We start from the raw sequence: 51,945 nt of genomic DNA, 5'->3' as shown, positions 1-51,945 counted from the left end.
CGCCCGGTCACATTCCGAACCCGGAAGCTAAGACTCTCAGCGCCGATGGTACTGCAAGGGGGACCTTGTGGGAGAGTAGGACACCGCCGGACTCCTTTTGAGAAACACCAGAAAGGCCCCTTCTTCGGAAGGGGCCTTTCTGCGTTTAACGCTGATCACGGGGCCGGCCGCCGGTAAGATCGTCTTCGATGTCTGCTCCCTTCTCGACCGCCACCGGCACCGATGTGCGCGTGCGGTTCTGCCCCTCGCCCACCGGTACGCCGCACGTCGGCCTCATCCGAACCGCCCTCTTCAACTGGGCCTACGCCCGGCACACGGGCGGCAAGCTCGTCTTCCGCATCGAAGACACCGATGCGGCTCGTGACAGCGAAGAGAGCTACGAGCAGATCCTGGACGGGCTGCGGTGGCTCCGCATCGACTGGGACGAGGGCGTCGACGCCGGTGGGCCTCACGGACCGTACCGCCAGTCGCAGCGCCACGACATCTACCGGGGCGTCATCGACCAGTTGCTCGAGCGGGGGCTGCTGTACGAGAGCTTCGCCACGGGGGAAGAGATCGAGGCGCGCAACATCGCCAAGGGTCGCGACCCGAAACAGGGTTACGACAACTTCGAGCGTGACCTGAGCGACGAACAGCGCGCCGCGTTCCGTGCCGAGGGCCGCCAGCCGGCTCTTCGCCTGCGGGTTCCCGACCGCGACCTCAGCTTCGACGACCTCGTGCGTGGTGAGATCACCTTCCCCGCCGGCTCGTTCAGCGACTTCGTGGTCGTGCGCCCGAACGGCGTCCCGCTGTACACGTTCGTCAACCCGCTCGACGACGCCCTGATGGGCATCACGCACGTGCTGCGTGGTGAAGACCTCCTGTCGTCGACGCCTCGCCAGATCGCCCTCTACGAGGCGCTGGTCGAGCTCGGTGTCACGAGCTTCGTCCCGCGCTTCGGGCACCTTCCGTACGTCATGGGCGACGGCAACAAGAAGCTCTCCAAGCGCGACCCCGAATCGAACCTCTTCCACCACCGTGATCGTGGCTTCGTCCCCGAGGGGCTCGTCAACTACCTGGCCTTGTTGGGCTGGTCGCTGACCCACGATCGCGACGTGTTCTCCATCGACGAGATGGTGGCCGCCTTCGACGTGGTGGACGTCAACCCCAACCCCGCTCGCTTCGACGTCAAGAAGGCCGAGTCGATCAACGGTGACCACATCCGCCTGCTCGAGGTCGACGACTTCACCGAGCGCCTCCTGCCGTACCTCGACGGCATCGTCAGCACGCCTCCCACCGCGGCCGAACGGTCCGTGTTGGCTCTGGCGGCGCCCCTCGTCCAGGAGCGCATGACGCTGCTCTCCGAGGCTCGCGGCATGCTCGGGTTCCTCTTCGTGGGCGACGACGAGCTGATGTACGACGACGACGCGCTGGGCTCGTTGGGTGAGCGGTCCGGCGAGGTGCTGCGCGCCTCCTCTGCTGCGCTCGAGGGCGTGACCGACTGGACGCACGAGCCCATCCAGGCCGCCCTCAAGGCGGCGCTCGTCGACGAGCTGGGGCTCAAGCCCCGGGTCGCGTACGGGCCGCTGCGCGTCGCCCTGTCGGGGCGACGGGTCAGCCCGCCGCTGTTCGAGTCGATGGAGATCCTCGGCCGCGAGTCGACGCTTCGCCGCCTGACGGCCCTCGCCGAGCGACCATGACCGAGCGCTACGACGTCGCCGTCATCGGGGGAGGGCCTGCGGGGCTGAGCGCGGCGCTCAACCTCGTCCGTGCCCGACGCCGCGTGCTGCTGGTCGACAGCAACCGGCCGCGCAACTCGGCCACGCTGCTGTCGCACGGCTACCTCACCCGCGACGGGATCTCGCCCCTCGAGCTGCGCAAGCTCGGGCGTGACGAGTTCTTGGGCTACGAGGGCGCCGAGCACCGGCAGACGCTCGCGACCGACGTGCGACCCGTCGACGGTGGGTTCGAGGTGTCGTGCGAGTTCCGCGGGCAGCAGTCGTCCGCGGTGGCCGGCGTCGTCCTCGTGACCACCGGTCTCAGCGAGACGCTGCCCGACGTCGGCCAGCTGCGCGCCTTCTACGGCACGTACGTCCACAGCTGCATCGAGTGCGACGGGTACGACAAACGCGACCAGCCCCTCGCCCTGATCGGTGAGCACCCCGACCTGACCGAGCGGGCCCTGCTGCTGTCGCAGTGGACCGACGACCTGATCGTCTTCACCCATGGGTCCGACGTCGTCGGCGCGGACGACGAACGGCTCCTGGCCGCCCGCGGCATCCGGGTCGAGCGGCGACGGGTCACGAGCATCGACGGCGACCGCGACGGCATGCGCGGCGTCGTGCTCGAGGACGGGACGACCGTGCCCCGCGCCGGTGGTTTCGTGCGGCCCGAATGGTCGGCGGCGCTCGACTACGTCGCCGCGACCGGGGCCGATCTCGACGACGACGGCCTGCTCGTCGTCGACGGACACGGCCGCACGTCCGTGCGCGGGCTCTACGCCGCGGGCGAGAGCACCGCCCCCGGCCCACAGCAACTGATCGTGGCCGCCGGTGACGGGGCACGCGTGGCCGCGGTGATCAACCGCGACCTCATCGGTGGCCTCGAGCACCTGGCGGATGCTGTACAGTAGACGTCGGTCCAGGTGATGGGCCGAGCAGTGACGAAGACCTGACGGTCGTTGTCATTGGGGTATGGTGTAATTGGCAACACGACTGATTCTGGTTCAGTTATTCTTGGTTCGAGTCCAGGTACCCCAGCAATGCATGCCCCCTGACCTTTGGTCCGGGGCATTGCTGTTCGTGCTGGTTTGGCCGCCTCCGGCGGCGTGTTCGGCTTCGCCGAACGGGGGGCCGAGATGCGCCGGCCGGAAGGGCGCTGAGACGGAGACGGGCGAGTCCGTGGACGTCGGTCGTCTGCTGACGACCGGTTCCGACGGACTCGCCCGGATCGGGGAGGAACGGGGGCCTACTCGCCGATCGTGGCTCCGAAACGGGCCGGCAGGGTGCCGCGGTGCGTGCTCCGCAACTCGTCGATCGACACCGTGAAGACGTCCTGCACCTCGAGGGTGCCCGACTCGGCGTCGGTCACTCCGATGCGCGCCACGGGGTAGCCACGTCCCTCGCACAGACCGCGGAAGCGCACGTCGTCCTCACGGGGGACCGAGACGATGACGCGGCCCGTCGACTCGCTGAACAGGGCCGTGGCGACGTCGATGCCGTCGCGCTCGAGCACCTCGCCGAGCCAGACGCGCGCACCGACGCCGAAACGGAGGACCGCCTCGGCCAGGGCCTGCGCCAGCCCGCCGTCGCTCAGGTCGTGCGCGGCCGCGATGAGCGACTGGTCGCCCCCGGCGTGCAGCAGCTGCGCGAGCCGGGCCTCGGCCGCGAGGTCGACCGCCGGCGGACGGCCGCCGAGGTGGTCGTGCACGACACCGGCCCAAGCCGAGCCGTCGAGCTCGAGCGCGGTCGTGCCGAGCAGGTAGATGTTGTCGCCCTCGTCCTGCCAACCCGACGGGATGCGCTTCGCGACGTCGTCGATCACGCCGAGCACGCCGACCACGGGCGTCGGGTGGATCGGGCTCGTGCCGGTCTGGTTGTAGAACGAGACGTTGCCGCCGGTCACCGGGATCTCGAGCTCGAGGCAGCCGTCGGCGAGACCCTCGACGGCCTGCGAGAACTGCCACATGACCTCGGGGTCCTCCGGGCTGCCGAAGTTCAGGCAGTCGGTGACCGCGGCCGGCACGGCACCGGTCACGGCGACGTTGCGGTACGCCTCGGCCAGGGCCAGGCGCGCGCCCTGCTTGGGGTCGAGCTGGCAGTAGCGACCGTTCGCGTCGGTCGCGATCGCGAAGCCGAGCCCGGTCTCTTCGTCGACGCGGATCATGCCGCCGTCATCGGGGAAGCTGAGCGCCGTGTTGCCGAGCACGTAGGTGTCGTACTGGTTCGTGACCCAGCTCTTGTCGGCCAGGTTCGGCGAGCCGAGCAGCTCGAGGAACTGCTCGCGCAGCACGGCGTTGCCGGTGGGGCGGGGCAGCGACGACGCACCGTCGGCCTGCAGGGCGTCGATCCAGCTCGGGTAGGCGACGGGACGCTCGTAGACGGGGCCGTCGACGGCGACCGTGCGAGGCTCGACGTTGACGATCTCCTCGCCGTGCCAGTTGATGACCAGTCGGCCGGTGTCGGTGACCTCACCGAGCACGCTCGTCTCGACGTCCCATTTCGCCACGACGGCGAGGAACGCGTCGAGCTTCTCGGGACGCACGACGGCCATCATGCGCTCCTGGCTCTCGCTCATCAGGATCTCTTCGGCCGTCAGCGACGGGTCACGCAGCAGGACGTTGTCGAGCTCGATGAACATGCCGCCGTCGCCGTTCGAGGCGAGCTCGGAGGTGGCGCAGCTGATGCCGGCCGCCCCGAGGTCTTGGATGCCCTCGACGAGCTCGTCACGGAACAGCTCGAGGCAGCACTCGATGAGCACCTTCTCGGCGAACGGGTCGCCGACCTGGACGGCCGGGCGCTTGGTGGGCCCACCGGACGAGAACGTGTCGGAGGCGAGGATCGACGCACCGCCGATGCCGTCGCCGCCCGTGCGGGCACCGAACAGGACGACCTTGTTGCCCACGCCTCGGGCGTTCGCCAGGTGCAGGTCTTCGTGCCGCAGCACGCCGACGGCCAACGCGTTGACCAGGGGATTGCCCTGGTACACGGCGTCGAAGTAGGTCTCGCCACCGATGTTGGGCAGGCCGAGGCAGTTGGCGTAGAAGCTGATGCCGCCGACGACGCCGTCGACCACGCGAGCGGTGTCGGCCGCGTCGATGTCGCCGAAGCGCAGCTGGTCCATGACCGCCACGGGACGCGCACCCATCGAGATGATGTCGCGGACGATGCCGCCGACGCCGGTGGCGGCGCCCTGGAACGGCTCGATGTAGCTGGGGTGGTTGTGCGACTCGACCTTGAAGGTGACCGCCCACCCGCCGCCGACGTCGACGACGCCCGCGTTCTCGCCCATGCCGACCATCAGGTTCTTCTTCATGGCGGGCGAGACCTTCTGGCCGAACTGGCGCAGGTAGATCTTGCTCGACTTGTACGAGCAGTGCTCGCTCCACATCACCGAGTACATGGCGAGCTCGCCGCTCGTGGGGCGGCGGCCGAGGATCTCGCGGATCTTCTCGTACTCGTCGGACTTCAGGCCCAGGGCGCCGTAGGGCTGCTCGCGGTCGGGCGTCGCCGCGGCGTTCGCCACGGTGTCGGGCACGTGGCCCTCGGGGCGGACGTCGATCATCTCGGCGTCGTGCGGGGCGCGGTCGGTCTGGTCGGTCACTTGGCGAGGGCCCTCTCGAGAACGGACGTGAAGAAGGTCAGGCCGTCGACGCCGCTCGACATCGCGGCGGGGGTGTCGGGACCGAAGCCCTCTTCGACGGCGTGCTCGGGGTGCGGCATGAGGCCGACGACGTTGCCGCGGGCGTTGGTCACGCCGGCGATGTCGTCCATCGAACCGTTCGGGTTGACGCCGACGTAACGGAAGGCGACCTGGCCCTCGCCCTCGATCCGCTTGACGGTCTCGGCGTCGGCGATGAAACGGCCGTCGGCGTTCTTGAGGGGGATCGTGATCTCTTGACCCTCGGTGAAGCCGTTCGTCCAGTCGGTGCGGGCGTTCTCGACGACGAGGCGCTGGTCGCGGCGGATGAACTGCTGGTGAGCGTTGCGGGTGTGCGCGCCCGGGACGAGGCGGGCCTCGGCGAGCATCTGGAACCCGTTGCAGATGCCCAGCACGGGCATGCCCGCGTTCGCGGCGTCGACGACGTCGGCCATGATGGGCGAGAACGAGGCGATGGCGCCGGCGCGCAGATAATCGCCGTAGCTGAAGCCGCCGGGCAGGATGATCGCCTCGACGCCCTTCAGGTCGTGGTCGCCGTGCCAGAGGGCGACGGGCTCGCCGCCCGCGAGTCGGACCGCGCGCTGCGCGTCACGGTCGTCGAGGGAGCCGGGGAAGGTGACGACGCCGACGCGCATCAGCGGGTCGTGGTGGCGTCGTCGGCCACGGTGATCGAGACGACGTCCTCGATGACCGAGTTCGAGAACATGTCGTCGGCGAGCTCGCGGACGTCGGCCAGGACGGCCTCGGTCACCTCGCCCTCGACCGTGACCTCGAAGCGCTTGCCGATGCGGACGTCCGTGAACGCCCCCTTGCCGAGACGGGAGAGGGCGCCGGCGACGGCCTTGCCCTGGGGGTCGAGCAGTTCAGCCTTGGGCATGACCTCGACGACGATTGTGGGCACTGGTTTACTCCTGCAGAGGCGTCAACGGGTGGACGCGACGAGTCTACGGCAGCCGCGCGCGCCTCCCGGTGGTGGTGACGGAGGTGCCCGAGGGGCGCTTCCGGCGATCGTCAGCAGAATGCGAGGGTCTTGTCAGCCGGATCATCGGATCGAGCCGCACAGTGGTGTCAGCGGACGGAGTTCGGGCCTCGTGATCGGGTCTTCCGTCCCGCTTCCGGTCGACGGGTTCCTGATCCGCCCCGAGACCGCCGGACGCCCGGCCGATCCCCCCGTCGGTCGGGCGTCTACCCCGCCGTGGCACCGCCCCTCTGCGAGACGGCCCGAGGCGATGCGGAGGACGCAAGCGGCAGCTCGCCGACGGGGCGCGACCGGCCGAGGAGCCAGATGGCCAGGGGCAGGCAGACGGCCCCGGCGACGGCGTTGCGCAGGTCGAGCCCCTGTTGCATGACGTCGAACGGCGGGCCGATGACGAGGACGGCCGCCACCCCGATCGACCACCAGGAGGCGCGGCGCCTGCCCTCGGGGAGCGCTCGCGGGGGCAGCTCGAACCGTGCCGTCGCCACCGACACCAGGCAGGCGAGCCCGATGACGAGGGCCCAGACCGGGATGCGGGTCCACCACCAGGTGGCCGTCGCGGGCTGCGGGAGCGGGCCGCCCAGGGCCAGCAGCACCCCGAGCAGGGCGACGAGCAGGGGGAGGTGCCAGAGGTAGATCGTCATGCCGCGGCTGCCGAGCGCGAAGACGACGGTGCGGGCCGGGGCGGTCGACATCAGGCGCGACAGGACGGGATGCACCAGGGAGAGCACGCAGATCTGCGCCACCCCGAGCACCATCAGCGGCACGGTCGGCGGGTTGAGGTTGCGCAGCATGTCGTCGGACCAGGGGCCCGCCGTCGTCAGGGGCACGAGCGACGCGTAGCCCAGGGCGGCGACGGCCACCAGCACGAGCCGCGGGGTCCGGCCGAAGAGCCCGTCGGCGTACGCGAAGCCGAGTTGCTGGACGAACAGCCAGACGAACGCGAGGTTGAGCAGGCCCACCTCGGTCACGCCGGTGCCGTACCGGACCGCGTCGACCACGACGGCGGCCACGGCGAGGGCTGACAGGGTCGCCCAGGGACGGGACGCGTGCAACCGCGCCATCACGGGCACGAACAGCTGGGTGATGCCGTAGGCGGCGAGGAACCAGAAGGGCGTGCCGACGCCGGTGGCCGCGACGTCGATCAACGCGGGGTCGACGCCGACGGCGGTCGCGACGGCGAGGGCGAGGGCGAGCACGACGAACACGGCGGCTGCCGGCCGGGCGAGCCGCAGCAGTCGACCGCGGACGAAGTCGCCCGCGTCCGCCCCGCGTCGTCGCGCCCCCGCCCACGCCGTCGCGCTGGCGAAACCACCCACGACGAAGAAGAGCGGCATGATCTGCCCGGCCCAGGTCGAGAGCGGGAACCACGACTGCTCTTGCAGCGGCTGGTTCGCGACGACGGCCCCCGAGTCGTCGACGGCGACGCCGACCATCATCACGTGGATCGCCACGACCAGGAGGACGCAGAAGACGCGGGCGAGGTCGACGACGAGGTCGCGCCCCGGGGGGACGGCGGGGGCGGCTGACGACGGCGTCGTGGGGGTGGTGCTCATGTCGACGACGCTAGCGATCCGAGGGCACCGGGGAGCGGTTGTCCACAGGTCGGGCGCCCCGAAGCCCGGGAAGAGCCTCCGAGGACGACTCATTTGTTTTGATCTGCTCAAGAAAGTGGTTGACTGGGCGCATGACCGATCCGACCGTCGACCCCCGCGAGGCGCTGCGCTCCGCCGGGCTGCGCGTGACCGAGCCCCGGCTCGCCGTGTTGCGCGCCCTCGAGCCCGCGCCGCACGCGGCCGCCGAGCAGGTCTTCGCCCGGGTCGCCCTCGACCTGCCCGGCACGTCGGTGCAGGCGGTGTACGGCGTGCTCAACGCCCTGACCGGCGCGGGGCTGGTCCGCCGCATCGAGCCGGCGGGCTCGGCGGCGCTCTACGAACTGCGCACCGGCGACAACCACCACCACGTGGTCTGCGGGGTGTGCGGGTCGGTCGCCGACGTGGACTGCGTCGTCGGCCACGCGCCGTGCCTGACCCCGTCGCACGACTCCGGGTACCTCGTGCAGACCGCCGAGGTGACCTTCTGGGGGTTGTGCCCGGCCTGTCGGGCGGCCGAGGCCGACGGGGCGGAGGGCGACGAGCCGACCCGCGCCTCCTCGTCCCCCGTCGCAGCGGCGACGCCGGTCGCGACCGGTCCGACGGCCTGACCCGCCCCCCTCACTTCCCACGACGACGAACCACGAACGAAAGAGGACACATGACCGACGCGAAGAAGATCACCACCACCGACAACGGCGCCCCCGCCGCCAGCGACGAGCACTCGCAGTCGGTCGGCGCCGACGGCCCCATCGTGCTGCACGACCACAAGCTGGTCGAGAAGCTCGCGAACTTCAACCGTGAGAAGGTGCCGGAGCGCATCGTCCACGCCAAGGGCGGCGGGGCCTTCGGCTCGTTCGTCACGACCGGCGACGTCTCGCGCTACACGCGTGCCGCGCTCTTCCAGCCCGGCGTCGAGACCGAGATGCTCGCGCGCTTCTCGACCGTCGCCGGCGAGCAGGGCAGCCCCGACACCTGGCGCGACCCCCGCGGTTTCTCGCTGAAGTTCTACACGACCGAGGGCAACTACGACCTCGTCGGCAACAACACGCCCGTCTTCTTCATCCGCGACGGCATCAAGTTCCCCGACTTCATCCACTCGCAGAAGCGCCTCCCCGGGTCGCACCTGCGCGACCACGACATGCAGTGGGACTTCTGGACCCTGTCGCCCGAGTCGGCCCACCAGGTCACCTGGCTGATGGGCGACCGCGGCCTGCCCGCCTCGTGGCGCACCATGGACGGCTTCGGCTCGCACACCTACCAGTGGATCAACGCCGAGGGCCAGCGCTCGTGGGTCAAGTACCACTTCAAGAGCGACCAGGGCAACGAGATCCTCACGCAGGACGACGCCGACCGCATCGCCGGTGAGGACGCCGACTTCCACATCCGCGACCTCTCCGAGGCGATCGAGCGCGGCGACTTCCCGACTTGGACGCTGTCGGTGCAGGTCATGCCGTACGAGGACGCCGCCGGCTACCGCTTCAACCCGTTCGACCTGACCAAGGTGTGGCCGCACGGCGACTACCCGCTGATCGAGGTCGGCAAGATGACGCTGAACCGCAACCCCGAGAACTACTTCGCGCAGATCGAGCAGGCCGCCTTCGCGCCGTCGAACTTCGTGCCCGGCATCGCGGCCAGCCCCGACAAGATGCTGCTCGCCCGCATCTTCAGCTACGCCGACGCCCACCGCTACCGCGTGGGCGTCAACCACCAGCAGCTGCCGGTCAACATGCCCAAGACCGAGGTGCACTCGTACTCGAAGGACGGCGCCGCGCGCTACCACTTCAGCGAGGCCACCGCACCGGTCTACGCACCCAACTCGGTGGGCGGCCCCGCGGCCGACCCGCAGGCCGCGGGTGACACCGGCGGCTGGGAGGCCGACGGCGAGCTCGTCCGTTCGGCGGCGACCCTGCACCCCGAGGACGACGACTTCGGCCAGGCCGGCACGCTCGTCCGCGAGGTCATGGACGACGCCCAGCGCGACCGCCTCGTGCAGAACATCGTCGGCCACGTCTCGAAGGTGACCCAGTCCGCTCTGCGCGAGCGCGTCTACCAGTACTGGACGAACGTCGACGCGACGCTCGGCCAGCGGGTCCGGGCGGGCGTCGAGCCCGAGGCGCCCGGTTCGAACGAGGACCCGATCGAGGTCGGCGTCCCGGCGTAGTCCGCCACCGCGTCAGACCCGAGGAGGCGCGGTTCCCGTTCGACGGGAGCCGCGCCTCCTCGGCGTCCCGGCTCGTCGCCCGGACGTGCGCGGGCCTGGCGGACCGACCGGGCTCGGGCGTGCCGTGGCGGCGTGGCGCCGTGGCGGCGTCAGACCATCTGGCCGTTCCAGTGCAGCTCGCCGGCGGGCCAGTCGGCGAGGGCGCGCGTGCCCTCGCGGAGCAGCCAGCCGTGGTCCTGGGTGACGAGGACGCCGGCTCCGTCGGCGCTGAACGCCGTGTAGTGCGCCGTGAGCCCGTCGAGTGGCAACCAGCCGCCGCGTCGGTAGAACCCCTGGACGTCGTCGCCGGTCTCGAGCAGGCCGACCGCGCTGTCGAGCGAGGTCAACGCCGCGTCGACCCGTCGCAGCAGTTCGCCGCCGACGCCCGTGCCCTGCAGCGTCGGCGAGACGGCGACCATGCCGACCGCCGTGACCAGCAGGTCGGTGTCGCCGACGGTGACGAACTGACGCCGGAGTCCGGCGTGCGCGACGACCACGTCGCCCCTGCGGGCCACGACGCGCAGCTCGGGTTGCATGCCGGCCCAGCTGCGGGCTCCGGCGTACCAGTGGTCGTAGCTCGGGAACGCCCGGGCGAGCATCGCGGCGACCGCCTCGTGGTCGTCGAGGGTCAGGTCGCCCTCGCGGACGGTCGAGAAGACGGGAGGCGCGGCATCGGAGTCGGACATGGACCCACCGTAGCGACGGGGGCCCCGCCGGCGACCGAGGGTCGACTCGACTGCGGTCGGACCGTCACCTCGAGCTGGTTCGCCCGGCGCGCTGGAGCTCAGGAAGACGCGCCAGCGGCTTCGCGACGCCAGCGCCGAGGGAGCCTGCGACCGAGGGTCAACTCGACTGTGGTCGGACCGTCACCTCGAGCTGGTTGTTCCAGGGATCGTCGAACCCGAGCACGCGCCCGTCGTCGCGGGTGGCGACGCCGTGGTGGCCGAGGCGCTCGCCGAGGGCGCCCAGGTCGTCGGCGGTGGGCACCTCGATGCGCACGAGGCCGAGCCCCAGGGCGAGCTGGCGGCGTCCGGCGCCGGCGCTGGTCCAGGTGTTCATCGCCATGTGGTGGTGGTAGCCGCCCGCGCTGACGAACAGCGCCTGCGGGCCGAAGCGCGTGGTCGTCTCGAAGCCCAGCTGCTCGACGTAGAACCGGTGGGCCGTCTCGACGTCGCCCACGCTCAGGTGCACGTGGCCGACCGTGGCGGGACGTGATGCGGAGCCGGCCAGCGCCTCCTCGGTGACGTTCTGCTGCACGAAGGCGTTGGGGTCGAGGGCGAGCGTCGCCATGTCGACCTGACCGTGGGTCCACGACCACTCGCTGCGCAGGCGGTCCCAGTAGAGCTCGATGCCGTTGCCCTCGGGGTCGGTGAAGTAGAAGGCCTTGCTGACGAGGTGGTCGGCGCTGCCCGTGAACGTGCCCGGGTGGCGGGTCGCGACGCTGTAGACGGCGGCGGCCAGGTCGGCCTCGGTCTCGAACAGGATCGCCGTGTGGAAGAGCCCGGCCTCGCGTGGCCCGGCGTGCTTGAGCTCGGGCGCGTGCTCGAGGATGACGATCGGGGTCGCGCCGCGTCCGAGGACGACGCGACCCGCCGCCTGGTCGGCGACCAGCACGGTGAGGGTGACCGCGTCGCGGTAGTAGGCGGTCATCGCGTCGAGGTCGGCGACGCGGAGGGTGACGGCTCCCATGCCGGTGTCGGCGGCGAGCAGGTCGGCGGCGCGGGCACCCGACGCCCGCGGTCGCGTCGCCGACGCGTCGGCTGCGGAGGACGAGGAGGCGCGGGTCGCGTCGGTCGCGGAGGTGTCGGTCATGGGGCCCTCGGTCTGCTCGGGTCGGATGGTCACCCGGTCGGTGACGTGTCATCGAACGGAACCGGCTGGCGGCGTCGTGCATTCCCGACCGAGAGCGCACCGCGTTCCGTGCAGCGCACCGGGTCTAGACACGGTGCGCTGCACGAAACGCGGTGTGGAGGCGAGGCGAGGCGGTGCGGGGCGGGGCCGCCGAGGCCGGGGGCCGGGTCAGCTGCCGGTCAGGCGCTCGATCAGTTCGCGGTACCGGGCGGCCGTGCGGGCGACGACGTCGTCGGGCAGGGCGGGGGGCTCGCCGGTGCCGTCCCAGTCGGCCGACAGCCAGTCGCGGACGATCTGCTTGTCGAAGCTCTGGGTGCGGTCGCCCGCGGAGTCGACCCGGGCGTCCCAGTAGCGGCTGCTGTCGCTCGTGAGCACCTCGTCGCCCAGCGTGATCTCGCCCGTGGTGCGGTCCGCGCCGAACTCGAACTTCGTGTCGGCGAGGATCACCCCGCGGGCCTCGGCCACGGCGGACGCCAGCCGGTAGATCTCGAGCGAGCGGTCGCGCAGCGCCGCCGCCGTCTCGGCCCCGACCAGCTCGACGGTGCGCTCGAACGAGACGTTCTCGTCGTGCTCGCCGAGGGGTGCCTTGTAGGCCGGGGTGTAGATCGGCTCGGGCAGGCGGTCGCCGTCGTGCAGGCCGGTCGGCAACGGGATGCCGCAGACCGTGCCGTGCTGCTCGTACTCTTTCCAGCCGCTGCCGACGAGGTACCCGCGCACCACGCACTCGACGGGGAACATGTCGAGCGGCTTCACGAGCATCGCCCGGTCGCGGACCTGCGCCGGCAGCGCCACGGAGGCGGTGGTCGGGTCGACGAGGTGGTTCGGCACGGTCGTCAGCTGGGCGAACCACCAGAGGCTGAGCTGCGTGAGCAGGGCACCCTTGCCGGGGATGCCGGGCTCGAGCACCTGGTCGAACGCGCTGACCCGGTCGCTCGCGACGACGAGCACGTGCTCGGTGTCGTCGAGGGTCGCGGCGTCGCCGACCGAGCCGGCCACGGGCGCGGGGACGTAGAGGTCGCGCACCTTGCCCGAGTAGACGGGCGTCCAGCCGTCGAGGGGGAGGGGGGTGCCGGGGGTGACGGGCGGGGCCTGGTGACCCGCGCCTCCTGCGGGGGCGTCGTCGGGAGGAGTGACGGCGGCCGCGGGCGTCTGCCCGTCGGCGCCGCTCATCGGGCGACCCGCTCGGCGATGTCGTGACGGTACTGGCCGCCCTCGAGCTCGATGCGGTGCAGGGCGTCGTAGACGCGTCCGCGCGCCTCGGAGAAGTCGGAACCCTGCGCCACGACGCTGAGCACCCGCCCGCCCGTGGCGATCAGACGGTCGTCGAGGCGGGCGGTCGCGGCGTGGGCGAGGTGGACGCCGGCGACGGCCGTCGCGTCGTCGAGCCCGTGCAGGGTGCGACCGCTGACCGCGCCCTCGGGGTAGCCCTCGCTCGCGAGGACCACCGTGACCGCCACGTCGGACGAGAACCGGGGCGACTCGTGGTTGCCGAGCGACCCGGTCGAGGCGGCGAGCAGCAGGCCGCTGAGCGGCGTGAGCAGCCGGGGCAGCACCACCTGCGTCTCGGGGTCGCCGAAGCGCGCGTTGAACTCGATGACGCGCACGCCCCGCTCGGTGAGGATGAGGCCGGCGTAGAGCAGGCCGATGAACGGCGTGCCCTCGGACTCGAGCCGGCGCACGGTCGGGGTGGCGATGGTGTCGAGCACCTCGTCGACGAAGTCCTTCTCGCTGCCGAACCGGTCGGCCAGCCAGGGCAACGGCGAGTACGCGCCCATGCCGCCGGTGTTCGGGCCCGCGTCGCCGTCGAGCAGGCGCTTGTAGTCCTGCGCGGGGCTGAGGGGCACCACGGTGTGGCCGTCGCTGACGAAGAAGAGCGAGACCTCGGGGCCCTCGAGGAACTCCTCGACCAGGACGGGCCCGTGCTGCAGCCAGTACGTGCTGTGCTCGATCGCCGCGTCGCGGTCGTCGGTGACCAGCACGCCCTTGCCGGCGGCGAGCCCGTCGGCCTTGACGACGTAGGGCGAGCCGAGGTCGTCGAGCACGGCGACGGCCTCGTCGAGGGTGCCGACGCGCGTGGCGCGGCCGGTCGGCACGCCGGCCTCGTCCATGATCCGTTTCGCGAAGGTCTTGCTGCCCTCGAGCGCCGCGGCCTTCTTGCCCGGCCCGAACACCGGGATGCCCCGGGTGCGGAGCGCGTCGGCGACACCGGCGACGAGCGGCGCCTCGGGGCCGACGACGACCAGCTCGACGTCGTTCTCGAGGGCGTACTCGGTGACCACGGCGCCGTTCGACGGGTCGAGGTGCACGATGCCGACCTGGTCGGCGATGCCCGCGTTGCCGGGAGCCGCGACGATCTCGTGACCGGCGTCTTCGCGCAGCAGGGCGGTGATGATGGCGTGCTCGCGAGCACCGGAACCGAGGACGAGGATTCGCACGGGCCACAGCCTACCGAGCGTCCGCCGCGGAGCCGAGCCCGGACGGCGGAGGCGCGGTGCCGTGCGGGGAGGCGCGGCGCGGGGCGGTGCGGGAGGCGCGGCGCGGTGCGGGGCGGTGCGGGAGGCGCGGCATGGTGCGGGGAGGCGCGGGTAGCGTGGGCGCATGGCCAGGGCACGGATCGACGACGCGGCGGGATCGGCCGCCGTGGCCGAGGTGCGGGCGGTGCTCGCCGAGGGCGGGGTGGCGCCCCGGTCCGTGACCGCGACGGCCGTCCGCTGGTTGCTCCAGGTGCTCGCCGACGGTGAGCCCGGGGCCACAGTGGAGGTGCGGGTGCCGCCGTTCGGCGCCGTCCAGTTCCGTGAGGGGCTCAGCCACACCCGCGGCACGCCGCCCAACGTGGTCGAGACCGACGCCGCGACCTTCGTCCGACTCGCGACCGGCGACCTCAGCTGGCAGGAGGCGCGGGCCGGGGCACTCGTGTCGGCTTCCGGCAGCAGGGCGGACCTGACCGGCTACGTGCCGATCGCCTGGCAGCGGGGCTGACCCGCGCCTCCCTGGCTCCGAGCCGAGCCGCGTGCCGCCGCCCCTGGCGCCGAGCGGGCAGGAGATGCGCTCCGTCAGGGCCTGGGGAGCATGTCCTGCCCACTCGGTCGGCGGGGCGGGGATCGGACGGGGCGGCGGCCCTGCTCGACGTCGAGACGGGCGGCGGCGGCCGTCGGCCGCCTCTGGGATGATGGGCGGGTGACCAACGCACCCGACGACCAGCAGCGACCCGTGCCCGGCGTCGAGCCCGACGAGCCCGTGTCCGAGCCCCGCGGGCCCGTGGTCGAGTCGGTCGTCGAACGCGACGAGGTCACCGTCCGCCGCGCACCGAAGGTGCCCGTCTTCTTGATCATGGGCGCTGCCCTCGGGGTCGTCGTGTCGCTGGTCGTCACCTCGCTCTTCCCGTTCGACTCGGGCGAGGGCGTCGCCCAGACCTACGGGTACATCTCGCTCTGGGGCCTCACGATCGGCGGCACGGTCGGCTGCCTCGTGGCCATCGTCGCCGAACGCGTCACGAGTCGCGGGGCGAAGCGCGTCCAGGTCGAGCGCGAGCGGCTCGAGGCCCCGGTCGACGAGGCCCCGGTCGACCGGCCCTCGCTGACGGACGGCGACGCCGACCGCGTCTGACGGACGGCGACGCCGACCGCGTCTGACGGACGGCGACGCCGACCGCGTCTGACGGACGTGCGGCGACCCGTCGTCGACGGGCGGCGAGACCGACGGAGTCCGACGGACGTACGGCGACTCGTCGTCGGTGGCGGGCAGCGACGCCGACGGCGATCGACCGATCAGGCCCCTCGGGCTCGACGCAGGCGTGTGAGCAGTTCGGGCCCACGGGTGTCGAGGAGGCGTCCACCCCGTCGGATGCCGACGAGCATCAGCACGGCCCCGAGGGCGACCCCGACGACGAGGGTGACCAGCCCCAGCAGCACCGACCCCTGCACCAGGGCGACCACCCCGAGCGCCAGTTCGGGCAGCGACAGCACGAAGACGATCGCCCAGGACGCGTAGAGGCCGAGCGCCGACGTGACGCTGGCACCGGGCGGGGACTTGAACGGGCTCTCGCCCGCCGCCGGGACGGGCATGAGGTAGAGGGCCGAAGCCACGCTCGACACCCCGAAGCCGGTCAGGAGCAGCCCGAGGCCGACGCCGAGCAAGGCCGGGGCCGCGTCGACCCGCCCGATCACGGCGAGGGGGACGAGGGTGGCGAGGACGACCGCCGGCACGGCGAACAACGACAGCGTCAGCACGCGCCCGGCCCGGTCGGCCGAGCCGGCCAACCCGGTGGACAGGTGGGCGGCGAAGGCGGTGCCGTCGTACGAGACGTCGGCGGCCAGGGTGATGGCGAGCAGGGCCGCGACCGCCGGGCCGATGGCGAACAGGGGCCAGGTCGTCTCGAGCGAGAACGACAGGAAGAGGGCGAGGACGGGCATCAGGGGCACGACGATCAACGAGCCCCCGTAGCGCGGGTCGCGGAGCCAGTAGACGGCCGCTCGGGCGGCGACCGCGCCCGTGGGGGTCGCCGGGAAGCGGGCGAAGGGGCCGAGGCCCTTGGACGCCGCGGTGGCCGTGACGGCGGGCGGGGCGACGAGTGCCGTCGCCAACCCCCGCCGCCAGAGCAGCAGCAGCACTCCGAGGGTGGCCAGCGCGATCAGCGCCTTGAGGGCGGCCTCGCCCGGCCGGCCCAGCGCGACGTCGCCCGGGATGGACCAGGCGGCACCGAGGGGGCTCCACGACAGGGCGTGGGCGACCCGGGGCAGGTCGTCGCCGATCGAGCTGAGGCCCTGGCCGACCAGGCCGATGAGGGGGCCGGCGAGGATCAGGGGCACGAAGATCGCGACGCTCATCAGCTCGCGGTAGCGGCGCTTGGCACCCAGGGCGCTGGTGGCCGTCTCGACCGCGCGGGACGCCGCCACGCAGACGAAGACCCCGAGCACCCCGCAGAACGGCGCGAGCACGGCGGACAGCGGGTGCTGCACCCAGCTGAAGGTCGTCGCGAGGGCGGCGACGAGCGTGACGATGCCGGGGATGCCCAGCAGTCCGGTGACGAAGAGGGCCACGAGCAGCCGGTCGGCCGGCAGGGGGAACTGGCGGAGCTTCGAGACGCTGAGGGTCTGGTCGTAGCCCCGGGCGACGAACGGCACGACGACCCAGCCGACGACGGCGAGCGAGCCGCCGAGCACGCCGGCCGTCCAGGCCCATCGTTCGGGCGCGAAGGCGAGGGCGACGAGCCCGGCGACGACCGCGGCGAGCACGCCGAGGCCGTAGAGCCCGCCCAGGACGGCGGCGACGATCTGCCAGGTGCTGCGCTTGAAGCCGTTCAGCAGCACCCGCCAGCGCAGGCTCAGGAGGTGCGCAACCACGACGGCCCCTCGTTGTGCTGACGCCCGCCGACCAGTTCGACGAACCGGTCTTCGAGGGTCGAGCCGGCCCGCACGTCGTCGGTCGTGCCGGCCGCCAGCACCCGCCCGGACGCGATGACGGCGACGTGGTCGCACATGCGCTGGACGAGGTCCATCGAGTGGCTCGACACGATGACCGTGCCGCCGTTCTGCGTGTAGCCGTGCAGGATGTCGCGGATGTTGGCGGCCGAGATCGGGTCGACCGACTCGAACGGCTCGTCGAGGACGAGGAGGCGCGGGGCGTGGACGAGTGCGCAGGCGAGCGCGACCTTCTTGGTCATGCCCGCGGAGTAGTCGACGACGAGCGTGCCGCCCGCCGACCGGAGGTCGAGCAGGTCGAGCAGGTCGCCGACCCGCTGGGCCGTCGTCTCGCGGCTCATGCCGTTGAGCAGGCCGTGGTAGGTGACGAGCTGCTCGCCGGTGAGGCGGTCGAACAGCGAGATGCCGTCGCTGAGCACGCCGACGAGCGACTTGGCGTGCGTCGGGTCGGACCAGACGTCGACGCCGAGCACCTCGATGCGCCCGGCGTCGGGACGCAGCAGCCCGGTGGCCATCGAGAGCGTCGTCGTCTTGCCGGCGCCGTTCGGGCCCACGAGGCCGAAGAACGACCCGGACGGCACGCTCAGGTCGATGCCGTCGACGGCTACCTTGTCGCCGAAGGCCTTGCGCAGGCCCGTGATCTGCAGGGCGGACGCGGTCGGCGTCGCGGTCGGTTCGGGGCGGGGCATGCCGACGTCGCTCATGGCCCCAGCCTAGGGACGCCCGCCGACGCCGCGCCTCCCCCGACGGGTGGAAGCCCGGGCGAGGCGTGGGTGGGCCGGGCCGTGCCCTAGCTGAGCTGGTTCGCCTCGACCCAGGCGAGGTACTCGGGGCTGACGGTGCCCGTGACGTAGTCGCCCGTGAAGCAGCTCATCTCGAGCTCGGTGACGTCGCTGCCCTCGGTGATGGCGGCCTGCATGTCGGCCACCTCTTGGTAGATCAAGTGGTCGGCGCCGAGCTCGCGGGCGATCTCGGGGATCTTGCGGTCGTGCGCGACGAGCTCGTGTCGCGACGGCATGTTGATGCCGTACACGTGCGGGAACCGCACCGGGGGAGCGGCCGAGGTGAAGGTGACCTCGTTCGCGCCGGCGGCCCGGGCCATCTCGACGATCTCGCGCGAGGTGGTGCCGCGGACGATCGAGTCGTCGACGATCAGGATGTTCTTGCCCTTGAACTCGCTCGACATGGCGTTGAGCTTCTGGCGCACGGAGCGCTTGCGCTCGGCCTGCCCCGGCATGATGAAGGTGCGGCCGACGTAGCGGTTCTTGTAGAAGCCCTCTCGGTACTCGATGCCGAGCTTCTGCGCGACCTGCATGGCCGCGGGCCGTGACGAGTCGGGGATCGGCATGACGACGTCGATGTCGCCGACGGGCGAGTGCGCGGCGATCGTGTCGGCCAGCCGGTTGCCGAGGCGCAGGCGCGCGTCGTAGACCGAGATGCCGTTCATGATCGAGTCGGGGCGGGCCAGGTAGACGTACTCGAACGAGCAGGGGATGAGGCGGGGGCTGGCGTGGCACTGCTTCGAGACCATCTGCCCGTCGAGCGAGATGAAGACGGCCTCGCCGGGGGCGACGTCGCGGACGATCTCGTAGCCACCCGACTCGAGGACGAGCGACTCGGAGGCGGTGATCCATTCTTCGCGGACGCCGTCGGCCGCGAGACGGCGACCGAGCACGAGCGGGCGGATGCCGAACGGGTCGCGGAACGCGAGCAGGCCGTGACCGGCGATCATCGCGATCGCGGCGTACGACCCCTGGACGCGGTCGTGCACCCGGCTGACCGCCGCGAAGATCTGCTCGGGGTCGAGCTCGCTGCCGTTGACCTGCTCTTGCAGCTCGTGCGCGAGGACGTTGACCAGCAGCTCGGTGTCGCTGTTGGTGTTCAGGTGTCGCCGGTCGACGTGGAAGAGCTCGCTGGTGAGCTCTCGCGTGTTCGTCAGGTTGCCGTTGTGGATGAGCACGATGCCGTAGGGGGCGTTCACGTAGAACGGCTGCGCCTCTTGCTCGTTGCTGGCCGCGCCCTTGGTGGCGTAGCGCACGTGGCCGAGGCCCATGGTGCCGAGCAGGGCGCGCATGTCGCGGGTGCGGAACCCCTCGCGGACCTGCCCCTTGGTCTTGTGCACGTGGAAGATGCCACCTTCGGCGGTGGCGATCCCGGTGCTGTCCTGCCCCCTGTGCTGCAACAGGAGGAGCGAGTCGTAGACGAGTTGATTTGCTGGCTCGTGCGCGACGAGACCGACGATGCCGCACATGCGGATCTGGCTCCAGACCGTAGAGTTGGGGTTACCGCGACAGTCTAGAGCGACACCGAACGGATGAACGAATGGCGACCTCCCCAGCCCACTCGACCAGCGCCTCCTACGCCGCGGCAGGGGTCGACACGGCCGCCGGCGACCGCGCGGTCGAGCTGATGAAGGCCGCCGTCGCCGCCACGCACGGCCCCGGCGTCGTCGGGGGCTTCGGCGGGTTCGCCGGGCTGTTCGACGTGTCGTTCCTCAAGGACTTCGACCGTCCGCTGCTCGCCACCTCGACCGACGGCGTGGGCACCAAGGTGGCCATCGCCCAGGCGCTCGACAAGCACGACACGATCGGGCAGGACCTCGTGGGCATGGTCGTCGACGACATCGTCGTGGTCGGCGCCCGGCCGCTGATCATGACCGACTACATCGCCTGCGGCCGCGTGGTGCCGACGCGCATCGCCTCGATCGTCGAGGGCATCGCCCGCGCCTGCAGCGAGACCGGCACGGCCCTGGTCGGCGGCGAGACGGCCGAGCACCCCGGCCTGCTCGGCCCCGACGACTACGACGTGGCGGGCGCCGCGGTGGGCGCGGTCGAGTCGGGGCGCCAGCTCGGCCCGCACCTCGTGGGCGACGGCGACGTCGTGCTCGCCCTGGCCTCGTCGGGCCTGCACTCGAACGGCTTCTCGCTCGTGCGGCACATCCTGGCCTCGCGCGACCTCGGCTACGACGACGCCCTGCCCGAGTTCTCGGGCACCGTCGGCGAGGCGCTGCTCGAACCGACCCGGCTCTACACGTCGCCGCTGCTGCGGGTCCTCGACGATCCCGCGCTCGACGGTGCGGTGCACTCGCTCAGCCACGTCACCGGTGGCGGCATCGCGGCCAACCTGGCCCGCGTGCTGCCCCGCGGTTCGTGGACCGAGGTCGACCGGTCGACCTGGTCGCCGCTGCCCGTGTTCCGCGTGCTGAGCGACCTGGCCGGCTCGACCCTCGAGTCGAGCGAGGGCACCTGGAACCTCGGCATCGGCATGATCGCCGTCGTCGCGGCGTCGCAGGCCGCCGCCGTCGCCTCGGCCCTCGAGGCGGACGGCATCGCGACCTGGCCCGTCGGCACGGTCTCGACCGGTGGGCGCGACCTGGCCGGGTTCGAGCAGGGCGCCAAGGGAGTCGACGGAGGCGCGGTGCGACTCGTCGGGGACTACGCCGGCTGACGACGGGTCGCGTCGGCGCCCCGGGGTGGTCGGCTGCCGAGGGGCGAGCGTGCGCGCCGGACGGTGCCTCGGTCGAACGAGCTGGATGGCGTTCGCGCGCCCGCGGACGTACGATGGGCGGACGCCCGTGCCGGGCGCGCTGACGACGACGTCAGATCGGACGACGAAGGAGTCGACCCATGACCACCACCCGCATCCCCCTCTCGCCCGTCTCCCGCACGGCCGTCGCCGCCCCCCGGAGCGCCCGGGTCAGCCGCGTGCCCGCCGAGCCGGCTCCGCTCCGTTCGGACGCGTCACCCGTCACCGGCGGCCGCAAGGTCGCCGCCCTCACCGCCGGCGGCATGATCCTGCTGCTGGTCGTGGGGCTGCTGCCCGCGGTCGCGACGCTCGTCGGACGCTGACCCGCGCCTCCTGACGGGCGCCTCTCGACCGGCGATCCCGCCGGTGAGGCCGGTGGACGCGACGACGGCCCCTCGAGATCGAGGGGCCGTCGTCGTGCCTGCCGCGCATCGCGACGGGCGCCGTGCGTCTGGGGTCAGAGGACGCAGAACTCGTTGCCCTCGGGGTCGGCGAGCACGACCCACGAGACGTCGGCGTCGTCTTGGCCGACCTGCGCGCGGACCGCACCGAGCGACTCGAGGCGTTCGACCTCGACCGCCTGCGTGGCCTCGCGGGCCTGGCCGTCGACCGGGGCAGGCCGGAAGTCGAGGTGCAGACGGTTCTTGACCGTCTTCGCCTCGGGGACGTGGACGAACAACAGACCCGGCAGCGTGTCGGGCGTCGGACGGATCTCGGGTTCGTCGTCACCGGTCGAGACGACGACCCAGCCGAGCGCGTCGGCCCACCAGCGGGCGAGCCGCGCGGGCTCGCTCGCATCGACGACGACCTGCTCCCACACGAGCGACGAGGACGAAGGAGGCATCAGCGGTCAGGCCTCAGGCACTCTTGTTCTGGTCGTGCTCGGTGTCGTATTCGTCGTCGAAATCGTCGGCCCACTTGTCGACGTATTCGTCGCCGGAGTCGTTCTTCGTCGCCAACTCTTTTTCGAGTGCACCGTAGTTGGTGTCAGGGCTGAAGTACTTCAGCTCTCTGGCGACCTTGGTGTGCTTGGCTTTTTGACGGCCGCGCCCCATGCGTGACCCCCTCTGAACTCGGCCCGGAAACGGTGTCGGACGAACCGGGAACTGCCGACAGGTGACTGTTGCAAAACTGGACCGATCTTATCATGTACCCCTAGCCCCGGCCGCCGCCCGGGGCGGGCATGATGGTCGGGATGACTTCTGGTGGCGGCGACGAGCGGACGCGGGTCGTCGTGATCGGCGCGGGGCAGGCCGGGCTGTCCGTCTCGTGGTACCTGCGGCGCCTCGGTCTCGAGGTCGGCCCCGACCTCGTCGTGCTCGACCGGGGGCCCGGTACGGGAGGCGCCTGGCAGCACCGCTGGGAGAGCCTGCGGTTGGGTGCCGCCCACCGCGTCCACGACCTGCCCGGCATGGCCGGGCTCGGGCTGGGCTTCGACTCGGCGGACCGGTCGGCACCGGCACGTGACGTCGTCGCCGAGCAGTACGCCCGCTACGAGGCGGCACTCGGGCTCGACGTGCGGCGCCCGGTCGAGGTGACCGGGGTGACCGGGCTGGGCGGCGGGTTCTCGGTGCGGTGGGCGAGGCGCGCCTCCTCGGGGGCGGAGCAGGCGGGGGACTCGGGTGCGGTGCGGGCCGAGGTCGTGGTGAACGCGACCGGGACGTGGGGGGCGCCGTTCGTGCCGTGGTACCCGGGGCGCGACACGTTCGCGGGCCGGCAGCTGCACACGTCGGACTACCGGGCGGCGTCCGAACTCGCCGGGCTCGACGTGGTCGTCGTCGGCGGGGGCACGAGCGCCATCGGCTTCGTCCTCGAGCTCGAGGGCGTGGCGGCTTCGACCACGTGGGTGACGCGTCGACCCGTCGACTGGCTCGACCAGGGCGAGCTCGACGTCGAGTCGGCCGTCGCGGCGGTGGCGGCGCAGGACCGCGCCGCCCGAGCGGGCCAGGCGCTGCCGAGCATCGTGAGCGGCACCGGCGTGCCCCGCACCCGGCGGTTCGCCTCGGGCGTCGAGCGCGGCCTGCTGGTCGAACGGCCGATGTTCTCGTCGATCGAGCCGGACGGCGTGCGGTGGGGAGACGGCGCGTTCGTCCACGCGGACGCCATCGTGTGGGCGACGGGGTTCCGGCCCGAGCTGCGGCACCTCGCACCGCTCGGGTTGCGGTCGGCCGACGGTGGGGTCCGCGTCGAGGGTGGGGCCTCGACCCTCGATCCGCGGCTGTTCTTCGCCGGATACGGCCCGCAGGCGTCCACCATCGGTGCGAACCGGGCGGGGCGCGCCATCGCCCGGCAGGTCGTCGCGCGGTTGTCGGAGAGCGACGCGGCACGCCGCCGGTGAGTGCGGCCGGTGCGTGCGGCGCGGCCTGCTGTCGGTGGGTGCGACGTCACGTGCCGGTGGTGAGTGCGCGGTGACGTGCCGCTGGTGAGCGCGACGGAGAGCGCGCCGGCGAGTCCGTCCGCGAGACGCATGATCACGGGAGCGGGAACCCGACCGCACGGAGTCGCGCCCTGAGCTTCGGAGGGGACGACGCCGTCGCGTAGCCCCATCGACCGAAGTGCCGCACGCGAGGAACGGCCCGGATGCGGTCTTCACGGTTCTTCTCGTCGAGTGCCACCTGCGCGGGGTCTCGCCCACCTCGCATCTCCGGCTTCGTGTACTTCACGTCACCATCGGCCTCTCCGACCCCGCCGAACTGCGGGAACCAGAAATCGACCTCGCCGATCTTTCCCCGCTCGTCGGAGAACGGCTCCTGGCGGACGGGCCGGGGAAGGCCCAGCAGGTGCAACGTGGCTGCGCTCGCCGATTCGATCGGCGTCATCGAACCTTCGTCGGCCAGCTGCAGACACAGCTCGGCGGTCTTCCGTCTCGGAGAACGACGACGACGAGCGAGACACCCCGCCAGATCTTCACGGCTGAAGAGGCCCTCGCGCAGGCCGTGGTCGTAGGCCATCAACCCGGCGTGCAGCCCGTGGGCGAGGGCGAGGTCGACGGCGGTCCGGGCCGACGAGGTGACGGTCAGACCGTCGAGCGCGACGCGCTCGTCGTCGTGCAGCGGGAGGGCGTGCCGCACCATCGTGCTGCTGCGGGAGTTCGTCCGACGGCCTGGATCGATGACGTGCACCTCAGGAGGAGGCCTGTGCAACAGGGGAAGACCCCACACGACGGCCGCTGAGGAGTGCGACGCGACGAGCCGCGGAGACGACCGCCGCAGGAGCACGTGGACCCGGAGGGCGTGCTGGCCCTCGGGTTCGAGCTCGACCCATCGTGTGGTGTCGAGGTAGACCCCTCTCGACACCCGGGTGAGGAGGCCGCGACCCGCCGCGTGCCTGAGGTGCCGGTCGTCCAGGCCGGAGCGGACGAGGGCGGACGAGGTGAGCAGTTCGTCGACGAGCTGAGGTGGGCGGTTCATGTGGTCGATGCTGGCGCTCCGCGACACGGGGTCCGTGTGAGTGACGTCGGGCTGGGGAGAACGGCGAACATCGCGCTCGTGGGGAGGACCGCTGGCCGCCCCCTCGTCCGGCGGTGGGCGATTTGCCTAGGCAGGGGTTGGGGGCCGGAACAGGGGGTGGGTGGGAGGTGTGGGCGTGTGACCCTGTGGTTCGGCGGTGGGCGATTTGCCTAGGCAGGGGTTGAGCGCCGGAGCGCGGGGTCGGCCGGCATCGGCCGGGCGGTTCAGGGGCGGCGGGGCGGGCGGACGTCGTGCGTGGCGGACCAGACGGCGACGGCGGCCGCGGCGGACCAGGCCTGGGGGCGGCACGAGGCGGGGTACGGCACGGGCGACGGCACCTCGCGGGACGAGTCACCCGAGTGCAGCTCGGGCATGCGGTGGTCGAAGGCCGGCGCCGCGGACAGCAGCCCGTCGGCGAGCAGGGCCGCCTCGGCCGGGAACCCCGCACGGGCGAGACCCTGGACCGCGATGGCCGTGTCGTGGGTCCAGACGCTGCCCCCGTGGTAGCTCAGGGGCCAGTAGCCGGCGCTGTCGGTAGACATGGTGCGGAGGCCGAAGCCGCTGAGCAGCTCGGGCGAGACGAGGCGGCGGGCGACCAGCGCCTCCTCGTCGGGGTCGAGGAGTCCGGTGCCGAGCAGGTGCCCGAGGTTGCTCGTGACCGTGTCGACCGGCCGCTTGGCCGCGTCGAGCGCGATCGCCGGGTAGGCGCCCGCGGCGTCGTCGACCCAGAAGGAGGCGCGGAACCGGTCACGCAGGCGCCCCGCCCAGTCGCGCCACCCGTCGCCGCCCTCTCGGCCGAAGGCGTCGAGCAGGTCGGCCCCGTGCACCGCCGCCTCGTACGCGTAGGCCTGCACCTCGCAGAGCGCGATCGGCCCCTCGGCGAGCGTGCCGTCACGCCACTGGACGCTGTCGCCCGAGTCCTTCCAGCCCTGGTTCGCCAGGCCGTGCCCGGTCTCGTCCACGTACTCGAGCAGCAGGTCGCCGTCGCTGTCGCCCGAGTCGCGCATCCAGGCCAGGGCCGCCTCGAGGTGCGGCAGCAGCGCCTCGACCTCGGTGGCCAGCAGCCCCCAGCGCCACGCGTCGTGCAGCAGGCAGACCCAGAGCGCCGTCGCGTCGACGGTGCCGTAGTAGAGCGGCGGCAGGCTGACGTCCTCACCCGGGATCGTCAGGGTCTGTTGACGCAGCTCGTGCATGATCTTGCCCGGCTGCTCGGCCGTCTCGGGCACGTGCCGCGTGCCCTGCAGGCCCGCCAGCACCCGCAGCGTGCCGGCCGCGACCGTGAGGTCGAGGGGCAGGGTGAAGCGGGCGGCCCAGAGCGAGTCGCGGCCGAAGAGCGTGAAGAACCAGGGCGCACCGGCGGCGTAGAAGACGTCGTCGGGCGCCGTCGTCGTGGTCAGGCGGAGCGCCGCCAGGTCGTCGCGGGCCCGGTCGACCCAGCGGGCGAGACGGTCGTCGCGCGGCGCCGGGTCGAGGTCGGCCCAGTGCAGCGGCGTGCGCACGCCCCGGACGACGGCGTCGGGCGCGGTGGCGACGAGGTCGAGGCCGACCGTCACCGAGCCCCGGGCGGGCACGACGGCGACCCATTCGACGACGAGGCCGGCGGGGGCCTGCCGCACCGCGCCTCCTCGGGTCTCGAGGTCGACCAGCACGCCCTCGGCCCGCCAGGAGGCGCGGGTGCCGTCAGGGGCGAGCGTCACGTCGCCCACGGGGTCGCCCACGAGGCCGGCCTTGACGTGGTCCATGGGTGAGGCGTCGGGGCGGAGGGTGGCGGCGACGGTGACCGTGAGCTCGCGGTCGAGCCGGGAGGTGACCGTGTGGCGCTCGTGCACGCCCGTCGTCGTGACGTCGCGGAGCGAGCTCAGGCGCACGTCGGGGTCGGCTCCGGCGTCGTCGAGGCCGCGCAGCAGGGACTCGAACCGGACGGCCGAGGCGCCCAGGGGCACGGTGGCCACGTGCTCGGGCACGAGGCCGTCGACCGTGATGCCGTGCCCGGCGACGAGGCGCACGTCGCCGAGGTAGACGCCGTGGATGGTCGCCGCCCCCATCGAGCCGTCGGCGGCCGACCAGGCCTGGGCGGGGGCCCGCAGGACGACCGTCTCGGCGGCGAGGAAGGGCTGGAGGCCGGGGGTCGGGGCCGATCGGCCGGCGTGGTCGGAGTCGAGGGGGGAGGTCTGGGTCATCGGGGGCTCCTGGGGCTCCGGGTGGCGGGCGAGGGGGCGACGGGGTGGGGGGTCGCGGTGCGGGTCACTCTTTGACGGCCCCGGCGCTGGCGTTCATGATGCGGCGCTGGAAGACGAAGAAGACGATCGCGACCGGGATGGTCATCACCGCGGCGGCCGCGAGCTTGATCGGGTACTGCGACCCCTGGCTCAGCTGCCCGGAGGCGAGGCTCGCGACGCCCTTGGTCAGGGTGGTCAGCTCGGGCGACTGCGTCGACACGATGAAGTGCGAGAGCTCGTTCCACGAGCCCTGGAACGACAGGATGATGATCGTCACGAGTGCGGGCCGGGCCATCGGCAGGACGATCGACCAGAACACCCGGAAGGTGCCGGCGCCGTCGATGCGGGCCTGCTCCTCGACGCTGCGGGGGATCGACTCGAAGAAGTTCTTCATGATGAAGACTCCGGCGGCGTCGGTCAGCAGCGGCACGATCATGCCCGAGTACGAGTCGTACATGCCGAGCTGGTTGATGACCAGGAACTTCGGGATGAGCAGCACGACCGTCGGCACCGCCATCACGCCGATCAGCAGCACGAAGATGACGTTGCGCCCCCGGAACTGCAGCCGCGCCAGGGCGTAGCCGGCCAGCGAGTTGAAGAAGACCCGTCCGAGCGTCACCACGATGGTCACGATCGCCGAGTTCTGGAACCAGGTCGGGAAGTCGCTGTTCAGGAACAACTGCCGGTAGGCGGCGACCGTCGGCGTGATCGGGATCAGCGCCAGCGGGTCGGAGGCCGCCTCGGGGTCGGTCTTGAACGACGTCGCCACGTTGATCAGGAACGGCAGGACGTAGACCGCCGCGATGACGATCAGCACGGCGTAGAGCACCGAGGTGCCCGCGATGCGTCGCGTGCCGCGGGGTTCTCCGCCGACGGGGCGCGGCGAGGCCGGGGGAGGCGCGACCGGCAAGGAGGGGTTCACCCGGTCGGCGATCGGTGCGGTGGTGGTCATCGCTCGACTCCCGTCGTGTAGAGGCGGGTGCGTCTCTTCGACACCGCCCGTTCGCGCAGCACGATGCGCTGCAGGATCGTCAACGCGACGATGATGACGAACAACACGAAGGCGATGGCCGCGCCGCGACCCCACTCTTGATCGCCGAACGCCGAGGTGTACGAGAGGTAGGCGGGGGTCAGCGTGGTCTTCTGCGGGCCGCCCTGGGTGCCGGTGTAGATCTGGTCGAAGACCTGCCAGGTGCCGATCAGGCCGAGGGTGAGCACCGTGAAGAGCGTCGGTCGCAGTTGCGGCAGCGTGATGCGCCAGAAGCGCTGCCAGCCGTTCGCGCCGTCCATCATCGCGGCCTCTTGCACGTCGCCGCCGAGGTTCTGCAAGGCCGCCAGGAAGAGCAGCATGAACGTGCCGCTGGTGGTGAAGACGGCCATCAGGATGAACGCGGACATCGCGACCGACGGCCCGGCCAGCCAGTCCCACCAGCTGACGCCGAGGGCGGTGTGGTCGGCCAGCAGGGCCGGGGGCTGCGTGACGCCGACCACGGCGAGGAGGTTGTGCAGCACGCCGCTGGCGTCGTTGAACCACGCGGGCCCGGTGATGCCGACGAACGAGAGCAGCTTGTTCACGGCCCCGCTCTGCGAGAACAGGAACAGCCACAGGACGGTGATCGCGACCGAGCTGGTGACCGACGGGAAGTAGAACGCGGTGCGGAAGAACCCCCGGCCGCGCAGCACCTGCCGGTTCACCAGCACGGCGAGCAGAAGCGACACCGCGGTCTGGATCGGCACGACGAGGAGCACGTACCAGGCGTTGTTGCGGAGGCTCAGGCCGAAGTCGCGCTCGGCCAGGCCACCGCCGCCCAGCAGTTCTCGGTAGTTCTGCGCCCCGACGAAGCCCACGCCCGCCGCGAAGGGTGAGCCCCGGCCGGTCCAGTCCGAGACGCTGACCCAGAGGGCCATCAGCACGGGCACGGCCAGGAAGAGGCCGAGGACGATCAGCACGGGCGAGACGAACAGCCAGCCCGAGAGGCCCTCGCCCCGCGAGGCGGCACGTCGCCGGCGGGGGGCCTTGGTCGAGATCGCGGTCATGGGGACTGCCTTTCGTGCGCTGTCTCGGGTCGGTGGGTCGCGCCTCCTCGCTGGTCGCGGAGGCGGGCGCTCGCGCGGGGAGGCGGGAGTCGGACGGGGGAGGGGCGGAGGCGCGACCACCCTGGGGAGGACGCGTCGCGGCCCCGCGCGTGCCGTCGCCGGGGAGGGAGTCCTGGGCACCGCGCCGGGGCAGGCGCGGTGCCCGGGGGCTACTGGAGGATCGCCTCGAAGTTCTTCTGCGCGGACTCGAGGATGGTCTTCGGGTCGCCGTCCTTCAGGCCCGAGAGCTGCGAGTTGAAGTCGCTGATCACGGCGGCGGAGCCGTCCTGCGTGGGCGTGCCCTGGGCGAACTCGACCGAGTCGAGGAACGCCGCCTGGTCGGGGTTGTCGGACTTCCAGGTGTCGGCGGCCGACTGGATCGAGGGCATGACGCCGAACGCGTCGGCGAAGGCGAGCTGCTGGTCGGTGCTCGTCAGCTGCTCGACGAGGTCGACGGCGGCCTGCTGGTTCGGGCTGTCGGCGGCGATGCCCCAGCAGTTCGTGAACTGCAGCGTGCCCTGGCCGCCGGGGCCGGCGGGCAGCTCGGCCACCTGGTAGGCCACGTCGGGGTAGTCGTTGGTGAGGGCGCCGGTGATCCAGTTGCCCTCGATGGTCATCGCGGCCTTGCCGGTCCCGAAGGCCTCGCCACCCCAGCCGGCGCCGAGGTCGCTCGAGAAGGCGGCGTCGCCGCTGGTCAGCAGGTCCTTCACGTAGGTCAGCGCCTCGACGTTCTCGGACGAGTCCAGCGTCGCCTCGGTGCCGTCGGCGTTGGTGACCGTCCCGCCCGCCTGGGCCATGAACGCGCCCACCCGGGCGTACTCGGGGCTGAACGCCAGGCCCACGTGGTCGGCCGTGGTGAGCTTCGCGGCCACCGTCTTCAGCGAGTCCCAGTCGGTCGGGACGTCGGCGTCGGTCAGGCCGGCCGCGGCCCACATGTCGGTGTTGATGATCAGGCCGAGGGTCGAAAAGTCCTTGGGCGCGCAGTAGAACTGGTCGTCGAGCGTGAAGCTGTCGACGAGGGTCGGGAAGAAGTCGCCCTCGTTGGCGAGCTGGTCGCCGTACGCCAGCAGGCTGCCGTTGCCCGCGAAGCCCGCGAGCGTGTCGGTCGAGACGTAGAACACGTCGGCCGGCTTGCCCGAGGCGAAGCCCTGGCTGAGCTGCTGGGGCAGGTCGGAGGCCACGCTGACCTCGGCGCCGGTGCCCGAGTCGTCGGACCACTTCGAGACGGCGTCGGTGACGGCCTTCGTCTCGGCGTCGCCGCTCGAGCCGATCAGCACGGTCAACGAGTCGTCGCTGCTGGTGAGGGCGCCGCCGCTCGCGGCGCCCGACCCCTCGCTGAAACCGGAGCCACAGGCCGTGAGGCCGAGGGCGGTGATGGTCGTGAGGGCGGCTGCTGCCGCCAGGCGGGTCGTGCGTCGTCGCATGGTGGGCCTCTCGTCGCGTCGTTGCGATGGTGCGGGTGCTGTGGTCGGGGAGTGGTGCCGGGTGGAACGCGTGGAACGGGTCGGGCGGGTGTGATTTGATCGATCAAATCCGTGGGTGTCAGAGTAGGCAGGCCGCCCCGCGGGTGTCAAGCCCGAGGCGCCGGGGGCCGTCGGGCCCTGGGGTAACGTGACCGGAGGCCGCCGACCGGCGCCGGGGCGGAGGGCGAGATGACTCGGGTGCCGGCACCGCGCCTCCCGACCGTCAGCGACGTCGCCTCGGTCGCCGGGGTGTCGCGGCAGACCGTCTCGAACGTGCTCAACTCGCCCGACATCGTCCGCCCCGACACGCGGGGACGCGTCGAGCGGGCCATCGCCGACCTCGGCTACCGACCGCACGCTTCGGCGAGACGGCTGCGCACCCGCAAGAGCTCGACCATCGGCATCCGGCTCGACCCCGTCCAGAACGGCATCTCGGGCGCCGTGCTCGACCGCTTCCTGCACGCCGTCACCGAGCAGGCCGACGCCCGCGACCACCGCATCCTGTTGTACACGGCGGCCGGACCCGACGACGAGATCGCGCAGTTCCGCCGCCTGCTGGACGGCGCCGACGTCGACGGCTTCGTGCTCACCTCGACCTTCTTCGACGACCCGCGCACCGAGTGGCTGATCGACGCCGGCGCCGACTTCGTCACCTTCGGCCGCCCCTGGGGGCTCGACGACATGGGCGACCCTCAGCACCGTTGGGTCGACGTCGACGGCCGGGCCGGCGTCGCGTCGGCGACCGACGACCTGCTGGCCGGCGGCGCGACGCACGTGGCCTTCCTCGGCTGGCCGGAGGGGTCCGGCGCCGGGGACGACAGGAGGCGCGGGTGGCGTGACGCCCTCGGGTCGCGGGGCGCGCTCGACCCGGTCTCGATCGACGCGCTCGACCTGGCCGTCGAGGACTCGGTGCCCCTCGCCTCGGCCGCCGTGCGCGCGGTGCTCGACGCGGGAGTGGCCGTGGACGCCGTCGTGTGCGCCAGCGACACCCTCGCCCTCGGGGCGTCCGTGGTGCTCGGCTCGTCGGTGCCCGTCGTGGGCTACGACGACACCCCGGTCGCCTCGGCACTCGGCCTGTCGAGCGTCGAACAGCCGCTCGTCGAGGTCGCCGGAGCCGTGCTGTCCTTGCTGCTCGACGACAGCGAGCCGCGACACCGCCTGCTGCGGCCGCGCACGATCTGGCGCTGACGCCCCTCGAGGCGCTGACGGACCTCGAGGGGCTGACGGCCCTCGAGGCGCGGCTACTTCTTCTTGCGCGGGGCGGTGCCGGTCGAGTTGCGGGCGGCCGAGCGGGCCTTGCGGGCGGCGGCACCGCCTCCGCGGTTGCCCTTGGCCGACCCCGGGGCGCGGGGCGTCTGCTTCGGCCCGGGCTTCGAGCCGGCCGAGCCGTCCTGGGCGGGCTGGGCGTCCAGGCCTCGCTGCACCGCGCCTCCTTCGACCGCCGCGCCGGCACGGCCCTCGGGGCCGGCGTCGGCACCCAGGGCGCCACCGGCGGCACCCGACCGGCGACCGGCCGGCTCGAGCACGCGGCGCGGCACGGGCCGGGGTCGGATCGGCTCACCGCGACGGTCCTGACCGGGGATCGGCCGCGACCGGCGGCCGTAGAGCACCTCGGACGAGTCGAGCAGCCACGGCACGAGCGAGATGGTGACGCCGTGCACGAGCATCAGCTTCTGGCGGATGCGGCGGCTCTTGTGGTTGTGCAGGGCGGCCTCCCACCAGTGGCCGACGATGTAGATGGGCGTGTAGACCGTCACGACCTCGCTGCCGTGCTCCTCGCGGTGGGCCTTGATGTACTTGATGAGCGGCATGCTGATGTCGCGGTACGGCGAGGCCACGATGCGCAGCGGCACGTCGATGTCCTGCTCGGCCCACTGCCGCTGCAGCAGCGCCGTGGCCTCGTCGTCGATGCCGACGTGGATCGCCTCGAGCGACTCGTGACGGGCGGCGATGGCGTAGTCGAGGGCCTTGAGCACGGGCTTCTGCATCGTGCCCACGAGCACGATGGCGTGGTCGCCGTGCGAGCCGAACTGCGTCGTGGCGTCGGGCTCGATCTCGACCAGCACGTCGCGGTAGTAGCGGTTCACGCCGAGCATCAGCACGAACAGGATCGGCATGATGACGAACACCAACCAGGCGCCGTGCGTGAACTTCGTCACCGTCACGACGACCAGCACCGACGCCGTCAGCAGGGCGCCGAACGCGTTGATGCCGCGGGCGCGGTAGACGGCTCCGCGGTCGGCGCAGCCCTCGCGCAGCATGCGGGTCCAGTGCACCACCATGCCGGTCTGGCCGAGCGTGAACGAGACGAAGACGCCGATGATGTACAGCTGGATGAGGCCGGTGACGCTGGCCTGGTACACGAGCAGGATGGCGCAGGCCACGAGGGCCAGCACGATGACGCCGTTCGAGTAGATCAACCGGTCGCCGCGCGTGTTGAGCGCTTTCGGGGCGTACTGGTCTCGGGCCAGGATCGACCCGAGCAGGGGGAACCCGTTGAACGCCGTGTTCGCCGCGAGCAGCAGCACGGCCGCCGTGCAGGCCTGGATCACGTAGAACGGGATGCCGAACAGGGCGCCGCCGAAGACGGCGCTCGCGATCTGGGCGATGAGGCTGCGTTGCGGGGTCGTGGCGCAGTCGACGAAGCCCTGCAGGTCGCAGGCGTCCTCGGCGTAGTGCACCCTCGCGATCAGGGCCACGGCGACCAGGCCGGCGAAGAGCACGATGGCGATGCTGCCCATCAGCACGAGGGTCTTCTGGGCGTTCTGCACCTTGGGGCGGCGGAACGCGGGCACGCCGTTGGCGATCGCCTCGACGCCGGTCAGGGCCGAGCAGCCGCTCGAGAACGCACGCAGCAGCAGCAGGACGAAGGCGGCCTGCGTGAGCTGGTCGGCCTGCACCGTGAAGTCGGCGCTCTCGGCGACGGGCGGGTCGCCGAGGGCGGTGCGGACGAGGGCGATGACGATCATCACGAAGACGCTCGACACGAAGAGGTAGGTCGGGACGGCGAAGGCCTTGCTCGACTCGCGCACGCCCCGCAGGTTCACGGCCGCCAGCAGGACGACGAAGAAGATCGCGAGCTCGACGCGCACCGGCGCCAGTTCGGGCACGGCCGAGATGATGTTGTCGACGCCCGAGGCGACCGACACGGCCACCGTCATGACGTAGTCGACGAGCAGCGCCGAGGCGACGACCAGGCCGGCCTTCTCGCCGAGGTTCTTGTGGGCGACCTCGTAGTCGCCGCCACCCGACGGGTAGGCCTTGATCAGCTGGCGGTACGACGCCACGACGACGAGCAGCAGCACGACCACGGCCACGGCCACCCACGGGGCCAGCGTGAGGAACCCCAGCCCGCCGATCAGCAGGATCATCAGCAGCTCTTGCGGCGCGTAGGCCACCGAGCTGAGCGGGTCGCTCGCGAAGATCGGCAGTGCGAGGTGCTTCGGCAGCAGCTGCCCCTCGAGCTTCTCCGAGGGGAGGGGTTCACCGATCAGCCAGCGCTTCGGCGACCGGGTGTCGTTGGTCACGAGCGGCGACTCTACTCCCGTGCGAGGGGCTGTCAACTTCGCTCGCGGGCGGTTTATTCCCGGTCAGGGAGGGTTCGTCCGAACCGGTTCGTACTGCTGGGGGTCGGGCTTGCGTCACCGCCCGCCGCGGCACCGCTCAGACGGACGAGGAGGCGCGGGCCGGGACGGCCACGGAGGTCGCCACCCGGCGCCGCGCGAACAGCGGCAGGGTGACCGCGACGAGCGGCCCGATCAGCAGCGCCTCGGCGGCGGTCCCGACGCCCACCTGGCCGCCGAGCAGCCAGCCCGCGGCGAGCACCGTCACCTCGATGACGGTGCGGGCGACGCCCACCCGCCAGCCGAGCCGTGCGTGCAGCCCGAGCATGAGGCCGTCGCGCGGGCCCGGGCCGAAGTCGGCGCCGATGTAGAGGCCGCTGGCCACCGCGAGCAGCAGCAGGCCGCCCGCGAAGGTCAGCCCCTGCGCCCACCAGACGGTCTGTTGCGGCAGCACGTGCAGGCCGAGGTCGGCGACCGGCCCGATCATCAGGGTGTTGGCGAGCGTGCCGAAGCGCGGGCGCTGGCGCAGGGGGATCCAGAGCAGCAGCACGACGAGGCTCGTGACGAACGTGACGGTGCCGAAGGACAGGCCGGTGTGCTGCGAGAGACCCTGCGACAGGACGTCCCACGGGGCGACGCCGATGCCGGCCCGCACCATGAGGGCGATGGCGAACCCGTAGGCGGTCAGGCCGACGAACAGCTGGAGCAGGCGGCGGGAGAAGAGCATGCGACGATCCAATCCGCCGAGTGGCCTGGTGGCAAGAGGCCAATCGGCTTAGGGTGGCCGCGTGACCAACCTCGACCACGGTGCCACCGCCGTCTCGTCCCGGGCGCTGAACGCCCTGCTCGACTCGTGGCGCGCCTCCTCGGCTCCGGGTTACCTCGCGCTCGCCGACCGCATCCGCCTGCTCGTGCTCGACGGCCGGCTGCCGGTCGGCACCCGGTTGCCGTCCGAGCGCGACCTCTGCGCGCACCTCGGGGTCAGCCGGACGACCGTGGCCTCGGCCTACGCCGCCCTCCGCGACTCGGGGCACGTCGACAGCGTGCGCGGCAGCGGCAGCGTCGTCCGCCTGCCGGCGCGCGCGTCGGTGCCGCGCCCGACGACCACCGACGGGCTGCTCGACCTGACCAAGGCGGCGCTGCCCGCGGTCGACGGCATCGCCGAGGCCGCCCAGCGTGCGGCGGGTCGGCTCGGTGCCTACCTCGACGACCCGGGCTACGACCCGGTCGGGCGTCCGGTGCTGCGGGAGGCGATCGCCGAACGGTACCGGCGACGAGGGCTCGCGACGAGCGCGGACCAGATCGTCGTCACTCTGGGGGCACAGCACGCCATCGCGTTGCTCGCGCGGGTGCTCGTCTCGCGCGGAGACCGCGCCGTGGTCGAGGCGCCCGGCTACCCGCACGCCTTCGAGGCCCTGCGCGGCGCCGGCGCCCGGCTCGTGCCGGTCAGCGTGACCGTCGACGACGGCTGGGACGAGGCGTCGCTGATGCAGGCCCTGCGCCGGACGAGCCCGCCGGTGGCCTACCTCATGCCCGACTTCCACAACCCGACCGGGGCGACCATGCCCGCCGGACAGCGCGTGCGCGTCCTCGAGGCGGCCGCGGCCGAGGGCACCGTCGTGATCGCGGACGAGACGATGGCCGAGATGGCGATCGACGAGCGTCGGGATGCCCCCCTGCCGATGGCGGCGTACGGCCCGGCGGTCTCGATCGGCTCGGTGGGCAAGTCGCTCTGGGGTGGGCTGCGCATCGGGTGGATACGGGCCGAGCGCCCACTCGTCGACCGACTCGTGCGCGCCCGCTCGGCCGGCGACCTCGGCACGCCCGTGCTCGAGCAGCTCGTGGTCGCCGAGCTGCTCGGCGACTTCGACCGCGTGCTGGAGGCGCGGGCCGGGCACCTGAGACGGGGTCGCGACCGCGTGGTCCGGGGCCTGCGCGAGCAGTTCCCGTCGTGGCAGGTGCCCTCGCCGGCCGGCGGCCTCACCACCTGGGTGGGGCTCGGGGCGCCGGTCAGCTCGCAGCTCACCCTGGCCGCGCGCCGCGAGGGGCTGCTGCTCGCCGCGGGGCCGGTGTTCGGCGTCGACGGGGCCTTCGAGCGGTTCCTGCGCGTGCCGTTCTCGTACGCCGACAGCGACACCGACCGCGCGCTGGCCGCCCTGCGCGCCGCGTGGGACGGCGTCGACGGGGTGCAGGCGCCGGCCTCGCCGCTGCTGGCCGAGGTGGTCTGAGGGGCTCGCCCCGCGCCTCCTCGGCCGTGCCGGGCATCGACTCCTCCCCACCCGGGCGAGCTGTCGTCGTCCTGCACGGCGCGCAAGAAGCCGCCGCGAGTTCCCAGAGAGGCTGGTGACAATGGAGGCGCGGTGGACGTCGTCCGCCCCGCCTCCCCTCGCTCTCCCCTCACCACCGGAGCACCGTGCACCTGCTGTCCGTCTTCAGCCTGCGCAACCGCGCGCTGATCGCCCTCGTCACCATCGTCGTCGCCGTCTTCGGCGGCATCGCCCTGACCTCGCTCAAGCAAGAGCTCGCACCGAACGTGCAGTTCCCACAGATCGCGATCGTCAGCTCGTACCCGGGCGCCACGCCCGAGGTCGTCAACGAGGACGTCTCGACGCCGATCGAGCAGGCCGTCCAGATCATCCCCGGGCTCGAGGGCACCTCGGCGACGTCGAGCACCTCGCAGAGCACCGTGTCGGCCGAGTTCACCTACGGCACCGACCTCGACTCGGCCGAGCAGAAGATCCAGTCGGCCATCAACCGCCTGACGCTGCCCGACTCCGTCGACACCCAGGTGGTCACGGGCAGCTTGGCCGACCTGCCGGTCATCCAGATCGCCGTGACCGGTTACGACGCCGCCGACTCGCAGGCGCTCGTCGACCGCCTGACGAACGTCACCGTGCCCGACCTGCAGAAGCTCGACGGCGTCCGCGAGGCCTCGATCTACGGCGACGCCGGCCAGCGAGTCACCATCTCGCCCGACCAGACGGCGCTCGCGGCCCGAGGGCTGACGACCGCCGCCTTCCAGGACGCCCTCGACGCCAACGGCACGCTGATCCCCGGCGGCACCATCACGCAGGACGGCAAGACCCTGTCGATCCAGGCGGGTCAGCGTCTGACCAGCGTCGACGAGATCCGTGCCCTGCCGCTGCTCGACGCCACCTCGGCCACCACGATCGGCGACGTCGCCGACGTCCAGCTCACCGGTGCACCGGTCACGTCCATCAGCCGCGTCGACGGGCAGGACGCCCTGACGGTCGCCGTCACCAAGACCCTCGACGCCAACACCGTCGACGTGTCGAAGACCGTCCGCGACGCGATCCCGGGCCTCGCCTCCGACCTGGGAGACGGGGTCGAGCTGACCGTCGTGTTCGACCAGGCGCCGTTCATCCAGCAGTCGATCGACTCGCTCGCCGAAGAGGGGCTGCTCGGCCTGGTCTTCGCCGTGGTCGTCATCCTCGTGTTCCTGCTGTCGATCCGGTCGACGATCGTCACGGCCATCAGCATCCCGACGAGCGTGCTCATCACGTTCATCGGCCTGCAGGCGGCGGACTACACGCTGAACATCCTGACCCTCGGCGCCCTCACCATCGCCATCGGCCGGGTGGTCGACGACTCGATCGTCGTCATAGAGAACATCAAGCGGCACCTCACCGCGGGCGTCGACCGCCTCGCGGCGATCACGGTCGGCGTGCGCGAGGTCGCGGGGGCCATCACGGCGTCGACGGTCACCACCGTCGTGGTCTTCCTGCCGCTGGCCTTCGTCGGCAACATCACGGGCGAGCTGTTCCGACCCTTCGCCCTCACGGTGACGATCGCGCTCGTCGCGTCGCTGTTCGTCGCGCTGACCATCGTGCCGGTGCTGGCGTACTGGTTCCTCCGGGCACCCAGGGCCCACAAGCACGCGCCGGGCGCCGAGGCCGCGGCCGTCGAGGGCGCGACGGTCGAGTCGCTGACGACCCGCGCCTCCGACCCGTCCGACGCCCGGCCGCTCGACCGCCTGCGTCGCGCGTACGTCCCGGTGCTGCGGGGCACCCTGAAGCGGCCGGTCGTGACGATCCTCGTCGCGCTGCTCGTGCTCGGGGGCACGGGCGCCGTCATCCCGTTCATGAAGACGAACTTCCTCGGGGCGAGCGGCCAGAACACCTTCACCGTCACGCAGACCCTGCCGCCCGCGTCGAGCCTCGAGACCCAGTCCGACGCCGCCGACCGGGTCGAGCAGGTGCTCGACGGCGTCGAGGGCATCGAGACGGTGCAGCTGACCATCGGGTCGAGCGGCACGTCGATCGCGAGCTTCCTCGGCGGCTCCGGCGACAGCACGGTCACCTACTCGATCACCACCGACGAGAGCGCCGACCAGGACGCGTTGCAGGCCGACGTGCGGTCGCAGCTGGCCGACGTGTCGGACGCCGGCGAGATCGAGGTGTCGGCCTCGAGCGGCTTCGGCACGAGCAACGACATCACCGTCGACGTCACCGCCCCCGACCCCGACAGCCTGCAGACCGCGACGGACGCCGTGCTGAAGAAGGTCGAGGGGCTGCCCGGCACCGCCGAGGCGAGCTCGAACCTGCAGGCGGCCCAGCCGATCATCGGCGTGCAGGTGGACCGCGCGGCCGCCGCGGCGCTCGGCTACAGCGAGGTCGCCGTGGGCGGCATCGTGTCGCAGGCCATTAAGCCCGTCAGGGTGGGGTCGCTCGAGATCGACGACAGCTCGGTCGACGTGTACACCGTCGACCCGACCCCGCCGGCGACCATCGACGAGCTGAAGGCCCTCGAGCTGCCGAGCCCGACCGGGCCGGTGCGGCTCGACTCGATCGCCACCGTCGAGCAGACGACGGGGCCGACGTCCGTCACGACGACCGACGCCGTGCGCTCGGCGACCGTGACCATCACGCCCTCGACCGACGACCTCTCGGCCGCCGGCACCGAGGTGTCGGACGCGGTCGCGGCGGTCGACCTGCCGGACGGCACCGACGCGACGATCGGCGGGGCGACGGCCGACCAGGCCAACGCGTTCTCGCAGCTCTTCCTCGCGGTGCTCATCGCCATCCTGATCGTCTACATCGTGATGGTGGCGACGTTCCGCAGCCTGGTCCAGCCGATCCTGCTGCTCGTGTCGATCCCGTTCGCGGCGACCGGGGCGATCCTGCTGCAGCTGGCCTCGGGCGTCCCCCTGGGCGTCGCGTCGCTCATCGGCGTGCTCATGCTGGTCGGCATCGTCGTGACCAACGCGATCGTCTTGATCGACCTGGTCAACCAGTACCGCGAGAAGGGGCTGCGGGTGCGCGAGGCCCTGCTCGAGGGGGCGTCGCGACGCTTGCGGCCCATCCTCATGACGGCGGCGGCCACGATCTTCGCCCTCACCCCGATGGCGCTCGGCGTCACCGGGCACGGCGGCTTCATCTCGCAGCCGCTGGCGATCGTCGTGATCGGCGGGCTCGTGTCGTCCACGGTGCTGACCCTCGTCGTGCTGCCGGTCATCTACTACCTGTACGAACGCATCGGCGAACGCCGGGCCGATCGTCGTGCGGCGGAGGCTCGGCCGGAGGAGGCGGCCGAGGTGGCCGGGGCGGCCGAGGTGACAGAGCAGGCTGCCACCGGGGCGTGACCTCGGCTGGCGTGCCGGGTGCGGCCGTGGCCGTGCACGTCGCGGCGACGGGCCGTGAGCACGCCCCCCAGAGCAGGACCTGAGCGGCGTGTCGGCCCGCTCGGATCGGGATCGGTGCGCCGGGATGCGGCAGGTGGGTCGGGTTCGGCGCCGACACGTGCCGGAAAGGCGGGCGAGTCCGTGCCCGACGGGCCGCCGCGCTGGCCCGACGGGCGCGAACTCGACCGTGATGGCGTGCCGCGGGGCTCCGCTCGCCGATCGCACACGAGGAGGCGGGGCTTCCGGTTCGCCGGAGGCTCGGGTATCGTAGGTGGGTCGGCTCAAGACACCGCGCCTGTGGCGCGAGCACATCGGCACCTGCGGGTGCCGATCATGCACAGCTTTGAACAGCACGAGGGTTTGTACGTCTTGTGGGCCGGATTCCCGTCGAGTCACGACGGGATGAATTCACGATTGTGAACGGTCCTGGTCAACGGCTGCCCGGGTATTTCTTCGCGTCATCTCTGACAAGCCCGGAAAGAACTCCTCCATGTCTCCTTACGACAACTCCCGCCCGCGCACCGACCGCACCGGCGGGGCTCCCAAGGCCGGCTCGAAGAGCCCCAAGCACCGCGGCCACCGCGCCGACGAGGTCGGGGCCCCGGCTCCCAAGAAGCGGTGGGACGCGAGCGAGCGCGCCGAGCGCGGTCGCCGCGAGTTCGGCACCCGCGACGGTGGCGGCAACCGTGCCCCCGGCGCCGCCCGCTCGGACGACCGTCGCCCCAACTGGGAGCCGCGCGAGAAGTCGGCCGGCGGCAACCGCTTCGGCAACCGTGACTTCGACAGCCGCAACGGCGAGCGTGGCCGCGACGCCGCCCCGCGCTTCGGTCGCGACGGTGGCCGTGAGGCCGCCCGCGGCTACGGCCGCGACGGCGGACGCGAGGCCGCCCGCGGCTCCGACCGCGGTCCCCGCTCGTGGGACCGCTCGGACCGCCCCGCCCGCGACGATCGCGCTCCTCGCGACGACCGCGGCGCCCGTAGCTTCGACCGCAGCGACCGCCCTGCCCGTGACGACCGCTCGCGCGACGACCGCGCACCGCGTTCGTACGGTGACCGTCCCGAGCGCGGTGACCGCGCCTCCGGCGGCTACGACCGCGACACCCGCCCGGCGCGTAGCTTCGACCGCGGCGACCGTCCGGCGCGCAGCTTCGACCGCGACTCCCGCCCCGCCCGTGACGACCGCTCGCCGCGTTCGTACGGTGACCGTCCCGAGCGCGGTGGCCGCGCCTCCGGCGGTTTCGACCGCGGCGACCGCCCGGCACGCGTCGGCGACCGGTCGAGCGACTTCTACCCGAAGCGCGACGCGGCGACCCACTACTCGCCCGAGGACGACGTCAAGCTCGAGAAGCTCAAGGCCGAGGTCGTCACCGCGGCCGACGTCGAGGGCGTGAGCTTCGGCGACCTGGGCCTCGGCGACAACATCGAGCGTCAGTTGGCCTCGATGGGCGCCGCCGCCCCGTTCGCGATCCAGGCGGCGACGATCCCCGACGTGCTCGCCGGGCGCGACGTGCTCGGCCGCGGCCGCACGGGCTCGGGCAAGACGATCGCCTTCGGCGCCCCGCTGGTCGAGAAGCTGATGGAGAACAACGGCGCGAAGAACCGCAAGATGGGCCGCAAGCCCCGCGCGCTGATCCTCGCCCCGACCCGCGAGCTCGCGATGCAGATCGACCGCACCGTGCAGCCCATCGCCCGGTCGGTCGGCCTCTTCACCACGCAGGTCTACGGCGGCGTGCCGCAGCAGCGCCAGGTGGGTGCGCTCAACCGCGGCGTCGACATCGTGATCGGCACCCCGGGTCGCATCGAAGACCTGATCGACCAGGGGCGCCTCGACCTGAGCGAGGTCGTGGTGACCGTGCTCGACGAGGCCGACCACATGTGCGACCTCGGGTTCCTCGAGCCGGTGCAGCGCATCATCCGCGAGACCGCGACCGTCCGCCCCGACGGCGCGCGCGCCCAGAAGCTGCTCTTCAGCGCGACGCTCGACAAGGGCGTGGCGAAGCTCGTCGACGAGTTCCTCGTCGACCCGGCCGTCCACGAGGTCGCCGGCGAGGACCAGGCCAGCGCCACGATCGACCACCGCGTCCTGCTGATCGAGCAGCGCGACAAGACCGCCGTCATCGAGCAGCTCGCCTCGGGTGGCGGCAAGACCCTGGTCTTCGCCCGCACCCGCGCCTTCGCCGAGCAGCTCGCCGACCAGCTCGAGGACGCCGGCATCCGCTCGACGAGCCTGCACGGCGACCTGAACCAGGCCCGCCGCACGCGCAACCTGCAGCTGCTCACCAGCGGCAAGGTCAACGTGCTCGTCGCCACCGACGTCGCCGCCCGCGGCATCCACGTCGACGACATCGAGCTCGTCGTCCAGGCCGACATGCCCGACGAGTACAAGACCTACATGCACCGCTCCGGCCGCACCGGCCGTGCGGGCAAGGAGGGCACCGTCGTCACGCTCATCACGCGTCAGCGCCGCCGCCGCATGGAGGAGCTGCTCGACCGCGCCGAGATCGACGCCGAGATGATCGAGGCCCGCTCGGGCGACCGCCTGATCGACGAGCTCGCGGGCGTGCAGGCCTAGCGAGCCGTCCTCAGGGGCTCGCACCGCGCCTCCTGCTCTCGAACCCCGTTCCGAACGATGAACCCCGCATCTCGGGGGTTCACCGTTCGGAACGGGGTCCTTCGTCGTGCTCGGGCGCTCGTGAGACCCCAGGAAGTCGCCGAGACACCCGTGCGCGCGTGGGGGTCTGGGCGGGTTCCTGGGGCTTCGGCGCGGCGGGCGGCAGGCGGCGGGGCTAGCGGCGGTCGAGCAGGCCGCGCACGTAGGACGCCTGGCCGAGGTGCTGCACGCAATCGTTCAGGATGCTCACGAGGCGGGCGCCCGCGGTGACCGGCGGGTCCCACGCGTCGTCGACCACGTCGTCGTAGGAGGCGCCGTCGAGGTCCTCGAGGTAGGCCCGCGTCCGCAGCGTGACGGCCTCGAGGTAGCCGATCAGCAGCTCGGCGTCGACCCGCACCGCGGCCACGTCGGACGGCGACATGCCGTAGCCCATCTCGGCCGGCGAGAACGGCAGGGCGAACGACTCGGCCCAGCCGTCGGCGGTCCACACCTGGTCGGACGCCGCGAGGTCGGCGATCTGGACGTCCTGACCACGGGCGGTGTGCCAGACGAGCCAGGCGATCGTGTTCGCCTCGGCGTCGGGGCGCCAGGCGAGGTCGTCGACCGACAGGCCGGCGACGGCCCGTTCGGCCACGGCCGGGAGGCGCGAGAAGGCTTCGACGAGGACGTCCGAGGGGGTCATCGGCCCACCCTACGACCGGCCGCGGGCGCCGGGTCCGACCGGACGCGGCGCCGCGGTCGGCGTCGTCGCGTTCCGGTCGGCCTCGCCGCCGGGCTCAGGGCTCGGGGTCGCACCACGCTCGCGTCGTCGAACCGTCGTCCCGGGTGGTTCGACGACGCGACGGTGGTGCGACCCGGCGTCCGAGGCTCGCCCGGGCTCAGGCGTCGGCGGTCTCGCCCGCGGCAGCCTCGGCTGCGGCAGCATCGCCCGCGACGGCTTCGCCCTCGGCGGCAGTGCGCGTCAGCGAGTCTCCGATGGCACGCATGGCGACGGCCAGGAAGTCGAGGTGGTTCGGGTCGACCGCGTCGCGGAACGCGCGACGGTAGAACTCGTCGATCTGGTCGATGGCCTCTCGTCCGGCCGGGGCGAGTTCGAGCAGCACGCTTCGTCGGTCGGAGGGGTGCGGCTGCCGGGTGATGTACCCGCCGCCCTCGAGCCGGTCGACGAGGCTGGTGGTCGCTCCGGTCGACAGCTCGAGGAACTCGGCCGCCCGCTTCGGCGTCGTGTCGTGGTCGTTCGCGATGAACGTCAGGCACCGGAGGTCGGTCGTCCCCATGCCGAAGAAGTCGGCGACGAGCTTCTGCACGCGGTCGCCCTGCTGTTGCAGCGACCGGTAGGCCTCGAGCACCAGCGTCACGTCGAGCTGGCCCTCGTCGTCGAGGGGAGGCGCGGAGCCCGCGGGCGGCTGGGGCGAGACGTCGGTCATGGCGGGCTCTCTGCAGGCGACGGAGGCGGACGGGGACGAGGTCGAGGACGGGGAGGCGCGACCCGCGACCCCGGGAGGGCTCAGTTTAGCTCGTCGGGTGAGTTGTTCGAGTCTCGAATCACCTGCACCGCGTGGCCCGCGCCCTGGATGGTCGGCCGACGGGTCGGGTCGGCACCCCGTCACAGCGGTTCATCGGCCGAAAGATTAGGTTAGCCTTACCTCATGTCGACCCGTCGATCGCCCGTCAAGCCCGCCGACCCCCGCGTCCACCGGCTCGAGGTGCTGCGCTCGGAACGCGTCTCGCCGAGCTTCCAGCGGGTCACCGTCGTCGGCGACGACCTGCACGAGTTCGGCGACATGGGCTTCGACCAGTGGTTCCGGCTGTTCCTGCCACGGCCCGGCAGCGACTCGCTGAGGTTGCCGCGGGCCACCACCTCGCTCTGGTACGCGCAGTACCTGGCGATCCCCGAGGCCGAGCGACCGCACTGCGCGAACTACACGGTGCGCGAGTTCCGGCCGGCCGGGTCGGGGCCGGACGTCACCGCCTCGCGCGCCGAGCTCGACGTCGACTTCGTGCTGCACCGCGGCGAGTCCGGCGAGCTCGAGGGAGGCGCGGCGATCTGGGCCAGCACCGCCCGCCCCGGTGACGCCCTCGGCCTGCTCGACCAGGGCGTGCTCTTCAACGCCCCCGACGACGCCTCCGAGGTCCATCTGGTCGCCGACGAGACCGGACTGCCGGGGACGGAGGGGATCGTGCGGTCGCTGCACCGCGCCTCCGTGGGGTCGGTGATCCAGGAGGTGCCGACGCGCGCCGACGTGCGGCCGCTCGACGCACCCGAGGGCGTCGAGGTGACGTGGGTGGTGCGGGACGAGCTCGACGCGGCCGCGTTCGGCGACGACGTCGACGGCGGTGGCGTCGACGGCGGCGGCCGAGGAGGGCGCGACGCCGGGGCGGTCGCTCCGGGGGAGGGGGCGCTCGCCGCCTTGCTGTCCCGGTCGGCGGCCGACCCGCGGGCCTACGCCTACGTCGTCGGCGAGTCGGCGCTCGCCACCCGCGGTCGACGGCACCTGCACGCGGCGGGCCTGCCGAAGGACCGCATCACGTTCTCGGGGTACTGGAAGCGCTGACGCCGGGGTCGCGGATGGGCGCGGCGCGGGGGCCCGGCCGTGTGGTCGCACCACCGTGTGGTCGTCGAACCACCGTCCGGCGTGGTTCGACGACACGACGGTGGTGTGACCCGGTCGCGGACGAGAGCGGGGGAGGCGCCGGTCACCAGGCGGCGGGCAGCGGGTCCCCGGTGGCGGGCGGGTGCTCGACGAGGGCGACGGCGTCGTCGCGGCCGACGTGGCCGGGGAAGTTGTAGCGCGCGAAGCGTCCGCTCGGGTCGTGGATCGACATCGGCATGGCGATGGAGGTGCGGCGCAGGGCCTCGGCCAACACGGCGGTCGAGGTCGGGTCGAGGGTCGCGTCCTTCCGGTCGCGCAGGATGAACTCGACCCGCGCCTCCTGGGCCACGACGCGCAGGATCAGCACGCGGACCCCCGTCCCGGCGATCGTCGTCGACAGCACGGTACGGTCGACCGAGGCGAGCGGGATCGACCGACGTCGGCCGGCGCGCAGCAGATCGGCGTCGAGATCGACCCACGGCTGCGGGTACCGCGCGTTGCGGATCACCGTGACGAGCCCGAACAGGGCCGCGGTGACCAGGGCCCCGAACGACAGGGACACCAGCGAGGGCGCACTCGACTCGACGAAGCGGGCGAAGATGCTGGTGCCCTGGAGCGCCGCGAACACGATGGCGAACGACGTCACCCCGACCCAGGTGGACCACCAGCGGCGCCGGCCGATGCGCACCCAGCCGTGCGGCAGCTCGGCGGGTGCCGGGTCGGGCTCGGTCGGGTCGGGCTCGGTCGGGCCGTCGGGAGGCGCGGGCGCGTCGTCGGGATCGCTCACCCGACCGACGCTACCGGGGTCCGCGAGGAGAGGTGCGGGTCAGCCGCGCAGGACGCGGGCCTCCCACGGCGCGAGCGTCAGGCCGGTGGCGCCGGGCCGGGTGCCGATCACGACCTGCGGCACCGAGCGGCGCCGCAGCGCCGGGTGCAGGGCCGGATCGAGCTCGTAGGGCTCGCTCGACCAGTTGGCGAGCACGAGCAGCCGCTCGTCGCCGAGCGTGCGGGTGAAGGCGTGGAGCCGCTCGTCGTCGGGTGCGAGCAGCTCGAACGACCCGAGCGCGACGACCGGCGACTCCTTCCGCAGCGCGATCAGGCGCCGGTAGTGCTCGAACACCGAGCGGTCGCCGGCCGCCCGGTCGGACTCGACGTTCACGGTGTCGTGGTTCGCGACCAGCTCGATCCACGGGGTGCCGGTGCTGAATCCCGCCGCCGCGCCTCCTGACCACGGCACCGGCGTGCGCGCGTTGTCGCGGCTGCGGAAGCGCAACGCCTCGAGCAGGGCCTCGGGGTCGGCACCGGCCGCGACCGACTCGTCGAACCAGTTGACCGACTCGATGTCGCGGTACTGGTCGATCGAGGTGAACCCGGCGTTCGTCATGCCGATCTCGTCGCCCTGGTACACGTAGGGCGTCCCGCGGTGCAGGTGCAGCACGGTCGCGAGCAGCATCGCCGACTCGACCCGGTACCGGCCGTCGTCACCGAAGCGCGACACCGAGCGGGGCTGGTCGTGGTTGCCGAGGTAGAGGCTGTTCCAACCCCGGTCGGCGAGGCCCTCTTGCCAGCGCGCCAGCGAGCGCTTGAGGGCCACGAGGTCGAACGGCAGGTTGTCGAACTTCGAGGCGGGGCCGTGGTCGAGGCCGACGTGCTCGAACTGGAAGACCATGTCGAGCTCGTGCCGGTCGGCCGCCGTGAAGAGCTTCGCGTCGTCGACGGTCACGCCCGGCATCTCGCCCACCGTGATCAGCTCGCGGTCGGTGCGGTGCGCGAAGACCTCACGGTGCATCTCACGCAGGTGGTCGTGGATCTGCCCGCCCATCACGAAGTGCGCCGCACCCGGCGCGAGCGACGAGGGCTCCTTCGCGATGTGGTTGATCACGTCCATGCGGAACCCGTCGACGCCCCGGTCGAGCCAGCGGTTCATCATGTCGAAGACGGTGCGACGCAGGTCGGGGTGCTCCCAATTCAGGTCGGGCTGCTTCGACGCGAACATGTGCAGGTAGTACTGACCGGTGGTCTCGTCGAGGGTCCAGGCCGGGCCGCTGAAGGCGCTGCGCCACGCCGTCGGGTACGTGCCGGCCCCGGGCGTGCCGGCGGCGTCCGACCCCTCGCCCTCGGGCAGCGGGTCGCGCCAGAGGTACCAGTCGCGCTTCGGGGAGTCCCGCGACGAACGGGCCTCGACGAACCAGGGGTGCTCGTCGCTCGTGTGGTTCACGACGAGGTCCATCACGAGCTTCATGCCGAGCGCATGCACCTCGGCCACGAGTGCGTCGAACTCGTCGAGCGTGCCGAAGAGCGGGTCGACGTCGTCGTAGTCGCTGATGTCGTAGCCGTTGTCGGCCTGGGGCGAGCGGTAGATCGGCGACAGCCAGATCACGTCGACCCCGAGGTCGTGCAGGTGCCCGAGCCGCTGCCGGATGCCGCCGAGGTCACCGACGCCGTCGCCGTTCGAGTCCGCGAAGCTGCGCGGGTAGATCTGGTAGACGGTCGCGGTCGTCCACCAGGCGGGCGGGGCGGAGGGGGTGGTGTCGTTCGTCGTCGAGTCGCTCACGCGTCCAGCCTGTCACGGCCGGGGTGGCGCACCCTCGCGTTCGGCGGTGGGCGATTTGCCTAGGCAGGTGTTGTGCGCCGGTCAAGGGGGTCGGGCGGGGAGGCGCGGGTCGGCAGGGCGGGGTCACCCTCGCGTTCGGCGGTGGACTATTTGCCTAGGCAGGTGTTGTGCGCCGGTCGAGGGGGTGGGGCGGGAGGCGCGGGCTGGGTCAGGCGGGAGGCGCGGGTCGGGTCAGGGCGCGGCGCGGCCGAGCTCGCGCTCGATCAGCTCGAGGTCGATCTTGACGTGCTCCCGGGCGATGGCCGCGGCGTCGGAGGCCCGCCCCTCGCAGATCGCGGCGACGAGCGCCTCGTGGTCGGCGAGGGCCCGCAACTCCATCTCGCGCATGCCCTCCGGCCCGCCCCAGAGGTGCGCCGGTGCCGAGATGCTCACCCGCGCCTCCAGGTCGAACAGCACCCCGCGCAACGTGGCGTTGCCCGCGGCCTCGGCGATCGCGACGTGCAGGGCCTCGTCGGCCTGTTGCGACGCGAGGCCGGACGGGGCGTCGCGATAGCCCGCGAGCCGGTCGTGCAGGCGGTCGACGTCGTCGTCCGAGCGGTTCTCGGCGGCGGCCTCGGCGACGACGCCGTGCAGTCGGCTGATCGCCTCGCTCGTGTCGCGCAGGTCGGACCAGCGCGCCGAGAGCGTGCGGCGCACCACGTCCGCCCCGGAGCCGGGCGTCGCCGCCTGCACGAACGAGCCGCCCCCGCGCCCGCGCTGCGTCACGATCAGCCCCTGCTCGACCAGCCGGGCCAGCGCGGCGCGGACGGTCATGCGGCCGACCCGCAGCGAGGCGGCGAGGTCGCGCTCGGCCGGCAGCCGCGAGCCGGGCAGGTACTCGCCGATCGTGATGGCCGTGACGAGCCGGTCGGTGATGTCGTCGACGCGGGTCGTGGGGGCGAGGGGCGCCCCGAGCGCACCACCGAGGGCGCCGTCGACCGCGGCGTCCGGGCGTGCGCCGCCCGCGCCTCCTCGGCTGTCGTCCTGGCCCATCGCGTCCCCGTCCCGCCCTGACCGCCCTCGCGCGCACCGCCCGTGAGGCCTCGTCGTGTTACGAGCAGATTAAGGCATCGAGAAAGGTCTTGTCGCGAGACCTTAGGCGGGTGCATGCTCACCGGCATGTCCACGATCACCATCGGCACCGCCCCGTTCCACGACGCCGAGACCTGGTACCGCGTCACCACGCCCGACGAGCCGCGCGACGGTGCGCTGCCGCTCGTCGTGCTGCACGGCGGCCCGGGCATGGCCCACGACTACCTGCGCAACCTCGAGGCCCTCGCCGACGAGACCGGCCGCACGGTCGTGCACTACGACCAGCTCGGCTGCGGCCGCAGCACCCACCTGCCCGACGCCCCGGTCGACTTCTGGCAGGCGAGCCTGTTCGTCGCCGAGTTCGAGTCCCTCGTCGCCCACCTCGGCCTCGAGCGGTACCACCTGCTCGGCCAGTCGTGGGGCGGCATGCTCGGAGCCGAGATCGCCGTGACGGCACCGGACGGCTTGGTGAGCCTGGCGATCTGCAACTCGCCCGCGTCCATGCCGCTCTGGGTCGAGGGCGCCGCCGAGCTGCGCGCGCAGCTGCCGGCCGACACCCGGGAGGCGCTGGCCCGCCACGAGGCGGACGGCACGACCACCGACCCCGAGTACCTCACCGCCACCCAGGCGTTCTACGAGCGTCACGTCTGCCGCGTGGTGCCCATGCCGCAGGACTTCGTCGACAGCGAGGAGCAGATGGAGGCCGAACCGACCGTCTACCACACGATGAACGGGCCGAACGAGTTCCACGTCATCGGCACGATGCGCGACTGGACGATCGTCGACCGCCTGCCGTCGATCACCGCGCCGACGCTCGTCGTCGCCGGCGAGCACGACGAGGCCACCCCCGCCACGTGGCAGCCGTTCGTCGACGGCATCGCCGACGTCCGCTCGCACGTCTTCGCCGGGGCCAGCCACTGCTCGCACCTCGAGCAGCCCGAGGCGTTCCGCGCCGTCGTCGCCGGGTTCCTCGCGTCGCACGACGCCCCCGCCGAGGCGACGCGCGCCTCCTGACCGGCGTGACCCGCGCCTCCTGACGGGCGTGACGCGCGCCTCCCGACCGGCGTGGCCCGCGCCCCCCGAACCGGCGTGGGCCACGCCTCCCCACCGCACCGACCCCGTCCCCACCCGAGCGAGAGAGCACATCATGTCCCTGCACACGAAGGCCGCCGACGGCGGCGAGCTGAGCAACCAGCAGCAACTCGAGCAGTACGGCTACAAGCAAGAACTCAAGCGGTCGGTCTCGACCGCCGACCTGCTGATCTACGGCCTGATCTTCATGGTGCCGATCGCGCCCTGGGCGATCTTCGGCACCGTCTACAACGCGTCGTCGGGCATGGTGCCGCTGGTCTACCTCGTCGGCCTCGTCGCGATGATCTTCACGGCGCTCGCCTACGCGCAGATGGCGAAGTCGATCCCGCTGGCCGGATCGGTGTTCTCGTACGTCGGGCGGGGCATCCACCCCGTGGCCGGGTTCTTCGCGGGCTGGGCCATCCTGCTCGACTACCTGCTCGTGCCGACGCTGCTCTACGTCTTCGCGGCCGAGTCGATGATCGGCATCTTCCCGGGGACCGCCCGCTGGATGTGGGCGCTGGTCTTCGTCGCGATCAACACCGCCGTGAACCTGCTCGGCATCAGCTCGATCAAGCTGATGAACCGGGTGTTCCTCGCGATCGAGGTCGTCTTCATCGTGATCTTCGTCATCATCGCGGTGACGGCGCTGAACGGCGGCACGATCCCCGGCGCCGAGTTCACGACCGACCCGGTCTGGGACTCCAGCAAGGTCACCGCACCCCTCATCGCCTCGGCCCTGTCGATCGCCGTGCTGAGCTTCCTGGGCTTCGACGGCATCTCGACCCTGGCCGAGGAGAGCACCGGCAAGCGGGGCGGCGCCGGCAAGGCCATGATCATCGCCCTCTTCATCGTCGCGTTCTGCTTCGTGCTTCAGACCTGGCTGGCCAGCGCGCTCGCCGCGGGCCGCGACTCGTTCCCCGAGGGGGAGGCCGGCAACGCCTTCTTCGACCTGGTGCGTGAAGCGTCGAACAGCGGGTGGGCGACGGCGTTCTTCGTCGTCAACGTGCTCGCCGTCGGCATCGCCAACGCCATGGCCGCGCAGGCCGCGACCTCGCGCCTGCTGTTCTCGATGAGTCGTGACCGGCAGCTGCCGGCGTTCCTGTCGAGGATCAACACGCGCCAGGTGCCGCAGGCGGCCATCCTCGTCGTGTCGGCGCTGTCGGCCGTGCTCGTGATCGTGTTCGTCGGACAGATCGACGTCATCTCGTCGCTCGTCAACTTCGGGGCGCTCTTCGGCTTCCTGATGCTGCACGCGTCGGTCGTCGTGCACTACGTCGTCAAGAAGAAGTCGCGCAACTGGCTGCTGCACCTCGTCGTGCCCGTGGTCGGGTTCGTCATCATCGGCTACGTGCTCGTCAACGCGGCACCGGCGGCCAAGATCGGCGGGCTGATCTGGCTCGTCGTCGGCGCCGGGGTGTTCTTCTACTACCGCAGCCGAGGAGGCGCGGCGCCGACCCTCGGCCAGGGTGGCGACGACGAGGCGGTCACCGCCACCCCCGCGGCCGACTCGGAACGGCACGACGCATGAGCGCCGGGCACGCTGCCGGCGGCGACGGGACCGACCCGGGGGCCGGGGCCTCCGTCGGGGAGCCGACCCGCGCCTCCTCGGGGCCACGGCACGACGGCATCGACCACTTCCTCGGCAAGGAGCACGGTCGCCCGGGCTTCACGGCCTCGGTCGAGCCCGCGCTGCGCATCGAGCCCGGCACGGGGGAGCGCATCGGGTTCGAGACGAGCGACGCCGTCTATGCCGAGCTGCACGACCACCACGACCTGGCGAAGCTGTCGGTGCCGATCAACCCGGTCACCGGCCCGGTGTACGTCGAGGGTGCGCAGCCGGGCGACGCGCTCGCCGTGACGGTGCACGAGATCCGGCTGATCGAGCACGGCTGGTCGGTCAGCCTGCCCGGGTCGGGAGCGCTGCAGCACGTGATGGGCGACGAGATGTTCACCCGTCGCGTGCCGATCGACTCCGACGGGGTGCACGTGACCGACCGGCACGTCTTCGAGGCGCGGCCGATGATCGGCTGCATGGGCACCGCACCCGCCGAGGGCGAGAACTCGACGATCATGCCCGCGTACCCCCAGGGCGGCAACATGGACGTGACCGAGAACACGGTCGGTTCGACGGTCTACCTGCCCGTGATGGTCGAGGGCGCGTACCTCTCGATCGGCGACGTGCACGCGATCATGGCCGAGGGCGAGTCGTCGTTCGTGGCGATCGAGGCCGAGGGCACCGCCGTCGTCTCGATCGACCTCGTGCCCGGGCTCGGGCTGCGGGCGCCGCGCATCGAGACCGCCGACGATTGGATCTTCGTCGGCCTCGGCGACCCGGTGCAGGAGAGCGTCCGGCGCGGCTACGAGGACGCCTTCTCGTTCTTGGTCGACGACCACGGCTGGTCGCGCGGCGACGCCTACGCCGTGCTGAGCGCGGTCGGGCACTCGCGGCTCGGCGGACCGACCGGGTCGGCCGCACCCGACCCGTTGCACCCGTTCGCCGCCGTCGGCGCCGTCACGCTGCACCGCGTCCCCAAGAGCGTGCTCTAGCGCTCGTCGTGCGGCGTCGCGTCGCGCGGCGTCGCACCGCACCGCACCGCACCGCCGACTGGACGGGGGGGGCCCCCCCCCCCCCGGGGGGGGGCGCCCCCCCGGGGGGCGCCCCCCCCCCCCGCGCGCGGCCCCCCGCCCGCCCCGGCGGGGCCCCC

42 protein-coding genes, 1 tRNA gene and 1 rRNA gene are annotated in these 51,945 nt (G+C 72.2%); 19 read left to right on the top strand and 25 right to left on the bottom strand.

The window, feature by feature from the left end:
- From rrf to ABID81_RS14445, 4 genes are all read left to right on the top strand, one after another.
- A 5S ribosomal RNA gene (gene rrf, locus ABID81_RS14460) occupies window positions 1-92 on the top strand; the annotation flags it as partial.
- A gap of 96 nt (window positions 93-188) precedes the next feature.
- Entirely contained in the window at window positions 189-1,679 is a 1,491-nt protein-coding gene (gene gltX / locus ABID81_RS14455) for a glutamate--tRNA ligase (protein WP_354595480.1), read from the top strand.
- Entirely contained in the window at window positions 1,676-2,611 is a 936-nt protein-coding gene (locus tag ABID81_RS14450) for an NAD(P)/FAD-dependent oxidoreductase (protein ID WP_354595479.1), read from the top strand. The genes gltX and ABID81_RS14450 overlap by 4 nt, the downstream gene beginning before the upstream one ends.
- A 55-nt stretch (window positions 2,612-2,666) precedes the next feature.
- Window positions 2,667-2,738: transfer RNA gene (locus ABID81_RS14445), tRNA-Gln, on the top strand.
- Window positions 2,739-2,946: 208 nt separating this feature from the next.
- Here the strand turns inward: ABID81_RS14445 and purL are convergent.
- The 4 genes from purL to ABID81_RS14425 all read right to left on the bottom strand — a co-directional run bounded on the left by purL (window position 2,947) and on the right by ABID81_RS14425 (window position 7,890).
- A complete protein-coding gene (purL, locus tag ABID81_RS14440; protein WP_354595482.1) occupies window positions 2,947-5,262 on the bottom strand; it encodes a phosphoribosylformylglycinamidine synthase subunit PurL in 2,316 nt (771 codons plus the stop codon).
- Window positions 5,263-5,297: 35 nt separating this feature from the next.
- Window positions 5,298-5,993, bottom strand: coding sequence for a phosphoribosylformylglycinamidine synthase subunit PurQ (gene purQ, locus ABID81_RS14435; protein ID WP_354595478.1), 696 nt, complete (start codon window positions 5,991-5,993; stop codon window positions 5,298-5,300).
- Complete coding sequence (purS, locus tag ABID81_RS14430; protein WP_354595477.1) at window positions 5,993-6,259, bottom strand: phosphoribosylformylglycinamidine synthase subunit PurS; 267 nt, start codon at window positions 6,257-6,259, stop codon at window positions 5,993-5,995. The genes purQ and purS overlap by 1 nt, the downstream gene beginning before the upstream one ends.
- A gap of 284 nt (window positions 6,260-6,543) precedes the next feature.
- A complete protein-coding gene (locus tag ABID81_RS14425; protein ID WP_354595476.1) occupies window positions 6,544-7,890 on the bottom strand; it encodes an acyltransferase family protein in 1,347 nt (448 codons plus the stop codon).
- Between the two features lie 131 nt (window positions 7,891-8,021).
- Here ABID81_RS14425 and ABID81_RS14420 point away from each other — a divergent pair, with 131 nt between their 5' ends.
- Window positions 8,022-8,537, top strand: coding sequence for a Fur family transcriptional regulator (locus ABID81_RS14420; RefSeq protein ID WP_354595475.1), 516 nt, complete (start codon window positions 8,022-8,024; stop codon window positions 8,535-8,537).
- Window positions 8,538-8,587: 50 nt separating this feature from the next.
- Window positions 8,588-10,090 (top strand): catalase, encoded by a 1,503-nt coding sequence (locus ABID81_RS14415; protein ID WP_354595474.1) that lies wholly within the window; start codon window positions 8,588-8,590, stop codon window positions 10,088-10,090.
- Window positions 10,091-10,239: 149 nt separating this feature from the next.
- Here the strand turns inward: ABID81_RS14415 and ABID81_RS14410 are convergent, their stop codons facing one another.
- The 4 genes from ABID81_RS14410 to purD form a co-directional block, all read right to left on the bottom strand.
- Complete coding sequence (locus ABID81_RS14410; RefSeq protein ID WP_354595473.1) at window positions 10,240-10,815, bottom strand: GNAT family N-acetyltransferase; 576 nt, start codon at window positions 10,813-10,815, stop codon at window positions 10,240-10,242.
- A gap of 157 nt (window positions 10,816-10,972) precedes the next feature.
- Complete coding sequence (locus ABID81_RS14405; RefSeq protein ID WP_354595481.1) at window positions 10,973-11,818, bottom strand: VOC family protein; 846 nt, start codon at window positions 11,816-11,818, stop codon at window positions 10,973-10,975.
- A gap of 330 nt (window positions 11,819-12,148) precedes the next feature.
- Complete coding sequence (locus ABID81_RS14400; protein WP_354595472.1) at window positions 12,149-13,150, bottom strand: phosphoribosylaminoimidazolesuccinocarboxamide synthase; 1,002 nt, start codon at window positions 13,148-13,150, stop codon at window positions 12,149-12,151.
- Window positions 13,147-14,415, bottom strand: coding sequence for a phosphoribosylamine--glycine ligase (gene purD, locus ABID81_RS14395; protein ID WP_354595471.1), 1,269 nt, complete (start codon window positions 14,413-14,415; stop codon window positions 13,147-13,149). The genes ABID81_RS14400 and purD overlap by 4 nt, the downstream gene beginning before the upstream one ends.
- 163 nt (window positions 14,416-14,578) lie before the next feature.
- Here purD and ABID81_RS14390 point away from each other — a divergent pair, with 163 nt between their 5' ends.
- Both ABID81_RS14390 and ABID81_RS14385 read left to right on the top strand, forming a co-directional pair.
- A complete protein-coding gene (locus tag ABID81_RS14390; RefSeq protein WP_354595470.1) occupies window positions 14,579-14,959 on the top strand; it encodes a sterol carrier family protein in 381 nt (126 codons plus the stop codon).
- 198 nt (window positions 14,960-15,157) lie between these two features.
- Window positions 15,158-15,586, top strand: a complete 429-nt coding sequence (locus ABID81_RS14385; protein WP_354595469.1) for a hypothetical protein — start codon at window positions 15,158-15,160, stop codon at window positions 15,584-15,586.
- Window positions 15,587-15,747: 161 nt separating this feature from the next.
- Here the strand turns inward: ABID81_RS14385 and ABID81_RS14380 are convergent, their stop codons facing one another.
- The 3 genes from ABID81_RS14380 to purF form a co-directional block, all read right to left on the bottom strand.
- Window positions 15,748-17,322 (bottom strand): transporter, encoded by a 1,575-nt coding sequence (locus ABID81_RS14380; RefSeq protein ID WP_354595468.1) that lies wholly within the window; start codon window positions 17,320-17,322, stop codon window positions 15,748-15,750.
- The gene (locus tag ABID81_RS14375) at window positions 17,304-18,104 is read right to left on the bottom strand and encodes an ABC transporter ATP-binding protein (RefSeq protein WP_354595467.1); all 801 of its coding nucleotides are present in this window, start codon (window positions 18,102-18,104) and stop codon (window positions 17,304-17,306) included. The genes ABID81_RS14380 and ABID81_RS14375 overlap by 19 nt, the downstream gene beginning before the upstream one ends.
- Window positions 18,105-18,190: 86 nt before the next feature.
- Window positions 18,191-19,651 carry an amidophosphoribosyltransferase gene (purF, locus tag ABID81_RS14370; RefSeq protein WP_354595466.1) on the bottom strand — a complete coding sequence of 487 codons (1,461 nt, stop codon included), beginning with the start codon at window positions 19,649-19,651 and terminating at the stop codon, window positions 18,191-18,193.
- Between the two features lie 71 nt (window positions 19,652-19,722).
- Between purF and purM the strand changes: the two genes are divergently transcribed.
- Window positions 19,723-20,847, top strand: coding sequence for a phosphoribosylformylglycinamidine cyclo-ligase (gene purM, locus ABID81_RS14365; RefSeq protein ID WP_354595465.1), 1,125 nt, complete (start codon window positions 19,723-19,725; stop codon window positions 20,845-20,847).
- A 179-nt stretch (window positions 20,848-21,026) separates the two neighbouring features.
- Window positions 21,027-21,248 (top strand): hypothetical protein, encoded by a 222-nt coding sequence (locus tag ABID81_RS14360; protein ID WP_354595464.1) that lies wholly within the window; start codon window positions 21,027-21,029, stop codon window positions 21,246-21,248.
- A 134-nt stretch (window positions 21,249-21,382) separates the two neighbouring features.
- Here ABID81_RS14360 and ABID81_RS14355 read toward each other — a convergent pair whose 3' ends face one another.
- Together ABID81_RS14355 and ABID81_RS14350 are read right to left on the bottom strand one after the other, a co-directional pair.
- Complete coding sequence (locus tag ABID81_RS14355) at window positions 21,383-21,769, bottom strand: VOC family protein (RefSeq protein WP_354595463.1); 387 nt, start codon at window positions 21,767-21,769, stop codon at window positions 21,383-21,385.
- Window positions 21,770-21,782: 13 nt separating this feature from the next.
- Complete coding sequence (locus ABID81_RS14350; protein ID WP_056227242.1) at window positions 21,783-21,980, bottom strand: DUF3073 domain-containing protein; 198 nt, start codon at window positions 21,978-21,980, stop codon at window positions 21,783-21,785.
- 140 nt (window positions 21,981-22,120) lie between these two features.
- On the opposite strand from ABID81_RS14350, the gene ABID81_RS14345 reads away from it, so the two are divergent.
- Window positions 22,121-23,263: an NAD(P)-binding domain-containing protein gene (locus ABID81_RS14345; RefSeq protein ID WP_354595462.1), complete on the top strand. Its 1,143-nt coding sequence runs from the start codon at window positions 22,121-22,123 to the stop codon at window positions 23,261-23,263.
- A 133-nt stretch (window positions 23,264-23,396) separates the two neighbouring features.
- On the opposite strand, the gene ABID81_RS14340 is transcribed toward ABID81_RS14345, so the two are convergent.
- The 5 genes from ABID81_RS14340 to ABID81_RS14320 form a co-directional block, all read right to left on the bottom strand.
- Entirely contained in the window at window positions 23,397-24,335 is a 939-nt protein-coding gene (locus ABID81_RS14340; RefSeq protein WP_354595461.1) for a type IV toxin-antitoxin system AbiEi family antitoxin domain-containing protein, read from the bottom strand.
- Window positions 24,336-24,598: 263 nt separating this feature from the next.
- A complete protein-coding gene (locus tag ABID81_RS14335; protein ID WP_354595460.1) occupies window positions 24,599-26,554 on the bottom strand; it encodes a glycogen debranching N-terminal domain-containing protein in 1,956 nt (651 codons plus the stop codon).
- A gap of 64 nt (window positions 26,555-26,618) precedes the next feature.
- On the bottom strand, window positions 26,619-27,545 hold the full coding sequence (locus tag ABID81_RS14330) for a carbohydrate ABC transporter permease (protein ID WP_354595459.1): 927 nt from the start codon (window positions 27,543-27,545) through the stop codon (window positions 26,619-26,621).
- Window positions 27,542-28,630 (bottom strand): carbohydrate ABC transporter permease, encoded by a 1,089-nt coding sequence (locus ABID81_RS14325; protein WP_354595458.1) that lies wholly within the window; start codon window positions 28,628-28,630, stop codon window positions 27,542-27,544. The genes ABID81_RS14330 and ABID81_RS14325 overlap by 4 nt, the downstream gene beginning before the upstream one ends.
- 209 nt (window positions 28,631-28,839) lie before the next feature.
- A complete protein-coding gene (locus tag ABID81_RS14320; RefSeq protein WP_354595457.1) occupies window positions 28,840-30,093 on the bottom strand; it encodes a sugar ABC transporter substrate-binding protein in 1,254 nt (417 codons plus the stop codon).
- Window positions 30,094-30,321: 228 nt separating this feature from the next.
- Between ABID81_RS14320 and ABID81_RS14315 the strand changes: the two genes are divergently transcribed.
- Window positions 30,322-31,320 carry a LacI family DNA-binding transcriptional regulator gene (locus tag ABID81_RS14315; protein ID WP_354595456.1) on the top strand — a complete coding sequence of 333 codons (999 nt, stop codon included), beginning with the start codon at window positions 30,322-30,324 and terminating at the stop codon, window positions 31,318-31,320.
- Window positions 31,321-31,373: 53 nt separating this feature from the next.
- Here the strand turns inward: ABID81_RS14315 and ABID81_RS14310 are convergent, their stop codons facing one another.
- Both ABID81_RS14310 and yczE read right to left on the bottom strand, forming a co-directional pair.
- Window positions 31,374-33,659 carry an APC family permease gene (locus ABID81_RS14310; protein ID WP_354595455.1) on the bottom strand — a complete coding sequence of 762 codons (2,286 nt, stop codon included), beginning with the start codon at window positions 33,657-33,659 and terminating at the stop codon, window positions 31,374-31,376.
- Window positions 33,660-33,795: 136 nt separating this feature from the next.
- On the bottom strand, window positions 33,796-34,422 hold the full coding sequence (gene yczE, locus ABID81_RS14305; protein ID WP_354595454.1) for a membrane protein YczE: 627 nt from the start codon (window positions 34,420-34,422) through the stop codon (window positions 33,796-33,798).
- 61 nt (window positions 34,423-34,483) lie between these two features.
- On the opposite strand from yczE, the gene yczR reads away from it, so the two are divergent.
- From yczR to ABID81_RS14290, 3 genes are all read left to right on the top strand, one after another.
- Window positions 34,484-35,923, top strand: coding sequence for a MocR-like transcription factor YczR (yczR, locus tag ABID81_RS14300; protein ID WP_354595453.1), 1,440 nt, complete (start codon window positions 34,484-34,486; stop codon window positions 35,921-35,923).
- 185 nt (window positions 35,924-36,108) lie between these two features.
- The gene (locus ABID81_RS14295) at window positions 36,109-39,297 is read left to right on the top strand and encodes an efflux RND transporter permease subunit (protein ID WP_354595452.1); all 3,189 of its coding nucleotides are present in this window, start codon (window positions 36,109-36,111) and stop codon (window positions 39,295-39,297) included.
- Window positions 39,298-39,826: 529 nt separating this feature from the next.
- Window positions 39,827-41,908 (top strand): DEAD/DEAH box helicase, encoded by a 2,082-nt coding sequence (locus ABID81_RS14290; RefSeq protein ID WP_354595451.1) that lies wholly within the window; start codon window positions 39,827-39,829, stop codon window positions 41,906-41,908.
- 214 nt (window positions 41,909-42,122) lie between these two features.
- Here the strand turns inward: ABID81_RS14290 and ABID81_RS14285 are convergent, their stop codons facing one another.
- Both ABID81_RS14285 and ABID81_RS14280 read right to left on the bottom strand, forming a co-directional pair.
- Window positions 42,123-42,629 (bottom strand): mycothiol transferase, encoded by a 507-nt coding sequence (locus ABID81_RS14285; protein WP_354595450.1) that lies wholly within the window; start codon window positions 42,627-42,629, stop codon window positions 42,123-42,125.
- A 196-nt stretch (window positions 42,630-42,825) separates the two neighbouring features.
- Window positions 42,826-43,374: a MarR family winged helix-turn-helix transcriptional regulator gene (locus ABID81_RS14280; RefSeq protein WP_354595449.1), complete on the bottom strand. Its 549-nt coding sequence runs from the start codon at window positions 43,372-43,374 to the stop codon at window positions 42,826-42,828.
- 222 nt (window positions 43,375-43,596) lie between these two features.
- Here ABID81_RS14280 and ABID81_RS14275 point away from each other — a divergent pair, with 222 nt between their 5' ends.
- Window positions 43,597-44,502: a siderophore-interacting protein gene (locus tag ABID81_RS14275; protein ID WP_354595448.1), complete on the top strand. Its 906-nt coding sequence runs from the start codon at window positions 43,597-43,599 to the stop codon at window positions 44,500-44,502.
- Between the two features lie 142 nt (window positions 44,503-44,644).
- Here ABID81_RS14275 and ABID81_RS14270 read toward each other — a convergent pair whose 3' ends face one another.
- The 3 genes from ABID81_RS14270 to ABID81_RS14260 form a co-directional block, all read right to left on the bottom strand.
- Entirely contained in the window at window positions 44,645-45,328 is a 684-nt protein-coding gene (locus tag ABID81_RS14270; RefSeq protein ID WP_354595447.1) for a hypothetical protein, read from the bottom strand.
- A 39-nt stretch (window positions 45,329-45,367) separates the two neighbouring features.
- Window positions 45,368-47,095 carry a glycoside hydrolase family 13 protein gene (locus ABID81_RS14265; RefSeq protein WP_354595446.1) on the bottom strand — a complete coding sequence of 576 codons (1,728 nt, stop codon included), beginning with the start codon at window positions 47,093-47,095 and terminating at the stop codon, window positions 45,368-45,370.
- 231 nt (window positions 47,096-47,326) lie between these two features.
- Window positions 47,327-48,127 (bottom strand): FadR/GntR family transcriptional regulator, encoded by an 801-nt coding sequence (locus tag ABID81_RS14260; protein ID WP_354595445.1) that lies wholly within the window; start codon window positions 48,125-48,127, stop codon window positions 47,327-47,329.
- 126 nt (window positions 48,128-48,253) lie between these two features.
- Between ABID81_RS14260 and ABID81_RS14255 the strand changes: the two genes are divergently transcribed.
- From ABID81_RS14255 to ABID81_RS14245, 3 genes are all read left to right on the top strand, one after another.
- The gene (locus tag ABID81_RS14255) at window positions 48,254-49,180 is read left to right on the top strand and encodes a proline iminopeptidase-family hydrolase (protein WP_354595444.1); all 927 of its coding nucleotides are present in this window, start codon (window positions 48,254-48,256) and stop codon (window positions 49,178-49,180) included.
- Window positions 49,181-49,313: 133 nt separating this feature from the next.
- On the top strand, window positions 49,314-50,768 hold the full coding sequence (locus ABID81_RS14250) for an APC family permease (protein ID WP_354595443.1): 1,455 nt from the start codon (window positions 49,314-49,316) through the stop codon (window positions 50,766-50,768).
- The gene (locus tag ABID81_RS14245) at window positions 50,765-51,787 is read left to right on the top strand and encodes an acetamidase/formamidase family protein (RefSeq protein ID WP_354595442.1); all 1,023 of its coding nucleotides are present in this window, start codon (window positions 50,765-50,767) and stop codon (window positions 51,785-51,787) included. Before ABID81_RS14250 ends, ABID81_RS14245 begins: the two co-directional genes overlap by 4 nt.
- The last annotated feature ends 158 nt before the right edge of the window (window positions 51,788-51,945 follow it).

The sequence above is a fragment of the Frigoribacterium sp. PvP054 genome, from assembly GCF_040547465.1.
Classification (GTDB): domain Bacteria; phylum Actinomycetota; class Actinomycetes; order Actinomycetales; family Microbacteriaceae; genus Frigoribacterium.
The sequence above is the reverse complement of the archived record's forward strand: the minus strand, read 5'-3'. Positions and strand labels throughout refer to the sequence as shown.

What these genes read in the sequence shown, in the direction of transcription:
- gltX (WP_354595480.1), top strand. Translation starts at nt 189, where the DNA reads ATGTCTGCTCCCTTCTCGACCGCCACCGGCACCGATGTGCGCGTGCGG.
- ABID81_RS14450 (WP_354595479.1), top strand. Translation starts at nt 1,676, where the DNA reads ATGACCGAGCGCTACGACGTCGCCGTCATCGGGGGAGGGCCTGCGGGG.
- purL (WP_354595482.1), bottom strand. Translation starts at nt 5,262, where the DNA reads ATGATCGACGTCCGCCCCGAGGGCCACGTGCCCGACACCGTGGCGAAC.
- purQ (WP_354595478.1), bottom strand. Translation starts at nt 5,993, where the DNA reads ATGCGCGTCGGCGTCGTCACCTTCCCCGGCTCCCTCGACGACCGTGAC.
- ABID81_RS14425 (WP_354595476.1), bottom strand. Translation starts at nt 7,890, where the DNA reads ATGAGCACCACCCCCACGACGCCGTCGTCAGCCGCCCCCGCCGTCCCC.
- ABID81_RS14420 (WP_354595475.1), top strand. Translation starts at nt 8,022, where the DNA reads ATGACCGATCCGACCGTCGACCCCCGCGAGGCGCTGCGCTCCGCCGGG.
- ABID81_RS14415 (WP_354595474.1), top strand. Translation starts at nt 8,588, where the DNA reads ATGACCGACGCGAAGAAGATCACCACCACCGACAACGGCGCCCCCGCC.
- ABID81_RS14410 (WP_354595473.1), bottom strand. Translation starts at nt 10,815, where the DNA reads ATGTCCGACTCCGATGCCGCGCCTCCCGTCTTCTCGACCGTCCGCGAG.
- ABID81_RS14405 (WP_354595481.1), bottom strand. Translation starts at nt 11,818, where the DNA reads ATGGGAGCCGTCACCCTCCGCGTCGCCGACCTCGACGCGATGACCGCC.
- ABID81_RS14400 (WP_354595472.1), bottom strand. Translation starts at nt 13,150, where the DNA reads ATGAGCGGCGCCGACGGGCAGACGCCCGCGGCCGCCGTCACTCCTCCC.
- ABID81_RS14390 (WP_354595470.1), top strand. Translation starts at nt 14,579, where the DNA reads ATGGCCAGGGCACGGATCGACGACGCGGCGGGATCGGCCGCCGTGGCC.
- ABID81_RS14375 (WP_354595467.1), bottom strand. Translation starts at nt 18,104, where the DNA reads ATGAGCGACGTCGGCATGCCCCGCCCCGAACCGACCGCGACGCCGACC.
- purF (WP_354595466.1), bottom strand. Translation starts at nt 19,651, where the DNA reads ATGTGCGGCATCGTCGGTCTCGTCGCGCACGAGCCAGCAAATCAACTC.
- purM (WP_354595465.1), top strand. Translation starts at nt 19,723, where the DNA reads ATGGCGACCTCCCCAGCCCACTCGACCAGCGCCTCCTACGCCGCGGCA.
- ABID81_RS14360 (WP_354595464.1), top strand. Translation starts at nt 21,027, where the DNA reads ATGACCACCACCCGCATCCCCCTCTCGCCCGTCTCCCGCACGGCCGTC.
- ABID81_RS14355 (WP_354595463.1), bottom strand. Translation starts at nt 21,769, where the DNA reads ATGCCTCCTTCGTCCTCGTCGCTCGTGTGGGAGCAGGTCGTCGTCGAT.
- ABID81_RS14350 (WP_056227242.1), bottom strand. Translation starts at nt 21,980, where the DNA reads ATGGGGCGCGGCCGTCAAAAAGCCAAGCACACCAAGGTCGCCAGAGAG.
- ABID81_RS14345 (WP_354595462.1), top strand. Translation starts at nt 22,121, where the DNA reads ATGACTTCTGGTGGCGGCGACGAGCGGACGCGGGTCGTCGTGATCGGC.
- ABID81_RS14340 (WP_354595461.1), bottom strand. Translation starts at nt 24,335, where the DNA reads ATGAACCGCCCACCTCAGCTCGTCGACGAACTGCTCACCTCGTCCGCC.
- ABID81_RS14335 (WP_354595460.1), bottom strand. Translation starts at nt 26,554, where the DNA reads ATGACCCAGACCTCCCCCCTCGACTCCGACCACGCCGGCCGATCGGCC.
- ABID81_RS14330 (WP_354595459.1), bottom strand. Translation starts at nt 27,545, where the DNA reads ATGACCACCACCGCACCGATCGCCGACCGGGTGAACCCCTCCTTGCCG.
- ABID81_RS14325 (WP_354595458.1), bottom strand. Translation starts at nt 28,630, where the DNA reads ATGACCGCGATCTCGACCAAGGCCCCCCGCCGGCGACGTGCCGCCTCG.
- ABID81_RS14320 (WP_354595457.1), bottom strand. Translation starts at nt 30,093, where the DNA reads ATGCGACGACGCACGACCCGCCTGGCGGCAGCAGCCGCCCTCACGACC.
- ABID81_RS14315 (WP_354595456.1), top strand. Translation starts at nt 30,322, where the DNA reads ATGACTCGGGTGCCGGCACCGCGCCTCCCGACCGTCAGCGACGTCGCC.
- yczE (WP_354595454.1), bottom strand. Translation starts at nt 34,422, where the DNA reads ATGCTCTTCTCCCGCCGCCTGCTCCAGCTGTTCGTCGGCCTGACCGCC.
- ABID81_RS14290 (WP_354595451.1), top strand. Translation starts at nt 39,827, where the DNA reads ATGTCTCCTTACGACAACTCCCGCCCGCGCACCGACCGCACCGGCGGG.
- ABID81_RS14285 (WP_354595450.1), bottom strand. Translation starts at nt 42,629, where the DNA reads ATGACCCCCTCGGACGTCCTCGTCGAAGCCTTCTCGCGCCTCCCGGCC.
- ABID81_RS14280 (WP_354595449.1), bottom strand. Translation starts at nt 43,374, where the DNA reads ATGACCGACGTCTCGCCCCAGCCGCCCGCGGGCTCCGCGCCTCCCCTC.
- ABID81_RS14275 (WP_354595448.1), top strand. Translation starts at nt 43,597, where the DNA reads ATGTCGACCCGTCGATCGCCCGTCAAGCCCGCCGACCCCCGCGTCCAC.
- ABID81_RS14260 (WP_354595445.1), bottom strand. Translation starts at nt 48,127, where the DNA reads ATGGGCCAGGACGACAGCCGAGGAGGCGCGGGCGGCGCACGCCCGGAC.
- ABID81_RS14255 (WP_354595444.1), top strand. Translation starts at nt 48,254, where the DNA reads ATGTCCACGATCACCATCGGCACCGCCCCGTTCCACGACGCCGAGACC.
- ABID81_RS14250 (WP_354595443.1), top strand. Translation starts at nt 49,314, where the DNA reads ATGTCCCTGCACACGAAGGCCGCCGACGGCGGCGAGCTGAGCAACCAG.
- ABID81_RS14245 (WP_354595442.1), top strand. Translation starts at nt 50,765, where the DNA reads ATGAGCGCCGGGCACGCTGCCGGCGGCGACGGGACCGACCCGGGGGCC.